Genomic DNA, 55,149 nt, shown 5'->3' on the forward strand with positions numbered 1-55,149 from the left:
AAAACATGAAGAAGATTGCCACATACCTAGCCAAGCAAGGCTAGGCATGTGGGAGTGCTTTTTCTGCACCTGAAATCAGATGAATATGTAAAGAAACAGCACAAAACAAAAAAGCTTGTAGAAAAAACACCGTTTTCTCTACAAGCTGAGGCTGAGTCATCAGCCTTCTTTTTTAGATAGTTGACAAAATCCTAAAATGGTTTTTTGTTTTAGGATTTTGTTACCTTTTCAGTTCAGCGTGATTGAAAACCTTTGAAGTCTAGGAAGGCCGAGCATTGGAGCACAACGAATATGTTTATTCGTGAGCACCGACGCGCAGGTCTGACAACGAATGCAAAGGTTTGTCGACACGCTGAAAGAAGGCTGAGTCATCAGCCTTCTTTTATTTTTCAACCTGCTGGTAATAAATGCTCGCAAGGATGACAAACGCAACCGTCAAAATGGGGAGGAGCGTTTCAACTGTGCCGTGCTGCGCCATAAAAAGCGACAGTTTTTTGTCTCTGACAATCATTTCTCCGCCAGTATAAGCAAGCAGCCCGCTTCCCGCGTAAATCAGAAGCGGTATTTTCTCTAGTGCAATATGGATGAGTTTGCTGCCCCAAATAATAACCGGAACCGATACACACAAACCTATAACAACGAGAGAAAACTCACCGTGTGATGCTCCCGCAACTGCGATGACGTTGTCCAGCGACATAAAGAGATCTGCAAGCACAATCGTTCGTATCGCTCTCCACAGGGAGGTGCTGCTTTTAATGTGTTTCGTGTCTTTTTTTTCAATCAGCAGCTGATATCCTAAATACAGCAGGAAAATTCCGCCGGCGCACTGCAAGAACGGAATGTTCAAAAGATATACTGCTGCACTTGTTAATCCGATTCTCATAGCAACGGCAATAAATGTTCCGAGAATAATGGCTTGCTGTCTTTGCTTGTCCGGCAAATGTCTGCTGGCCATGGCAATAACAACCGCGTTATCTCCGCCGAGGATCAGGTCAATCCCAACAATGACAAGCAGAGAAATCAGATAGTCATGCTCCATGAAGCGGCACCTCGCTTTCAGTCCTTCGCTTGTACTACTACTATATGAGACAGGTTGTATTTTATGATATCAGCCGCCTGAACTGCCGTTTTTTAGGCAAAGGTGCATTTTTATTTCTTTTGTGACTGTTTTATCATAAAATAGAAATACAAAGGAATTCACAATGGCCTTGGTTAAGGTTAAGATGTGGACGGAATGGGTAAAGTGTAGTAAAGTACAATTAATCGGGAGCTTAGATGTCCCTTCAACATCTTATATAGAAGGGAAGGTTGGCAAATGGAAATTGAAAGAATTAACGAGCATACAGTAAAATTTTATATGTCTTACGGAGATATTGAAGATCGCGGTTTTGACAGAGAAGAAATTTGGTATAACCGTGAGCGCAGTGAAGAACTTTTCTGGGAAGTCATGGATGAAGTTCATGAAGAAGAGGAATTCGCTGTGGAAGGCCCACTTTGGATTCAAGTTCAGGCACTGGACAAAGGATTAGAAATCATCGTCACAAAAGCCCAGCTTTCCAAAGACGGACAAAAGCTCGAACTGCCGATTCCTGAGGATAAAAAGCAAGAACCAGCATCTGAGGATCTTGACGCCTTGCTGGATGATTTCCAGAAAGAAGAGCAAGCCGTCAATCAGGAAGAGAAGGAGCAAAAGCTTCAATTTGTCTTGCGATTTGGCGATTTTGAGGATGTTATTTCTCTATCTAAATTGAACGTTAACGGAAGCAAAACGACTTTATATTCGTTTGAGAACCGATATTATTTATATGTAGATTTTTGCAATATGACTGATGAAGAGGTTGAAAATCAGCTAAGCATCCTGCTGGAGTACGCAAATGAATCCTCAATCAGCATACACCGTCTTGAAGAGTACGGCAAGCTGATTATTTCAGAGCATGCTCTAGAAACGATAAAAAAACACTTTGCATCATAGCAAACCGATTTCCTTCCGGAAATCGGTTTTTTTATGCACGAAAATGCCATTTTAGAGACGTGAAAAATCAAAAACATATAGACAAGCGGAAAATACAGCGAACAGGAGTTGATCATCTTTTCCAGAAAGTATACTTCATCTGGAAAGGAGAGATGACAATTGTTTAGTGCTGTAACTGAAGACGGCCAAATGTTTCACCTTCTAGGCGCTCAGCAAAACCAGAAATTAAAGCGGAGACGGTTCTTCTGTCCGGTATGCGGGGGAGAGCTAGCTGTGAAGCTCGGACTTCAAAAAGCGCCGCATTTTGCCCATAAACAGAACAAATCCTGCTCCATAGACATCGAACCGGAAAGCGCCTATCACTTAGAAGGAAAAAGACAGCTGTATGTATGGCTGAAAACACAACGGGCTTCACCAATATTGGAGCCGTATATAAGGACAATCAACCAAAGACCGGACGTCATGGCAAGAATCAAGGAGCATATGCTTGCTGTTGAATATCAATGCGCCACTATCGCTCCAGATGTCTTTCAAAAGCGGACAGAAGGCTTCAAACAAGAAGGAATCATCCCGCAGTGGATTATGGGATACAGCCGCTTAAAACGGACTGCTTCGTCCTTTTATCAGCTTTCAGCTTTTCATTGGCAGTTTATCAATGCAAGTCCATACAGAGAACTGATATGTTATTGTCCTGAAAGGCGTTCTTTTCTCCGGCTCAGCCACATCATTCCATTCTACACAAACCATTCTTATTCCTCAGTCCAAACGATCCCTCTCCATCGGGCAGGTGCAGACGATCTTTTTTTTACTGAACCGAAACCCTCAATTCAATATTCAGGCTGGACGAAAGCGATTCACCGTTTTCGCCATAAACCCCATCGGTTTAACTCCAAGGAAACAAATCGCCTTAGGCTGCTGTTTTATGAGAAGCGGCAGACGCCTTTTTCTTTTCTGCCGACTGAAGTGTTTGTTCCTGTTAGAAAAGGGGCAGTTTTTAAGAGTCCGGTTTTTGTGTGGCAAGGGTTTCTTTATTTGTTTATGACGGATCTTGGAGATAAACGTGCGCCAATTCGTTTTTCAGCCGTTTTGCAGCAGTGCAAACTGCACATTCATAATAAGAACATTGCACTCAGGTTCGAATGCAGCGAAGAGTGTCTTTCAGAAGCGGTTAAACAGTATATTGATTTTTTGTGCAAGAAGGGATTTTTAAGGGAGACTCAGAAAGAAGTATATGTGCTGAATCAGCCTGCAGGCGGCATACACTCCATGCAGGATCTCATAGAAAGAGACCGCAGCTGTTTTATAGAATGAGTTTGTCTTATTTGGCTCACCCTAAGACAAAGGTGGTGGGCAGGCTGTGAAAGGCACAAAAGGAAAGGTTTTTCGTGTTTTTACTGCTTTTTTGGCATTCGTTCTCTTCATTACTGCATATGATTTGACAAAAGGCAGTGAAAAACCGGAAGATATTCACAACACAAGTTTATTGAGAAACAGCTGTTTTTTCAATTGGCTTGAATCAAAGAAGACGAGGGGGATCACCATGGCTGAGGAAAAAAAAGCAAACCAACTGCCTGACAGAAGTGAGGTAAAGGCAGAAGACACATGGAGACTTGAGGATATTTTTCCTAGTGATGAGGCCTGGAATAAAGAATTTCAAGCTGTAAAAGAATTAATTCCGAATTTATCTAAGTATAAAGGAAAGCTGGCAGATTCAGCTGATCATTTATACGAGGCTCTTACGTATCAAGATAAAGTGATGGAGCGGCTGGGTAGGCTGTACACATATGCGCATATGCGCTCTGACCAGGATACTGGGAACTCCTTTTACCAGGGGCTGAATGACAAGGCGGGAAACCTGTATACACAGGCCGCAAGCGCGACAGCTTATTTGGTTCCGGAGATTTTATCCATAGAAGAAGACAAACTGCAGCAGTTCATTCTTGAAAAAGAAGAATTAAAGCTGTACTCTCATGCGATTGAGGAGATTACAAAGGAACGTCCGCATGTGCTGAGCGAGAAGGAAGAGGCACTGCTTGCTGAAGCCTCCGAGGTACTGGGGTCATCTTCAAATACATTCAGCGTGTTAAATAACGCAGATATAACGTTTCCGTCCATTAAAGACGAAGATGGGAATGAAAAACAGATCACTCACGGCAACTTTATTAATTTCTTGGAAAGTGAAAACCGTGAAGTCCGCAAAAATGCGTTTGACGCAGTGTATAAAACGTACGGACAATATAAAAACACAATGGCCACGACGCTTAGCGGCACTGTGAAAAAGGACAACTTCTACGCGAGAGTGAAGAAGTACAAGTCAGCGCGTGAGGCTGCGCTTTCTAACAACAGTATTCCTGAGGAAGTATACGATAACCTTGTTAAGACGATTAATAAGCATTTGCCGCTCCTGCACCGCTATATTGCGCTGAGAAAGAAAGTGCTTGAGCTTGATGAAGTGCATATCTATGACCTGTATACACCGCTTGTGAAAGATGCGGGGATGAAGGTGACATACGAGGAAGCCAAAGATTACATGCTGAAAGGCCTCGCACCTTTAGGGGAAGAATATGCCTCTATCCTAAAAGAAGGACTGGAAAACCGCTGGGTGGACGTTTACGAAAATAAAGGCAAACGCAATGGGGCTTATTCATCAGGAGCTTACGGCACGAATCCGTATATTTTGATGAACTGGCATAATAACGTCAATAATCTCTTTACGCTCGTGCACGAGTTTGGACATTCCGTACACAGCTACTATACGAGAAAGCACCAGCCTTATCCATACGGCAATTACAGTATCTTTGTCGCGGAAGTTGCCTCTACGACAAATGAAGCGCTCCTTGGCGAATATTTGCTGAACAATCTAGAGGATGAAAAACAGCGCTTATATATTCTCAACCATATGCTTGAGGGCTTCAGGGGAACTGTTTTCAGACAAACGATGTTCGCTGAATTTGAACATCTGATCCATACAAAGGCGCAAGAAGGCGAGCCGCTTACACCTGAGCTTCTGACAAATGTCTATTATGACCTGAATAAAAAGTATTTTGGAGACGGCATGGTGATTGATAAGGAAATCGGCCTTGAATGGTCGCGTATTCCGCACTTCTATTACAATTACTATGTGTATCAGTATGCGACAGGGTACAGCGCTGCCCAAGCATTAAGCAGCCAGATTTTGAAGGAAGGAAAGCCGGCGGTTGACCGATATATTGACTTCCTGAAAGCGGGAAGCTCACAATACCCGATTGATGTCCTGAAAAAAGCGGGTGTTGATATGACGTCTCCAGAGCCAATCGAAGCCGCGTGCAAAATGTTTGAAGAAAAACTTGATGAAATGGAAGAGCTGCTGATGAAAGTCAAGCAGTCTTAAAAAAGTAAGCCTGTGCGGAAATGACGCATAGGCTTTTTTAAAACCCTTTAAAGGTTTTCCGGTGATTCAAGCGGTAGAGGGTAAACAAAATAGACAGAAACAGCAGAGGAGAGGTAATATAAAGCGGCAGCATATGCATCATGCCTAAGATATTCAAGCAGAAAAAAACAGCAATGCACACAATTGAGATCAAAGTAGACATCATGGCGGTCCTCCTCGTCCTTTTTCCTTATAAGGATATGAGTGAATGCACTTCGTTATGTTTTGTGACAAAAATATGAACATTAAGCATAGAGGTTGTCAAAAGTCGACATCTTTTGTTATCATAAGGATGTGAAATTGATCACAAACAAACATTACCCCTTTGTTTGACCGTGAAAAATTTCTCCCATCCCCTTTGTTGTCGTTAAGACATATGAAACCGCGCTTATCCCGGCGCGGTTTCTTTAGCGCTAAAAACGGAACATATGTTTGGTTCAGGGCGTAAAAAAACAGCCTCAAGCATATGCACGCCTGCGGCTATTTTTCACATGATTGATATTCATCAGAATAAGTGCTGAGAGACTTCCAAAACATTCCGTGTTTGGCTTCCACTTTGGCAACCTTTTTAGCAAACGCCAGTTTTTTCATTTCTTTTTCTACCTCTTCAAGGCTCAGGTCATATACAAGAGCAATTTCCTTCGAGGCAACGAAGCGGAAATATTCAATAAAACATTCTAAAGGCGGTGTTTCCGACGGCTTCGGCTCGTCGCCAAGCATCTCAAATAAAATTTCTTCATATACATCATATGAGTAGCTGCCAGGAACTTTAAGCCCTTCATCCTCATGCTGCGTATTAAAAAACGTCAGTGTCGGATTAACAGAAACATCCATCTCAGCAGCAATTTTCATGTCACATTGAAGCGCCTTGACCGCGCTTTGAGAATGCAGATCTTTTTTGAATTCTTCAAGATCGAGACTTGTATTTTCAGCAATCTCCAAAAGCACATTTTCATCGGTGATGTTTTTCTTTGAAACAAATAGGCTCTCCTGCATATTTCTGAGAAATTGCATGCCGGCTTTTCGTCCTTGCAGTTCGGCTGCTTTAAAAGCGAGAGCAGCCATATAAGGCGATGAAAGCGGCTGATCCTGTTCGAACCAGACATTGCCGTCACATGACATGCCAGAGCGGCTCGCGATCTTTTCCCATGCTTCTGCGAGAAGATGCTTTTTTCGCTTTTTATTTAAAGCGGTAAGGCTTGCGGAAGCGATAATGCGTAAGGTGAAAAAACGTCCGTATCTGATTTTCAGCTTTTTGATGACGGGCTCTAAGGACCAGCATTCAGGACATAAAGGGTCTACAAACATATAAATTTCAAGCGGTTTTTTTGGATGACCGTGGCAATGGGCGAAGTATAGCTCATGCTGATAGTTTGTCAAGATGATCGATCCTCCGCTTCCGTTTGATTCACCATATGCCTTGCTGTCAACTCCAGCCGGCCAAACAAAAACTCACGAATTTCGCCCTCCAGCCCTACATGGTCCATTGCGTCCTTCATACAGCTGAGCCACGCATCAGCTCTCTCGTTTGTAATTGGAAAGGGAAGATGCCTTGCTCTGAGCATAGGATGGCCGTGCTCCTCAGTATAAAGCGGAGGCCCGCCTAAATACTGAGTTAAGAATTGCTTCTGTTTCCTGGCGGTTTCTGTCAAATCGCTTGGAAAAATCGGCTTCAGCAAAGGATGAGACGCGACACGCTCATAAAAAGTATCAACAAGTTGCGATAGAAGTTCCTCTCCAATCGCTTCATAAGGTGCGTTAAACGATTGTCCCATGTTGACTACTCCTTTAAATATGGCTAATAGGAATCATAAATCCTATTGCAAAAAGTAATTTACTGTATTTCATTGTTTCATCTAGATTTATTTTAGCAACAAGGCATCATTTCTACAAACAAACTGCCTTTTATGCGTTTGATGACTCATTTCGGCTGACAGCCAGGGTTTGTATTTCATATCATATCACATAAAAATCAGGAATGCGTAAGATTTCACTTCGCAAAAAAACCAGAGGGAAAGAGCACCTCTGGTTACGCGTAATAAGCTGAAGTTATTTTTTTTACATAGTTTTGCGTTTCTTGGAAAGGAGGAACGCCTCTGTATCGGTCAACATTCCCCGGTCCGGCGTTGTAAGCCGCTAATGCCATAGACACATTGCCGTCGTATTTATCCAGCATTTGTTTTAAATATTTCGTTCCGCCCTCCACATTTTGCTGCGGATCAAGCGGATTGGAAACGCCAAGTGAGCTTGCTGTTGACGGCATCAGCTGCATGAGGCCCATCGCACCTGCTCCGCTGACCGCTTTTGCATTAAAGCCTGATTCCTGTTTGATGACGGCGCGGATCAGTTTTTCATCAACGCCATATTTATCAGCGGCTTTTTTAATCGCACTGTCAATAGAGAAGTCTCCCGAACTGATCTGATTTGCTTCATGTTTGTTTGAAGCCGAATCTGCAGCAGCTGTTTCGGTGCTTTCTTCCGCTTTTGTGATTGAACCTGAATTGCTGCTCGTATATGAGTTAAGCCCATACGCTGAAAGCAGTGACGGCGCTGTTGGATTCGCGCTGTTCAGCATGCTGAGCGGGCTTGGCGATGAAGAAGGTGCTGATTGCTGAGATGCCAAACCGTTTGTATATTGGCTGAGCAAAGAACTGAAACTTGAAAGCGGGCTTTCCGTATTCTGAGTGTCCGAGCTGCTGCGTGCATTAGATATGGACTGTAATGCCTGAAGCTGAAGTAATGCTGCCCAATTCGTTACATTCACGATGTCATTCCACCTTATATAGACTTTCGTTTTTCTTCATAAAAACGCAGAATTTTATTTTTGGTTTCGCGCTGAGGAATGCTGAATTGCTGAAGCAGCTTTTCGAAGGCTTGTCTGCCCTCATCCCAATCCGCCGCCTCAAATTCAATTTCATAGTCCTCTTTATTTAAATATCGGCTGTGGTCTAAAACTATTAAGCCTTTTTCTGTTTCTTTTTCCGCACGGTTTGTTGCTAAAGATCCAAAGTATTGAATGGCATCCGTATCGATCTGAAGCTTGTGCAGCTGGTCCTTCACAGGGCCCTCGGGAACTGAAAATCCAGCGAGATCTGATACCTCTGAAAGCTGCTGGTGCGTTTCCAGAAGCCCCACATCAGCCGGCTCCTTTAATGTAAGGACATACTTTCCGTTTTTTCTGCGGATACGAAGCGCAGCATGTTTTTGTTTCAGCGCGAAGCTGTCTGTATCAAAATAATGATTCTTTTGATCTGTAAAATCTTTTTCTGTCAGCTGGAGTGCCGCTGCTATGTTTTTGAATTCTTGTTTGGTCAGCATGTTTTTAAATTCGATTTCAATTTCTTGGCTCATGATGCTCTTCCTTTCCGCCCTGTAAATCTTATTTTTACTATTATCTCTTTAGATGTTAGGTTTATCAATATCGAGCTCGATATGATAAAATGAATCTGTACTTTGTTTAAAAAAGGAGAGCATTATGCAAAACAGAATCGAAATTTTGAATGCAACATTATCGGATGATCAGCTTCGCCTTGCCTGTCAGACAGAAGGAAACGAAGCGGAACGCAAGCCGTCAGGTCAAATGCTTGTTGATTCTGACCACTTTGCTTTTGTATACATACTTGAATTAGCTGATTCTTTTGAATATGTCATTATAAAGGAACATGTATGGCCGGAACTGAAGCAGGCCCATGCACAAAAAATACCGGTTGTTTTAGAGGCAGGAGACCAAACAATTGAACTGGCAGGCCTGCATGAGGAGCTGGAATATCTTTTAGAAAATATAAAAGATAATGCAAACTACGGAGAAGAAATGGAAGAAAAAGTGAAACGCGTGTTTTTATAGAAACTGGTTCGGAATTGGGGGATGTATGATGGATGACAAACAATGGGAGCGTTTTTTAGTGCCGTACCGCCAGGCTGTCGAAGAGTTGAAAGTGAAGCTCAAGGGGATCCGCACACTATATGAATACGAGGACGACCATTCACCGATCGAATTTGTGACCGGACGCGTCAAGCCTGTGGCGAGCATACTTGAAAAAGCGAGACGGAAAAGCATACCGCTGCATGAAATTGAAACCATGCAGGACATTGCTGGACTTAGAATCATGTGCCAATTTGTCGATGACATCCAAATCGTAAAAGAGATGCTTTTTGCCAGAAAAGATTTCACCGTTGTGGATCAGAGGGATTATATTGCGGAACATAAAGAGAGCGGATACCGGTCATACCATCTTGTTGTGCTGTACCCTTTGCAGACGGTATCTGGAGAAAAGCATGTTCTCGTGGAAATCCAGATCCGTACACTGGCGATGAATTTTTGGGCGACCATTGAGCATTCATTGAATTATAAATACAGCGGAAACATTCCTGAAAAAGTAAAACTAAGGCTTCAGCGCGCTTCTGAAGCGGCTTCCCGGCTTGATGAAGAGATGTCGGAGATCAGGGGTGAAGTACAGGAAGCTCAAGCTGCCTTTTCAAGAAAGAAAAAAGGAAGCGAGCAACAATAGGTAAAGGGGAAGAAGAGCATGAAATTTGCCGTATCATCAAAAGGAGATCAAGTTTCTGATACGCTGAAAAGCAAAATACAGGCGTATTTATTGGATTTTGATATGGAACTGGATGAAAATGAACCGGAAATCGTTATTTCAGTCGGAGGCGACGGAACGCTTTTGTATGCTTTTCACAGATACAGCGACCGCTTGGACAAAACAGCATTTGTCGGCGTTCACACAGGTCATCTGGGTTTTTATGCCGACTGGGTTCCTCATGAAATTGAAAAACTTGTTCTTGCCATCGCGAAAACGCCGTATCATACAGTCGAATATCCGCTTCTCGAAGTCATTGTGACCTATCACGAAAACGAGCGGGAAGAAAGGTACTTAGCTTTGAATGAATGTACGATTAAAAGCATCGAAGGAAGCCTTGTTGCAGATGTGGAAATCAAAGGGCAGCTCTTTGAAACCTTCCGGGGCGACGGCCTCTGCCTGTCAACTCCGTCAGGCAGCACAGCCTACAATAAGGCGCTGGGCGGAGCGATTATCCATCCGTCTATCAGGGCGATCCAGCTTGCGGAAATGGCTTCAATTAATAACCGGGTGTTCCGTACGGTCGGATCACCTCTGCTTCTCCCATCCCATCATGATTGCATGATTAAGCCTAGAAACGAAGTTGACTTTCAAGTGACGATTGACCATTTAACCCTTCTCCATAAAGATGTAAAGTCGATACGCTGCCAGGTTGCATCCGAAAAAGTGCGGTTTGCGAGATTCCGTCCGTTTCCATTTTGGAAAAGAGTCCAGGATTCGTTTATTGGAAAAGGTGAATAGAAAGAGGACATATCGTGGAGCATTTTTTTATCAGAAAGAACATTACTTCCACTGAGGACGGGATGACTGTAAAGGAATATGCCAGTGAACTGGGAATTTCAAAACGTCTGCTGACCGATATTAAGTTTGGCGGGGGCGACCTGCAGATTAACGGTGAGCATGTGACGGTCAAATACGTTTTGAAAGAGGGAGATCTTCTTATCGTGAAGTTTCCTGAGGAGCAGGTGAGCGAGACGCTGTTGGCAGAGCCTGTTCCGCTCGATATCCTTTATGAGGATGAACATGTGCTTGTGATAAACAAGCAGCCGTATGTGTCATCAATCCCTTCGAGAGAGCACCCCTCCGGCAGCATTGCCAATGGAATTATTGATCATTATCAAACAACCGGAGTGAGGGCGACAGTACATCTTGTCACCCGGCTAGACCGGGATACATCAGGTGTCATGCTTGTTGCCAAGCATCGATTTGCCCACTCCATTTTATCGTCTGCGCAAAAAAACGGCCTTGTGAAACGCCGGTATGCGGCAGTGGTTCACGGGCGGATGGCACAGATGGAGGGAACAGTCGATGCTCCGATTGGCAGACATCCTGACAGTATAATTGAACGGACGGTAACGCCAGACGGCCAGAAGGCTGTTACGCATTTTTACGTCACATGTGCAAATGACGATATGACCTCGGTGACGTTGCAGCTTGAGACTGGACGAACCCATCAAATTCGTGTTCATATGAGTTATCTCGGGCATCCGTTGTGCGGCGATACACTGTACGGCGGAACGAGACAGGAAATTGGCCGGCAGTCTCTGCACAGCGAGCATCTTTCGTTTATCCATCCACTGACACAGGAGAACATGACGTTTCATGCTCCACTGCCTCAGGATATGAGAAAACTGATAAAAGGAGAGAATCATTGATTCCCTCCTTTTTTATATGGGGCGAAATCTTGATTCGTCGTAAGGCAGGGAGCTTGGAACAGAGACGGTTTCTATTTCTGGAAAGCGAAAGCCTGTCAGTTGATTTCCGAACACGCAGCCTGTATCAATGTTGATGGTGCGATTGACCTTCCGAGGCTCTTTCACAGGTGTATGACCGTATACCACCCAAGCCTTTCCGTTATAGGCTGCCGCCCAATCACGTCTGACAGGTCTGCCGTCCGGATATGTTTCACCTGTCACGTCACCGTAAAGCACAAAGTCCTTCACTCTCCGGGTATATTTGCCGATATCGTCAGCTCTTATGCCAGCATGGGCGACAACTAATTCTCCATTATGTAAGATGTCGTAAAGCGGCGCTGTTTCGTACAGCTTCATAAACTGTTCGCTGACTGCTTTTCTCTCATCCTTGGAAAGTTCCTCAAGCTCTGCCGCTGTTGTTTCGAGACCATGCATCACTTTTACCGGATTTCCTTTTAAATAGCGGTACAGCTTATTGCAATGGTTTCCCGGGACATAACGCACAGCGCCTTTTTCGTAAGCGCCGGCTACAAATCGGATGACCTCTATCGATTTAGGCCCTCTGTCAGTTAAATCTCCGGCAAAAACAAGCACCCTGCCTTCTTCGTGGACAGGTACTCCATTTTTGATTGTATAGCCAAGCTTTTGGATTAATGCAGTCATTTCGTCATAGCAGCCATGAATATCGCTGATGATATCGTAAGCCATGCGGTATCCTCCTTACCGATTGTTTTATTTATTATGAAGCAAAGTGTTGTGAGTCATCACAAGCTTTTATGTGCAAATTATAGAAGAATCATTTTCTAAACAGGATTAAGACCTTATCACTTTATTTTTCATCATCACCCTTGTTAAAATCGCGTTATGTTTTTTAAAAATGAGGTTTTGTTCTCTGAGTGAGAACTAGCATAACCCTGACTTAAAAAGGAGGTTCTGATTATGGCGCATACATCTGTCGCATCTTTAGTTGTTGTACTTATCGTTGCATTTTTGACACCCATCCTTTTGCATCGGTTTAAACTCAGCATCCCGGTTGTTGTTGCTGAAATCATTATGGGGCTGATTATTGGGAAAAGCGGCCTTAATTTAGTTGTGGAGGGTGACACCTGGCTCCAGACACTCTCTATGCTCGGATTTATCTTTTTAATGTTTTTAAGCGGGCTTGAAATTGATTTTTCGTCGTTTGAGAAAGGAAAGAAAAAGCAGTTCCTCCCGAATGGCAAGGAAGCGCCGAATACGTTTGCTGCGGCATCTGTTATTTTTGTCGGTATTTTTATTTTATCATTGCTCTTGTCCTATGGGTTCGTCTTGGCCGGATTTATCCAAAATGCTTTTTTGATGACCCTTATTATTTCAACGATTTCATTAGGCGTTGTCGTTCCAACATTAAAAGAAGAACGGATCATGAATTCGAATATCGGGCAGATTATTTTGCTTGTTGCTGTTATTGCTGATTTGGCCACGATGATTCTTCTTGCTGTTTTTTCTTCTTTATACGGAGAGGACAGCGGAAACATGTGGCTCCTGATGATTCTGTTTGCGGCCGGAGTGGTGCTTTACTTTTTCGGCCGGGTCTTCAAACATCGCTCTTTTGTTCAGTCCATGTCAAAAGGGACTATCCAGATCGGGACGCGTGCCATTTTTACGTTAATTATTGTACTCGTTGCCCTGTCTGAATCACTTGGGGCGGAAAATATTCTCGGCGCTTTCTTAGCGGGGGTTCTCGTTTCCCTGCTTTCGCCAAACAAAGAACTTGTTCAGCAGCTGGACTCATTCGGTTATGGGTTCTTAATACCGATTTTCTTTGTGATGGTCGGTGTGAAGCTGGATATTTGGACTCTTTTTCAGGATAAAACAATTTTAATCATGATTCCGCTCCTGCTGCTGGCGCTGTTAGTCAGCAAAATCATTCCTGTCATGTACTTAAAGAAGTGGTATGATAACCGAACCATTTTCGCGTCTGGTTTCCTGCTGACATCAACGCTTTCGCTCGTGATTGCCGCTGCAACAATCGGCCAGCAGCTTCACGTGATCAGCGCAAATATGTCAGGAGCGCTAATTTTAGTAGCCGTCATTGCAAGTATTTTTACGCCGATCTGTTTTAAAAAATTATACAAACGGGAAGAGCAGCCGGAGGAGAAAAAGACGATTACGTTCATTGGCGCCAATCAAATGACTTTGCCTGTTACACTTGAATTGCCAGAGGAAGAGTATGACGTGCGTGTTGTACACGTCTACCAAGAGAATGCGGAGGAAAAGCTGTCAGAATCAGTGTTTGCTGTTGAAACAATTTCTGACTATGAACACGAGACGCTTGAATCACTCGGCATTTTTGAAACGGATATCCTCGTTGTGGCGACAGGAAATGAAGATATGAATGCAGACATTGCATTACTTGCAAAAGAAAAAGGCACAGAAAGAGTCATTGCAAGCGTAGGGTCACCAGAGCATGAAGCAGCTCTGAAGGAGCAGGGAATCAGCATCTTTTCTATTCTGCTGTCGACAAAAACGCTGCTTCGCGCACTGATAGAAGCGCCTGGCGTCATGAAGCTGCTCACGAACCAAGAGTCTTCGCTGTATCAAATTAATATGGAGAACAGTAAATATGATGGTGTCATTTTACGGGAATTCCCTTTAACAGGTGACGTCATCTTTGTCAGGATCTTCAGAGGTGTGGACAGCATCGTTCCTCATGGGGATACTAGGCTGAAACTGGGAGATCGCTTAATTGTCACCGGATCTCGGGGATACGTAACGGATCTTAAGAAAACATTGGAAGGATAAATCTTGACCAAATAAGGATTCGTGTTAATATAGAGGTGCAGAACAATTCAATATGTATTCGTTTAACCACTAGGGGTGTCCTTCATAAGGGCTGAGATAAAAGTGTGACTTTTAGACCCTCATAACTTGAACAGGTTCAGACCTGCGTAGGGAAGTGGAGCGGTATTTGTGTTATTTTACTATGCCAATTCCAAACCACTTTTCCTTGCGGGAAAGTGGTTTTTTTATTTTCAGAGGGGGAATGATTTGTGAAGTTTTCAGAAGAATGCCGCAGTGCAGCCGCAGAATGGTGGGAGGGGAGCTTTGTCCATCCGTTCGTTCAAGGAATCGGTGACGGAACGCTTCCGATTGACCGTTTTAAATACTACGTACTTCAGGATTCCTATTATTTAACGCATTTTGCAAAGGTGCAGTCATTTGGCGCCGCTTATGCGAAGGACCTTTATACAACGGGGCGGATGGCAAGCCATGCCCAAGGTACATATGAGGCGGAAATGGCGCTTCATCGGGAGTTTGCCGAGCTGTTGGAAATCAGCGAGGAAGAGCGTAAGGCGTTTAAGCCGTCTCCTACTGCGTATTCTTATACATCCCATATGTATCGTTCGGTTTTGAGTGGGAATTTCGCAGAAATCTTAGCGGCCTTGCTGCCATGCTATTGGCTCTATTACGAGGTTGGTGAGAAATTGCTGCATTGTGATCCGAGGCATCCAATTTATCAGAAGTGGATTGGCACATATGGCGGTGATTGGTTTAGACAACAGGTCGAGGAGCAAATCAACCGCTTTGATGAGCTGGCGGAAAACAGCACGGAGGAAGTGCGTGCCAAGATGAAAGAGAATTTTGTCATCTCCAGCTTCTATGAATATCAATTTTGGGGAATGGCCTATCAAAAAGAAGGCTGGTCGGAGCGCGGCATAAAAGAGGTGGAGGAATGTGGAGCTTCACGCCATAACGGATAACTGCAAGCCGGTAGAAGAGCTAGCGAGAACCATCATTTCGATTCAGAATGAAGTTGATTTTATTCACATTCGGGAACGCTCAAAATCGGCGGCGGATATTCTGAAACTGCTCGAGCTTATTTTTGAAGGCGGTATAGATAAACGAAAACTGGTGATGAACGGGCGCGTGGATATTGCACTTTTCTCTACTATTTACCGCGTGCAGCTGCCAAGCGGCAGCTTTTCACCGAAGCAGGTCAGAGCCAGATTTCCACACCTTCATATCGGGAGGTCAGTGCATTCACTGGAGGAAGCGGTTCAAGCAGAAAAGGAAGACGCGGACTACGTGCTGTTCGGCCATGTGTTTGAAACGGATTGCAAAAAGGGTCTTGAAGGCAGAGGAGTATCTTTGCTGTCAGATATCAAACAGCGGATTTCCATCCCGGTTATAGCCATCGGAGGGATGACGCCGGACAGGTTAAGAGACGTAAAACAAGCAGGGGCAGACGGCATTGCTGTCATGTCAGGAATTTTCTCTTCCGCTGAGCCCTTGGAAGCAGCCAGACGATATTCCCGCAAGCTAAAGGAGATGCGCTATGAAAAGGCATTATGAAGCAGTGGTGATTGGAGGCGGAATTATCGGTTCCGCGATTGCTTATCATTTGGCAAAGGAAAACAAAAGCACCGCATTGTTTGAAAGCGGAACAATGGGCGGCAGAACGACAAGTGCCGCTGCTGGAATGCTGGGCGCCCATGCCGAATGCGAGGAACGTGACGCGTTTTTTGATTTCGCCATGCACAGCCAGCGTCTGTACAAAGGTCTTGGAGAAGAGCTTTATGCATTATCCGGTGTGGATATCAGGCAGCATAACGGCGGTATGTTTAAGCTTGCATTTTCTGAAGAAGATGTGCTGCAGCTGAGACAGATGGACGATTTGGACTCTGTCAGCTGGTATTCAAAAGAAGAGGTGTTAGAAAAAGAGCCGTATGCGTCTGGTGACATCTTTGGTGCATCTTTTATTCAGGATGATGTGCATGTGGAGCCTTATTTTGTTTGCAAGGCATATGTGAAAGCAGCAAAAATGCTTGGGGCGGAGATTTTTGAGCATACGCCCGTCCTGCATGTCGAACGTGACGGTGAAGCCCTGTTCATCAAGACCCCTAGCGGAGACGTATGGGCTAATCATGTTGTCGTTGCCAGCGGGGTGTGGAGCGGAATGTTTTTTAAACAGCTTGGACTGAACAATGCTTTTCTCCCTGTAAAAGGGGAGTGCCTGTCCGTTTGGAATGATGATATCCCGCTGACAAAAACGCTTTACCATGATCATTGCTATATCGTACCGAGAAAAAGCGGCAAACTGGTTGTCGGCGCGACAATGAAGCCGGGGGACTGGAGTGAAACACCGGATCTTGGCGGATTGGAATCGGTTATGAAAAAAGCAAAAACGATGCTGCCGGCTATACAGAATATGAAGGTGGATCGTTTTTGGGCGGGACTCCGTCCGGGAACAAAGGATGGAAAACCGTACATCGGCAGACATCCTGAGGACAGCCGTATTTTATTTGCGGCTGGCCATTTCAGAAATGGGATCCTGCTTGCTCCCGCAACGGGCGCTTTGATCAGTGATCTCATCATGAATAAAGAGGTCAACCAAGACTGGCTGCACGCATTCCGAATTGATCGCAAGGAGGCGGTTCAGATATGATGCTACAGCTGAACGGTAAAGACGTGAAGTGGGAAAAAGACACAGGTACAATTCAAGACCTGCTGGCGTCGTATCAGCTTGAAAATAAAATCGTTATCGTGGAAAGAAATAAAGAAATAATCGGGAAAGAACGCTATCACGAGGTTGAGCTTTGTGATCGTGATGTCATTGAAATTGTCCATTTTGTAGGAGGCGGATGAGCATGTTAACAATTGGCGGAAAATCATTTCAATCAAGATTGCTGCTGGGCACGGGGAAATACCCATCGTTTGACATTCAAAAGGAAGCAGTAGCTGTTTCTGAGTCTGATATTTTAACATTTGCTGTAAGGAGAATGAACATCTTTGAAGCATCTCAGCCGAATTTTCTGGAACAGCTTGATTTATCCAAATATACGCTTTTGCCGAATACAGCGGGCGCCAGCACTGCTGAAGAAGCGGTTCGGATTGCAAGGCTGGCGAAAGCGTCAGGCCTTTGTGACATGATTAAAGTTGAAGTCATCGGATGCAGCCGTTCCTTGCTGCCTGACCCTGTTGAGACATTAAAAGCGTCTGAACAGCTTCTTGAAGAAGGCTTTATTGTGCTCCCGTACACGTCGGATGACGTTGTGCTGGCGAGAAAGCTGGAAGAGCTCGGCGTTCATGCCATTATGCCGGGTGCATCTCCGATTGGATCGGGACAAGGAATCTTAAATCCTTTGAATCTGTCATTTATTATTGAACAGGCGAAAGTGCCGGTCATCGTGGATGCGGGAATCGGCTCGCCTAAAGATGCGGCATACGCAATGGAGCTTGGAGCGGATGGCGTACTGCTCAATACGGCTGTATCGGGCGCTGACGATCCTGTGAAAATGGCTCGTGCCATGAAGCTCGCGGTGGAAGCAGGACGCCTTTCTTATGAGGCGGGCCGAATCCCGCTTAAGCAATACGGAACGGCAAGCAGTCCGGGAGAAGGTCTTCCTGTATGACAGGCAGGTATTCAAGGCAGGAGCTGTTTGCTCCGATCGGCCCATCCGGCCAGAAAAAATTGAAAGAAGCGCGCGCCGTAATTATCGGCGCCGGCGCGCTCGGAACAGCCAGTGCAGAAATGCTGGTGAGAGCGGGAGTCGGCTCTGTGAAAATTGCCGACAGAGATTATGTTGAATGGAGCAACCTCCAGCGCCAACAGCTTTATACAGAAGATGATGTCAAAAAAGAAATGCCGAAAGCAGCCGCTGCGGAGCGCCGTCTCCGTTCGATTAACAGCGATGTTGATGTGACCGGACTTGTCATGGATGTGACAGCAGAAAATATCTTCGAGCTGATTAGGGATGCATCGATTATTGTGGATGCGGCTGATAATTTTGAAACCCGCCTGATTGTAAATGATGCTGCGGTAAAGGAAGGGATTCCTTTTCTTTACGGTGCCTGTGTAGGGAGCTACGGCCTCACCTTTACCGTGGTGCCGGGTTCTACTCCTTGCCTGCATTGCTTGCTCGATACACTTCCGGTTGGCGGAGCAACATGTGACACAGCCGGCATCATCAGTCCGGCTGTTTTGCAGGTAGCAGTCTTTCAGGTAACAGATGCACTGAAGCTGCTGACGGGAGAGGAGTGCGAGCCGGTGCTGCGCTCCTTTGATTTGTGGAAAAATGAGCGGTCAGAAGTGAGAGCGGCCAGTCTCATACATGACGCATGCCCAAGCTGCGGCACAAAGGATTTTCCGTTTTTGTCATATGAAAATCAAACAAAAGCGGCTGTATTGTGCGGCAGGAACACGGTGCAGATCAGATCATCTATTACGAAAGAAGCGGATCTTGAAGCGCTTGCCGGTCAGCTGAGGCAGGCCGGGCTTGAAGTAGCTGCGAACCCGTTTTTAATTTCCTGCCGCTCGGATGATATGAAAATGGTGCTGTTCCGGGACGGCAGAGCTTTGATCCATGGAACAAATGATATTGCCCGGGCAAAATCCATTTATCATAAATGGATCGGGTAATAAAAGGAGTGTAGTGTAATGAGTATATATAAAGCATTGACAATCGCCGGATCAGATTCAGGCGGCGGCGCAGGGATACAGGCTGATATTAAAACCTTTCAAGAGCTTGATGTATTCGGAATGTCTGCGATTACAGCGGTAACCGCTCAAAATACGCTTGGCGTTCATGGGGTGCATCCGCTGACTGTAGAGGCGTTGAGACAGCAAATTGACGCTGTTGCTGAGGATTTGAGACCGGATGCAGTCAAAACGGGAATGCTCTGGAATGCCGACATGATTGAAGAAGTGGCAAGAAAAATTGACGAGTACGGATTCAATCGCGTAATTGTTGATCCGGTTATGATCGCAAAGGGCGGGGCATCCTTGCTGCGTGATGAGTCAGTTGCCACCTTAAAGGAGTTGCTCATTCCAAGAAGCTACGCGATTACGCCGAATGTCCCGGAAGCAGAAACGCTAACAGGAATGACAATCAGCTCGCTGGATGACCGGAAAAAAGCAGCAGAGCAGCTCGTCAAGATGGGTGCGCAGCATGTCATTATCAAAGGCGGGCACCAGCCTGAGGACAATCACATTACTGACCTTCTTTTTGATGGCAGCATGTTTATGCAAATCACCCATCCTTATATCAATACGAAGCATACGCATGGCACAGGCTGTACCTTTGCTGCGGCTTTAACGGCCCAAACGGCTAAAGGAGACAGCATCCATCAGGCATTTGAGGTTGCGGCCAACTTTGTCCGTGAAGCGGTGGAAAATGCGCTCGGCATCGGATCGGGACACGGGCCGACAAACCATTTCGCTTTTAAACGAAACAGCTTAAATACAAGCCGATGAGGTCACCAGCTGATGGTGATCTCTTTTGCGTTTGCTACGGTATGCGCTTTTCATCTGAACAAGGTTATGATATGATAGGAATTAAGATCAGGTACTAATACTATGTCTTTATTAAATATAGGAGGCTTTATACATATGAATTTTTCACTTGAAGGCCGCAACATTGTTGTGATGGGGGTAGCCAACAAACGCAGCATCGCCTGGGGCATTGCGCGTTCTTTACATGAAGCGGGTGCACGTTTGATTTTCACATACGCTGGTGAACGCCTGGAGAAATCCGTTCACGAGCTTGCCGGAACATTAGACCGCAACGACTCCATTATCCTTCCTTGCGATGTTACAAACGACGCAGAAATCGAAACTTGCTTCGCAAGCATTAAGGAGCAGGTCGGTGTAATCCACGGTATCGCGCATTGTATCGCGTTTGCCAACAAAGAAGAGCTTGTCGGCGAATACTTAAACACAAATCGTGACGGCTTCCTTTTGGCTCATAACATCAGCTCATATTCTCTGACTGCTGTTGTCAAAGCGGCACGCCCGATGATGACTGAAGGCGGAAGCATTGTCACTTTGACGTACCTTGGCGGAGAGCTTGTGATGCCAAACTACAACGTCATGGGTGTAGCAAAAGCTTCTCTTGATGCAAGTGTGAAATATTTAGCTGCTGACTTAGGAAAAGAAAATATCCGCGTCAACAGCATTTCTGCCGGCCCGATCAGAACATTATCTGCTAAAGGCATCAGCGATTTCAACTCTATCTTAAAAGACATCGAAGAGCGTGCACCGCTCCGCCGCACGACAACACCTGAAGAAGTGGGCGATACAGCTGCATTCTTGTTCAGCGATATGTCCCGCGGGATTACAGGTGAAAATCTTCACGTTGATTCAGGTTTCCATATCACTGCCCGCTAAGCAGAATCTATATCAAGCAATCCCGAATAGGGATTGCTTTTTTATTTCTTCTGATTTTCAGCTTTCTGTCATATAGATAGAATATGACACAATCGGAGGGATGAAGATGTCTAATAAGAAAAGAAACGCGGATAAAAAACCGCTCATGTATATTGTTCAGCCGGATTATGCAGAAACCACAAGGTCATCCATGCAGGAGATTGTCATCAAAAGAAAGGCCGACAAATCTGCTCCGCCAAAAGCTGAGGAAAAGCCGGCTTACCATGAGAAGCAGCAGGAGGAAGCCGTGGCACAGGATGTCCTGCAAGAAGACCAAAAGCCTGCAGCCGAACCAGTGAGTCAGCAAACACAAGAGGCGAGAGAGCCAGAGAACATAAAAAGCCAAGAGGAACAGAAAGCAGAGCCGCAGGCCGTAGAAGCAACCGTTGAACACGAGCCCCCGAAAGCAGAAAAAAAGGAAGAGCCTGCACTTGAGACCCGGAAGCCTGAGAAAGAACCGGAAGCTGTCCATAGTGCTGATAAAGCGGAGGAAAAAGCACCGCCGGCACGAAAAGTGAAAAAACCGATGAGCAAGATGACGATCCACGAAAAAATTGATTTTTTAACAAAGCTGCCTCATAACATGCCGAGAGCGCTTTGTTTGATTGAAGCCAATGGAAGAACGTACAGGGGCGTGATTGTCGGAAGAAGAAATGATTCCGTCCTGCTTCGAACAACCGGAAACGGAGCCCCAACCGAACTGGCAATCGATGATATTACCTCTTTGCACCCGCTCGGTTTTTAACGAAAAAGAAAAAAGCTGCCCGGCTGATGTTGCCGGACAGCTTTTTTACATAGAGAAAAGCCTGCAGGCCTGCAAGCTTTTCCAGCTTATGATTAATGATGATGATGTGTACGATTGATTAATCGAGGATTTAAGCAGTTGATTGCGCAGAAGCAGTCTAAGTCAACTTCAATACAGTAGTTCGTTTTTTCGAGTCGGAACACTTCACACACCGTATCTTTATCGGTGAAGTCCAAAATGTGTTTGTGTTCGTCAAATGCGATTAATAATGACAGTGTTGCGCAGCTTCCATGCACTCTTTCGACCCTGAAAAATACTGTATTAAAGCAAGGGCCGTTATCGAGTTCGCCGACATTTCCGAAGGCGACTAATGGCGTTGATTTTGATGTAAATATTGCAAAAGGCACTGTGTCGCCTAACGAATGGCTTACAGATAAAAGCTTAGAGTGGCAGCCGGTTGGGCAGTCCTCTTCAACAGCGTTTTGCAGTTCTTCAATATTTTCTACAGCTTCACGCACGCAGCTTGATGTTTTCTGGCTCATATTATCCCTCCTGCCTTATAAATTTGAGACTGGCGAAATGATGGAGAGTCAGCTGCCTCACGCTGGAAGCAGCTGAATGATTTGCACCTGTAATAGAGTTTGGAAGGGGATTCCTCTTTACAAGTGTTTATCCATTGTGATGATGCTTTTTATCTTTATGAGGCGATGTTCTGTCAACTAACTCTGGTGATAGGCATTGAATCGCGCAGAAGCATCCGAGATCCACTTCAATGCAGAAATCTGTTTTTTCTAGCCCGAAGAAATCCGGGTCGCAAGGGTGGCAAACACTTAAGGTATCGCCTTTGACATCGACCGGGCGTAAAATAGAAAGTGTTGCACAGCAATCGCATAATTTTTCGACGCGGAAGAAAATGGATTCAAAGCATTGCATATCATCCACAAATCCCCCTACGTTTCCGAATGTGGAGAACAATCCGCCTTTTTTATCGAAAACGAGAAACGGAATTGTGTCTTTTCCAGCAATCGTAGGGTTTAAAAGGTTAGTATAGCAGCCAGTCGGACACTGTTCTTCAACTGCCTCCTGCTCTGCTAAAATCTTTTCCACTGCATCGCATACACAGTTCTCATGCCGGCCATGGGTTTTTCCGCAGCTCATTGATTTCAGCTCCTTCTTTATAGGGTATTTGACTTTAGTCCTTAACAACATATGTACCCGTGCCCCACTTGGTGTGGGTGAACGTCTATATATTCATCATATGCTTGGAAAATAAGAAAAAGCAGAGCGTTTTTAGCTCTGCTTTTAGGTTCTAGAGGACAAGAGTGATGACTAGGACAGCGATCAGAACGTTTGTAGCTGTAGAGACAAGGGTTGCGATATCGGCATCTACTGTTGTGACGTTTACGCCGCGGGAGCATTCGATAAGAAGTTTCTGGCGGTTTACTTGCTTGTTAGCTGTAAGCTGCAATAAATCTTGTGCGACTAATTCAGCAATAACGCCATCTGCAATGGAGGTGAGAGCTACTGTCAAGACAGCTGCATTAAGCGCTGTTACAATAGATGTTACGGCTTGAACGTCTGTAGATGAAACGTTGATGTCACAAGAGTCTCTGATAATAATCGTCTCATCTGAGACTTGTTTGTTGAGATTTGCCTGAGCTAGATCTTGGTCGATAAAGGCGTTGTTGTCATTGCCAAACCCATTGTTATTGCAGCAAATATCGCAATTGCATTTTCTTTCTTCTTTTTCTTTCTCTTTGTGCTCTAACGGATGGTCACAGTCAGGATCAAGTGCAACCCAAGAGTATGGTCTGCTTTCCATATCTATTCCTCCTTTTCTTTTACTGTTATTAAATGAGCGAGCCTCTTACTTTGACTGAGGCATTTATCTTGATGATGTGCCCTATTTTTTATGATTAATTTGAATTGTTATTGTTTTGCCGTCTTTGTCTGAGCTGTTCAATGAGCTGCTCTCTGCGGCTAAGTGGTTTATCGCTCTTTTGCTCTTGTACGGCTTCTTCTTCTTTTTTCTTCTTGTGTTTTTCAGCTAGCTCCGCTGATTTCGCTTGCAGGTCTTTTACCATATTCAAAAGCATTTCTTTTTCTTCATCTGATACTTTTTTCATTTTGTCTTTTGTGATGCCGTGTTTTACAAATATGTTTTGGACCAGCATTTTCATCATTGGATCAACTTCTGGGAGCTTTTCAAGCTCTTCTTTGATTTTATCGTTATCTGACATTTGTTCTCACCTCAACTTTTAGTTTGTGAAAAGAAAGGGTTAAAGGATGTCGAATTCAAGGAGCATACTGTTTAACACCTGAAGCAAGATTTGTACAAAGGTTATTATTTCGTCTGCAGACAAAGTAATCTTGATGTTTCGGCTGTTGATAATTTTAATGATGGTTCTTTTTTTGATTTGAGAGTTATCAAGAATGAGTATTTCGCTTGCTACTGTGTCGGCCAAGTCCTCGTCGGCAATAACGAGCTGTGTCAGCAGGATAATCAATGTTGTAACCAAGGCTTGTATAGAAAGGGCAGCTGTTATATGTGACGTATCTATTGTGATATTTTCGCAATCAATCACTTCGATCTGCTGCTCGAATTCGCTTGATAATTGCTCAAATATGTCAGGATGCAGGGATTCAATTTTTGTTTCAAATGACATAACCTTCACTCCTTTCTTATCCATACTCTATATAATGCAAATGGGGTGCAGAGCGGAATAATAAAAATAACCAATTTTCTGCCGGACAAGATACAATTCATGAAGAATAGGGTTTTCGCATATATGTGAAGGGATCATGATTGGCAAAGGAGTGAACGAGTGGTTATAAATGGGCTGACAATTGTTCTTCTATCGCTTGCGGTCTTTCGGCTCGCCCGCCTGCTGGTGTTTGACACGATTATGGCGCCGCTTCGCAGTCTGTTTCATGAAGAGAAGGAAGAAAAGGATGCGGACGGGAACATTGAAACCTATATCGTGATTAAAGGAACCGGTGTCAGGGCGTTTATTGGTGAATTGCTGAGCTGCTATTGGTGCACAGGCGTGTGGTGTGCCGGCTTTTTGATTTTATGCCAGGCGTTGATCCCGCAAGCGGCGCAGTGGCTGATTTTACTTTTGGCGATCGCCGGCCTTGCCGGCATCATAGAAACGCTCGTATCAAAATGGCTGCAAGAATAAGGCGTTACCACCAGCAACTTTCTGTCAGAATACGCATAAAGTAGCATATATGACATAAGGAAAGGAAGGGGACAAAAATGAATCAACATAATAAACCTTCCCAAAAATCTCCATATACAGATTCGTCGTATCAATCAAAAAAGATAAAAAAGAAAGGCTGCGGGTGCGGAAATAAAAAGAAAAAGCCTCAATAGCTAGCCTGGCAAAGAAACCGGAGAACTCCGGTTTTTTGTTTTTTAACGGGGCGGCCTCGCTCAGCATATATCATAAGCGGGGGGATAAAAGTGAATGAGTTTGAAAAATGGATAGAAGGAAGATATGAACCACACGAACAAAAGCAAAAAGAGCATGAAAACACGATGGGCAGTATCAGAAAAGACTTGGATGCATTTGATAAAGCCGGTCTGGAATTTGAAGATGAGATTGAAGAGCTGGCTGAAAAAACAGAGGCCTTACTTAAAAAACATCAAGCTCAATATGATCAATCGTAAATCCGCAAACGCCCTATGCGAATATCCAAGCCGATCCAAGCAGCTCACATAGTGTATAGAGAGTAAAGGAGGTGCTTATCTATGGGCTTTGGATACGGATTCGGCGGCGGCTACGGCGGCGGCTGTTATGGCGGTTATGCTGGCGGTTACGGCGGCGGCTATGGTTCAACATTTGTTTTGTTGGTCGTATTATTCATTCTCCTCATCATCGTAGGTGCATCTTTCTTTTAAGATGTATTGAGGAAGTACGGGTTATAACCCGTGCTTCCTTGCCTTGTGTTTATTTTTAAAAATGTTGGAAAAGCACATTGTATTATGTGCATTCATACAATACCGTATTACTCCGCCAAAAGGAGGCGCATTATGGATAATCAATTTTTTAAGAACATCGAAAAGAAAACAGGTGTGAAGATGCAGGATGTAATGAATCTTGCCGGATCACTCCAAAACGCTAATTTTAAAGATGAAAATACAGTGCGCAGTGTGATTAACCGCGTAGCGCAGATGGCAAACAGACGCGTGCCAAAAGAATTAGAAGATAAAATTGTGGAATCTATTACAAGCGGAAAAGAAAAGCTTGATTTTGGCACGATTTCTAAAATGATGGATAATAAATAAGTGGATGGCCTGGCTGACTCACTGCAGCGGGCCTTTTTTTACAGTAAAAACCCGGCAGTAATCTGCCGGGCTGTTAATGATGCAAGGGCTGTCTTGCTTTCTGTAGCAGGGGATACAAAAATCTTGAGCGATTGGCTGTTTTGCCGCGTCTGTTAGCGGGGCAAGACAAATATAAATGCTGTTTCGCCCGGGTCATGGCTACATATAAAAGGCGTCTTTCCTCCTCAAGAGCGGCCTCGTCTCCTTTTCTTGCCGTTTCTAATGAGAAATCGTGCGGAATCGAGCCGTCTACAGTGCCTAATACGTAGACTGTTTTGAATTCAAGGCCTTTTGACCGGTGAATGGTCATCAGCTGAACGCCGTGTTCATCCGTTCTGTTTTTCTCAGCGGCCCTCATATGGTCTACGTGGGCAAGAAAGTCAGGAATCGTTTTGAACTTCTTGGCGACAACCTTGATGTCGCGCAGGTCATCGGAACCTTTTTCAAGCTTGTTGCCCTCATTGCCCCGCTTTTTTAAATACTCGGAGAAGCCCATTTTTCCTTCTGCAAAGGTGATGGCTTCTACGGGCTTCATCGTGCGGAGGCTTGCAAAAAACGGTACGATTTTCTTGATTTTGTCCAGCTGGAATGGCTTCAGATCAGGCAATTTGGCCAGCGCTTTGATCATGGTACAGTCCTCTGTAATCGAGAGCGCCTTCAGCGTATTCAAAGCGGACTGTTTTAAAAACAAGGCGGGAAGCAAGTGTTTAATCGCTTCGGTGTCATCCTCATTTTGGCTGGCATACAAGTAGGCGAGAATCTGGCGGACGATCCGTCTGCTATAAAACGATTGGACGCCGCGGTCAGCTGTATACGGAATTGACGATTGATGAAGCCTTTCATATATAGCACGGCCTCCGCTGTTTGTGCGGTAAAGAACCGCAAAGTCTTCTGGACTGGCTCCATTTTGAATTTTTTCTTTGATATCGGAAACGACCATTGTGGCTTCTTCCTCTTCATCATAAGGATAAAACAGCACAGGGGCCTGAATGTCATCGCGGGCCGCTTCAAGCGTTTTGGCATATCTGTTTTTGTTCTTTTTCACAACGATATCAGCACTAGAGACGATCGGGTGCGTAGACCTGTAGTTCGCAGTTAAATAGATCGTCTTCGCTCCCGGATAATCCTTTTGAAAATCAAGAATGAAAGACGGATTGCTTCCGCGAAACGCGTAGATGGACTGGTCATCGTCTCCGACACAGCACAGGTTTTGCTCCGGGCTGGCGAGCATTTGCATGATTTTGTATTGAACCGGATTAATGTCCTGAAACTCATCAATTAAGATATACGTAAACCGAGATTGATATTGTTCCAGAAGGTCAGGCCGCTCGATAAACAATTCATAGCAGGCTGAAGCCATGTCATCAAAATCAAATTGGCTGTGTTCTTTTTTCTGGCGTTCATAATGTTCATATAAACGATAAACTTGTTTTTCCCACTCATCTTTTAGAGGGATGCGTTCATTTGGGACATAAGTGTTTTTCCAAAAACCGATCTGCTGCAGGGCTTGGTCAACTGGGAATTCTTTCTCATCGATGCCTTCTTCATAGAGTGCTTTTTTGATATATTGTTCCCGCTGCCACTCCATTTTCAGCAGATGCTCACCGTTCCATTTAGCAGAATTAGAGTGATACAAGATCTTATAAAACAGACTGTGGAATGTTCCTGTCACAAGTCTTCTGACTTTTGCCGGCTGTAATCCGTACTGGTTCGCCATACGCTCTTTCATTTCAGCGACAGCTTTTGTTGTAAAGGTGACAAGCAGCATATTTTCAGGCGGTATGCCTAAGTGTTCGATCATGTGGGCGGCACGGGCTGTCAGCACCCGTGTTTTTCCGCTCCCCGCACCTGCAAGCACGAGCAGCGGGCCCTCTGTTTCCGTGACAGCTTTCAGTTGATCCGTGTTTAAACCGACAGACGGAAAAAGGCTCGTATCGGGTTCTATTGTTTTTGGCACAAATGGTGTTCCTGGTATAATGCTTCTAGGGCGGTGCCATTCCGTAACAGCTGGGGACGGGTCAGCGGCGATCGCTTTTCCCTTGGGTAAACGAATGACACCGGATTCCTGATCGTCTTCTTTTTTTTCCTCTTTAGAGGGCTTTGGTTCGCACGCCTCCTCACATGCCGGAAAATCGCCTGGCTGGCGATGGATAAACTCTGGCGGATCGGCGATGTTAAGCCGTAACAAAACGGGCTTTCCGCAATGAGAACAAAATAAATGTCCTTTTATTCCCTCTTCAAAGAGGAATTGATAATGTTCTCTCGAATATGTATGTAAATGTATGATTCTATCATTCAGTCGGGCGCATTTCAAAAAGGGGTCCTCCCAATCAAAAGGTGTTCATTACAGACAATGACTATCATATCAAAAGAAATGTGTTTCAAAAAGTAAGTTTAAGGGAAAAGAGACAGCAGAGGGGTGGGTATTGTATGATATATGCAGGTCAAATTCAGAACCAGCAATACGCTCAATATGCTAATAGAACGATTGGACATAAGCAGGATTATGCCGGAACCGAAAAAATCAGCTATGTGCCGTTTCAGCGGGTATACAAAGAACTGGAAAAGCAGCAGGAGAATCAAACGGCCGCTGAAAGAAAAGTAAACGAAATGAAACGTAAGCGCTCTCTTTATAAGAGGTTGCGAGAAAAAGGAATGGGCACATATATTAATCGATATGTATAAAAAACCGTTCATACCAGAGAACGGTTTTTTATATGCAGTAAAATCCGGATCTCAAAAGATCCGGATGCGTTCAGTCCTTCATCATTTGTAAGTGCGGAATGCCGGCATCGAGGAATTCTTTTTCAGAAAGCACGCGATACCCGTGTTTCTTGTAAAACGGCACAGCCTGTGTTTGCGCGTTTAAAATGAAACCGGAAGCGCCTCCGTCTGCCGCGGCTTTTTCGAGCGCTTTCATAATGATGCCGCCGACACCGGCTGAGCGGTGGCTTTTCAGTACACAAATCCGCTCTAACTTGCCGTAGCCGTCTTTCATGCGCCATCTTCCGGCGCCGACAGGCTTTTCACCGTCATACACGACGATATGCTCTGACTCATTTTCAAGTTCGTCAATTTCTTCTTCAGCAGGCACGTTTTGTTCTTTGACAAAGACTTCTTCTCTTACATAGAATGCATCTTTCAGTTGTTCTTCATTTTTTGCGATAACTGCTTTCAAACATTATTCTCCTCTGCCTAGCAAGAAGGTTTCATATACTGTCCACGATCCGTTTTCCAGCTGGTAAAGCAAGTGGAAACGGTCAACGATTTCTTCATGCGACACTTCCTGCATTTTTAATTGTCCCAGCACATCTGAATGCTCATCGTCGGAAAGATTTTGGCCGACCGTCACATGCGGAACGAAATTATATTCCTGTTCTCCTGCCAACACACCGGTATATAGCTTTTCATTGAGTGTTTTTAACTCTTCCGTCGGTTCTGCTTTGATGTAAATGACATTATTGACAGGCGCAAATGAGCTGTATTTTGTCATTTTGAGAACGAGTGGGTGGGACTCTTTTGCGATGTTTCTTAAATGTGATACGAGCTGATCCGCTTTCTCCTCTGCGCATTCAAAGGATGCTCTCAGCGTCAAATGAGGCGGGATTAGAGAGTAGCTTGGGTCATAGCGCTTTCTGTAAGAGTTTGCAAGGTCTTGGAGCTTTTTTGATGGAAATAAAACGATTCCGTATTTCATATTATGTCCCTCCTGGAAATAAAGTATGATAGAGTGTTAAAGCATTTTTTTCAGCGCCGGGGTGATGAGCGGCTGCCAGTATGTCCATTTGTGGTCTCCGTCAAATGGCTCAAAATCATAATCGGAAAGCTTCTTCTCCAGCAGCTGCTTCAGCTCCTGGTTCGGCTCTGTAAAGTCCAGAATGTTCCCGTCTGTCGTGTGGACGTCAGTTTCTTTTGTTCCGATTTGGTGATAAATAGAGAGGTGTTTGATATCGCCTGACTGTTTCACGGCTTCTAGTACGTGTTTGTCAACATAGGGAGACTGCATGATGATGTTGCCAAACATATTCGGATAATCAAGCGCTGTCATAAGTGACACGGTTGCTCCGAGCGAATCACCGATCAGCGTTCGGCCGTAACCGATCTGATAGGTTGGATACTCATCATCTGCAAAAGGAACGAGCTCATGGGCGATGAACCGTTTATAAGCCGAAAATTTTGAACCCTCCGGATGATAAGTGTTTCTGCGCTCTTTTACATCCTTATAAGGAACACCGATAATAATGCTCCGGTCTATTTCGCGTTTCGACAGCAATTCCTCAACCTGTCTGCCGATCCTCCCCAGCCTGAAATAATCGTGGCCGTCCTGCGCGATAATGACATGGTATTTATAAAGCGGGGAGTAGTTGGACGGCAGATAAACAAGCAAGGTCATTTCCTCGTTAAGCTCTTTTGAAAAGAATTTCTTTTCTTGCACTGTGCCGTTTTTCGGTGCCATAAAAACATTCCTCCAGGACATCACTATACTTTCTTGCATTTTCAATTATTGTACCATGAATTATTAGAAATTTCTCTCTTTAAACGGTTCGGCACACGAAGAAAAAAGTGTTGAAATAAACTGTGAATTGCGCTAATATAAAACAATCAGAAAATTGAAATCGATATTTCTTATCGTGAGAGGTGGAGGGACTGGCCCTTAGAAACCTCAGCAACCGGCTTGTTTTGCATGTGCAAAGCGCCAAGGTGCTAAATCCAGCAAGCGTTTTTTATGCTTGGAAGATAAGAAGAAGCGTTAAACCCCTTCTTCTTATGAAGAAGGGGTTTTTATTTTGAAAAGGGAAGGTGTCAGCTATATGTCACAGCACGTTGAAACGAAATTAGCCCAAATTGGGAACCGAAGCGATGAAGTCACGGGAACAGTGAGTGCTCCTATTTATTTATCAACAGCATACCGCCACAGAGGGATCGGAGAATCTACCGGATTTGATTATGTCCGCACAAAAAATCCGACACGCCAGCTTGTTGAGGACGCGATCGCTAACTTAGAAAACGGCGCAAGAGGGCTTGCCTTTAGTTCGGGAATGGCTGCTATTCAAACAATTATGGCGCTGTTTAAAAGCGGAGATGAACTGATCGTTTCATCGGACCTATATGGCGGCACGTACCGTTTATTTGAAAATGAATGGAAAAAATACGGGTTGACTTTTCATTATGATGATTTCAGCGATGAGGACTGTTTACGCTCTAAGATTACGCCGAATACAAAAGCGGTGTTTGTGGAAACGCCGACAAACCCCCTCATGCAGGAGGCGGACATTGAACATATTGCCCGGATTACAAAGGAGCACGGTCTTCTGCTGATCGTAGATAATACATTTTATACACCGGTCTTGCAGCGGCCGCTTGAGCTGGGAGCTGACATTGTCATTCACAGCGCAACCAAGTATTTAGGCGGGCATAACGATCTGCTTGCTGGACTTGTCGTGGTGAAGGATGAGCGGCTCGGAGAGGAAATGTTTCAGCATCAAAATGCGATCGGCGCCGTCCTGCCGCCATTTGATTCGTGGCTTCTGATGAGAGGAATGAAGACGCTGAGCCTCAGAATGCGCCAGCATGAGGCAAACGCGCAGGGGCTTGCGGCGTTTTTAGAAAAGCAGGAAGAAATTTCGGATGTGCTGTATCCCGGAAAAGGCGGCATGCTGTCCTTCCGTCTGCAAAAAGAAGAATGGGTCAATCCGTTTTTAAAAGCGCTGAAGACCGTTTGTTTTGCAGAAAGCCTCGGCGGGGTGGAAAGCTTTATTACATACCCTGCGACCCAGACGCACATGGATATTCCTGAAGAGATCCGCATCGCAAACGGGGTGTGCAATCGGTTGCTGCGCTTTTCTGTCGGTATTGAACATGCGGAAGATTTAAAAGAGGATCTAAAACAGGCATTATGTCAGGTCAAAGAGGGAGCTGTTTCATTTGAGTAAACACAATTGGACGCTGGAAACCCAGCTCGTGCACAATCCATTTAAAACAGACGGCGGAACCGGGGCGGTCAGTGTACCGATTCAGCACGCCTCGACTTTTCACCAATCTTCATTTGAAGAGTTCGGGGCATATGATTACAGCCGCTCTGGCACGCCGACAAGAACAGCTCTCGAAGAAACAATTGCCGCATTGGAAGGCGGAACAAGAGGATTTGCTTTCAGTTCAGGCATGGCTGCTATCTCAACAGCATTTTTACTGCTGTCACAGGGTGATCACGTTCTTGTGACAGAAGATGTATACGGCGGAACCTTCCGTATGGTGACAGAGGTGCTGACCCGGTTTGGCATTGAGCATACGTTTGTCGACATGACGGATCGTAATGAAGTGGCGCGGAGCATCAAGCCGAACACAAAGGTCATTTATATGGAGACGCCATCAAATCCGACACTTGGGATTACGGATATTAAAGCGATTGTTCAGCTTGCAAAAGAAAACGGCTGTCTGACCTTTCTGGACAATACATTCATGACACCGGCACTGCAGCGTCCGCTTGATCTTGGCGTGGATATTGTACTTCACAGCGCAACAAAATTCTTAAGCGGACACAGCGATGTGCTCTCAGGTTTGGCTGCTGTCAAGGATGAAGAGCTTGGGAAGCAGCTGTATAAGCTGCAAAACGCGTTCGGCGCCGTCCTTGGCGTACAGGATTGCTGGCTTGTACTGCGCGGATTAAAAACATTGCAGGTCCGCTTAGAGAAAGCGAGCCAAACAGCCCAGCGGCTTGCGGAATTTTTCCAGAAGCACCCGGCGGTCAAGCGCGTGTATTATCCGGGACTGGCTGATCATCCCGGCGCTGAAACCCATAAAAGCCAGTCAACGGGAGCGGGCGCCGTGCTATCTTTTGAGCTTGAAAGCAAAGAGGCCGTTAAGAAGTTAGTCGAGAATGTGTCACTGCCGGTCTTCGCTGTCAGCCTTGGCGCCGTGGAATCGATTTTGTCCTATCCGGCAACTATGTCTCATGCGGCAATGCCTAAGGAAGAGCGTGAAAAACGCGGTATCACTGATGGCCTGCTCCGTCTGAGTGTGGGCGTCGAACATGCAGACGATTTAGAACACGATTTCGAACAAGCGCTGAAAGAAATTGCTCCAGTTGCGGTTCGTTAAAAAAGAAGCCGGTGGCCCGGCTTCTCAGATTGTAGACAAAGTCCTAAAACGGTTTCTGTTTTAGGATTTTGTCATCTTTTCAGCGTGATTGAAAACCCTTGAAGTCTAGGAAGGACGAGCATTGGAGCGGAGCGAATGTTATAATTCGTGAGCACTAACGCGCAGGACTGACAACGAATGCGATGGTTTGTCGACACGCTGAGAAGCCGGGGATGGCCCGGCTTCTTTTATTATTGTTCATCATCAGGATTCAGAATCGCGAGGACTTGATGATCCTCCCAAACGCCATTAATTTTTACATTTTTTCGGGCGATGCCTTCTTTATGAAATCCCGCTTTTTCTAAAACACGCATGGACCCGAGATTACGGGGCATCACACCGGCTTCAATCCGATGCAGTTTCAATTCGTGGAACGCATAATCAACAACCAATCTGACTGCCTCTGTCATAATGCCCTTTCCATTATGGGCTTTGTCTAAAAAATACCCGATGAACGCAGTTTGCAGCGCTCCACGGATGATTTGAAAGAGCGAAACCGTCCCGATTAATCTATCGTCTGACGCTGTAAAGATGCCAAAATGATATTCTTCATCTTTCTCAAGTCTTTCCCAATACTCGGTTATTCGTTTTCTTTGCCCCTCAACCGTATAGTAATCGTCTGCGCGTATCATAGAAAACTGTTCGAAAAAATCCCGATTTTCGCTTTGCAGTTGCAAATTTTCTTCGGCATCCGTTACTTCTAAAGGTCTAACATAAATGGTTTTTCCTTTAAACATACAGTGATCTCTCCGTTCTCATGTCAGCATTCCTCTTACATTATTCTCAGGGAAATGCAAATATCCTTTTTATAAGAAGGAAGAAAACCAATTTCCCATAAAAGTGCCAACATAGTTGCCGATTAAGTAGCCGAGCGTACCGACAAGCATGATCGGGGCGACAAGATCCCGCCATCCCTTGGCAATTGCCATCGCAGCCGCAGTCGTCGGTCCCCCGACAGTAGCGTTGACGGCGAGCAGAATTTCTTCAAGCCGCACGCGGAACAATTTTCCGGCAGCTAAGGAAACCGCTAAATTGCTGATCGCAATGATAAACACGAATAATAGAATAAGGGGCGCATTCGTGACGATTAAACGGAGATCTGCAGGAATGCCGATCACCACAAAAAACAAATAAATCAAAAAGGTTCCAAGTTCCTGAGATCCATTGAGCCTTTCAAAAAAACGCGGGAAAAGAAAAATGATAAGAACAGTTAAAGACGTAAGCACCAGGTACTGATCGCCAAGCGTACCGGTCAGCAGGGGATGAGAAAAAATGCTTTTAAAATAACCGGAAACCTTCATACTAACCGCAACAAGCGCGAAAGCGGCACCGGCATTAAAAGCGATATCCTTTAAGGAAATATCTTTCCGTTTCCAATAGCTTTCAGCACTGTTTCCGCTGTTTCCATCGGCTTTTACCTTCTCTTCAAACGGCATGGCATAATGCCGCTGAAACCATTTGAGTGCAGGAATGCTGATTAAAATAAAAAACAAAAGCGCCATCATAAAATTATCAGCCACAACGGTAGCCGACACATATTCACCAGGCGTCTCAAATTTTGCCGCCATCGCCGCAAAGTTGACCCCGCCGCCGATATAAGAGGCGCTGATCATCCCACCGATTTTATCTAAGTAAGGAATATGCTGTTTGAGAAGAAAAAAAGCTAGAATGCTCCCAAGCACAGTGCCAGCGGAGCTAATCAGAAAAATAAACAGCAAACGCCTGCTTTCCTTAAAAATTTGCCTAACATTGATCTGAAACAATAAAAGTGGTATCGCCAGTGGTACCACATAAGACCACACAGTGTCATACACAGGCGACTCAACAGGAAGCACTCCTACATTTGTAAACACCATAGCACCTGCAAGGGCAATAATAGCGCCCGACACAGCAGAAGCCCACTTAAAGCGCTGCTCCAGCCCGATGCTCACTGCCGCCCACACCGCAATAAACCCCCATAATACCCAAACATCATCGGAAGAAATCAAAGAATGCAAAACCCCATCACCCCAATTGTTAGAAAATTAAGACATATTATAATAGCCGGGGAACGGAACAGCAAGTCCAAAAAAAGTTTTTCTAAAAAAGCAGTTGACGAATAGAAGGGAAGGTTATATAATAGAACTTGTCAGAAAGACAATAACATACCCAGTAACACATACATATCATGATTCCGTAGCTCAGCTGGGAGAGCGCTACCTTGACAGGGTAGAGGTCGCTGGTTCGAGCCCAGTCGGAATCATAGCTTAAACCCTTGCGTAGCAAGGGTTTTTTATTTTGCTTATTTATTGATTTTGTCATCATTCATCGAGTTGGGGACGAATTGGGGGCGGAAGTTTTTTTAAGCTGATTTTGAAGTGATTCAAAATCAGCTCTGTTTCTATGCTAGGTTTAATGGATTATAAAGTTTCAATATTCTTTTCGATTTTTTGAATAACTTGTTCGAGCCATATGATTGGAGATACGCCGTAACTAAGAACGTCCACTCCGTCAGCAGCTTCATCGATAAAACCATTCTTTTCTTCATCCGAATAATCGCTGTTAATAAAATCTTTCAATGCAACTATATCAGTTTCTTGTCTTCTTTTGGAATCTCTTCTAAGTATTCGCCCAGTGCTGACTCTGGAGCTTCTATATCTTGATGAAATATACCTCCTAGAAATTGAAATACAGGTTCAGATATTTCGATTTCAATCATTACTTATCACCACCAAGAAATGTTAACTTCAAATCTGAGAAATTGTGCGTATCTTATTCTATATAACTTTCTGCTATATCAATATCGTTTGTCATTTCTAAGTCAGGGTACTTTTCATCTAATTTTCTTAAACAATTAATAAGTTCTTTACTTTGCAAACTTTCAGCTAAATCTTCAAATACCTCACTGATCCAATATAAATCTTCTTTATTACAATTTTCTAGATAGCTAATTGTATTTTCTTCATTTTCTGAGAGCACTTCAATTATTTCATCCCAACTTTTTTGAATTCCATAGTCATCATTAAGATTAAGTTTTTTTCTTTTAATTAATATAGCTTCCATTTTTTTCTCTAAATTCATATTGATCCTCCATACTTTGTCTATGGTTGTTTAGTTGCATCGGGGAAAATGGTTCCTATTTCTCCATTTGTTTTAATAACTCCAACCCTAACACCTTTATACTCTCCGAATATAGTCACACCATTTTCTGCATTAGCGAATTCGGGTAATTCAGCAATCTTTGCACCGGCTGCTGCAAAACAAGACTCTGTCCAACTTTCGGGAAACCAATATTGATTGGAGCCTGATCTTTTTGCTAAATTAAAAGCGCTTGGCGTCAAAACATCAAGTGAAAAAAACTTCACGGTTTTTAATCTGCAGCATTTTCAAAGTGAAAAGCCCATTGATGCACAGTGTTGCTGTTGAGCAGATCCAAACAGCGCTGGCGGCATTGCATTTCTATCCAAATAAGAAAGCCAAAAACTTCTGTATTGATGGCTATTATGGACCAGCTACGTAAACGAAAATTGAAGTAATATAAAAAGGCCCTCTCATAAAACGGTGGCCTTTCAGTGTCACTTTTAAATAGCTTCTTTTAGTTGTTCTATTACACTTTTCAACCAGTCTATAGGTGGTAATCCAATTGTCGGGAAATATATTTCGGCATTACACTTTATAATGTCTTCCTTTTCTTCTTTAGTTAGATCGCTATTTAGAAACTCTTCGCAATACTTTACTGTAAATAGCAAACCTTCTTTACTAATTTCCTCAATAAATTCGTCTAATGCGTGTTCAGGGGATCGGATATCTTGATGAAATGTTGCACCTAAAAAATTTTCTAATTCGTCTAAGAAATCATAACCTTCATCCATGATACTTCCTCTCTTTCTATTTGGTTGGATATCCTGTAAGAATAAAGTTACCGTTGTTATCTTTTTTGAGTATAATTTTTGCGTTTGTAACGTTTTCTACTAGTTCTGAATTTCTTGATACACTTCTACCGATTATTTCTCCATCGCCCTTGTATCTTAACATTAATTTAGGTTTTTTAGGATCATCAATCCAATTTTCGATTTTCTTTATATTTTTTGGATCGTTTAAAACTGAATTAGCAATTCTCTCAGCAGTAGCCCTATCTTTAAAAGTAGATGAAGCTGTAATATGTGGGTTAGGATCGGTTCTCAGTCTTTCTATTAATTCTTTGTCTGTTGACACACCGAAATTACGTCAGGATATTGCCGAGCTTAACGGTCAATCATACATTGAAAGTTCTTACAATGAACAACATTAAAACCGTAACCACGTATATTGCCTTGACCGTAGCAATGATGTTATTAATAACTGTAATGATGATTCAATTTTTACGAGTAGCGTTTCCCAAAGATCCAGTGATGGAAGCTAAAATACCAATAATTGAACAACAAGCTGAAAAACGAGCAAAGGCAATTAAACAGTTACAAATTGAATATATGGAGGAACACCACTAAACGCACCAGCGGTCAAAGCTGTGCGTTTTAATTTATTTTGCAATAGTTACTATTACCTTGCAGGAAAATATAACCATTTGTCGAATAAGTAAATTGGAGGTGAAAATATGAGTAGCAGAGGCTTACAATTTCCAACATTATTGATTAATCATTTAATCGACAATGGAGCTAAAGAAGAAATCAGTTTGATTGAAGAGAAAAGCTTAAACAAAACTTTATTCACTTATTTAGGTGAAAAGTACGACATACCTGACTTAGCTGATTTTGCAAAGAAGCCAGAAACTGAAGAATACCTTGAAGAATGGTTTAACACTTACAATGGCAGTGATTACAGACGTAAGTTCAATGTTGAAAACAATGGCTTGAATTTATTAGTGGCTGCATTAATTTTTTCATAAAAGGCACCCTCAAGGGTGTTTTTTTTAATTTAAAAAAGGATTTAATGAATTTGTTAAAAAACAGTATAAAGAAAGGAGTGAGTTTCAAAAATGAAATTTGAAACAAAATATTTAATTCGCTGGGGGATTCCTGGCTGGATACTAATTTTCTGGCTGTTATATGAATTTTTGTTCCTAAAAGGCATTAACCCATTGGATTCTAAAATGGCTGATATTAAAACAAGATTAACGCTATTATTATCATTAACAGCAATCCGGTGTGCCAATCGGTTATTTGTTACATCAGCTTTATTTTGGTATCGCATGGGTATTCAATAACAACAGGAACTTTGAAGAAATAGCCACTAAGATTGGTGACCAGTTCCCTAAACATGATGAATGGGGACAAAATAATAACGAAGATTATTATCAGCTTGAATATGTGTGGCATTCAATGCTCTTGAATCAAAATGAAGAAACAAGGAAATACCGTGAGGAACGATACAGATATTTGCTAAGTACGGTTCACGGCCTTGGCTCTTTGTTTGTAAGCTTGATTGTGTCTTTGTTAGGAACAGCTATAATCGCCATCACACATGGTTCAGCAATGAACTTTTTTTACTGGGCTGGAGTAATCATTCAAATAGCAATATTTTTATCTGCAATAGCAAACTATAAATATTACTCTGATAACCTTAGAGCTTTCCAAATTAAAATGTTAAAAACATATTTGTGACAGGATTGCACCAGTTCGTTGAGCTGGTGTTTTCTTTTTTCCGAATATTGCCTGTCAGGTGGAGTTCCTTTCAATACAATAGCGATATATAAATTGGGAGGAAGCTACATGAATAAAAAAGAACACCCGTTACACAGGTGATGGACTGGCATTATGAGCCGTTGTTACAATCCTAATCATTCGCAGTACAAATATTATGGAGCCAAAGGTGTCACAGTTGATGATAGGTGGCATGACTTTTGGAATTTCGTTGAGGACGTTGACAACCATTTGCTAAACGGAAAATTATTATATGAAAAAGGAAACAAATGGCACCCCGATAAAGACATTAAAGGTGGCAGAATTTATTCGCTCAATAACTGTTTGGTTATTTCAGCAGACGAAAACAGGAAATTCAGCTACAAGAAACAACAACGAAAAATAATAGCGTTTGATGATACTAAGCCCAGTCGGAATCATAGCTTAAACCCTTGCGTAGCAAGGTTTTTTTACTTTGCTTTAATAAAGCGGTTTATCAAATTCGGATTTGTTGGCAAACTTGATTTTTGGCTTCGAATTCATTAACCTGTATAGCATCAAAATTGTTGGGAAATTCAGCTGTCTTATCAGCTAATTTTATTGTTGCATGGCCATATCTATCGAATGTAGTTTGATTACTGGAAAGCGACACAAGATAAGATTGATGAGATAGACAAGACTGATGACGAAGCTAAATATCAGAAGGAATTAAAAGAGAAGAATCAAGCCATCCAGGAAACCAAAGATAAAATTAATAAGCTTTCAATGGATGATTCTGATGAAGCGAAAGCTCAAGTCAAAGACCTGGAGAAACAGCTTCAAGAACAACAGGAAGCATTAGATGAATTCATTAAAGATCGTAGCAACACAAAACGAAAAGAAGCCCTACAGGATCATCTTGAAAAAGATCAGGACGCCATAAATGATAAGTACGACAATTTAACGAATGACGAAAGAGCATTTAAGAAGATTGAAGATAAACTCTTGAATGGAAAGATAACTGATATCACCAAGCAATTGAACGAGTTTTCAAAGTTTATTAACAGCAATATGGAGTCTATCGGTAAGAGTATTTCAAACAACCTTATTGATAAGCTAAAAGAGGCTTCAAATGCACTATCCACAGTAGATAAGGGGAACACAACCGGTAAAAAAGTATCGTCATTTGATACAGGTGGATACACCGGAACAGGCTTAGGCGCTGGTAAGCTTGCATTCCTGCATGACAAAGAACTGATCTTAAATAAGACAGATACTGAGAACATGCTTCAAGCTGTAAAAGAAGTACGTAAGCTATCTAATAGTGATTTAGAAGCTGAGAAGAAAGTTAAACCCGACCTAAGCAAGTACAAAGATATTCTCAGTTCTGTATCGTTTGCAGCTGGGAACACTTGGATTACCAAACCTAAATGCAAATGTAAAGACGAATGTTCCAAATTCCACAGTGAACAATAACAATGAAAACTCAACGGTTAATAATTTTAAATTCAAAGTTACAGTTAATGAATCAGGAAATCCACAAAAAGCAGTTGATTTGATGTACAAACAATTTGTTAATGGACTAAGACAAAGTGGTATTAACCTAAATTTCAATATGAGATAAATAAATTTAAAGTGTATTACGTAGCGGAAATACGCTTTTTTGTTTATTTTTGGATTTGGATATAGGATAATGGTATTAATAATAAACAACGGTAAGTTGATCTAATTGCAATGGGGGGAGTTATATTGAAAGTAAGGAAAAGAGGAAGGCTTGAAACTTTTGAAACCATGGGAAAATGGTGGACAAAGGATAATCCAGCTAAAATGGTAACCGGGACATTAAAGTATACTCCTGAAGAAATCACGCTTGATTTAATTGGGGTTCTTGGTGAAGATTACTTTCTAAACTTTGAAGATGAAACACCTGAAGAAATTTATGGAATATCTGTAGGTGGAGAAAGCTTTAAACTTGATGTCTTAAATAGAAGTAGGTCTAGATCTCCTTCGCCAGGCATACCTATTGAAACCTATAACGTGAGAAGTTTTTTAGCAGGTAATTATACAGAAGAATTTCCTGAAAGTTTTGATAATGTATTGTTTAGCGCAGATTACTTAACCCCCTGGATTGATCCAGCGGTATTTAAAGAAGAACGATCAACTAAAGATAAATATTATAAAATAGAATATTTTCCTCCAGAAACAAAAGAATACAAGATAAAGAGCATTAACACCACTATTGAAGAAAATTTTATTGGGAATACAAAAAGAGATTTTATTTCAAAGGTAGAGATCAATGCTAGTCATACTTCCTGGTTTAAAATAAGTCCAGATGAAAACAAGAATCTGACTTGGTATTTGGATACAGTTCGTTCTTTTAAAGGTTTTTTAAATCTTTTATTAGATTATACTACATCAGATGAGCATATTTTATTTAGGGTGTTTAAAAAGGAAGAAAAAAGATATTTAGAATACAAATATTTTGAGAGTATTAAAGAAGTTAAAAAAGAAAGAAATATTCGGTTCCTATTTAAGTATAATGATGTAAAAGAAAACCTTGAGTCAATACTAAATAATTGGTTTGAAAATGAAGAGAAGCTAAAAACGATAATAAGTTTTCACTTAGTTAATTTTGAAAAATTATATCTTGATACTAAATTTATTAATTCTGTTCAAACATTAGAAATCTTTCATAGAAGATTCTATGAAGGAGCTAAAATAGACCAAGAATTATATAGTGATAATGCAAAAAAAATAAAGCAGTTTATTATAGAAAATATTCAGAATGAAGAAGTGAAATCCTTCTTTTTAAATAAATTCAATCATGGCAATGAATATAACTTAGGGAGAAGATTAAAAGAATTAATAAATGGGTTGTCACAGGATGTTAAAATCTTTTTAATAGGGAATAGCGAGAATAGAGATCGTTTTATTCAAAAAGTAGTTGAAACAAGAAATTATTTAACTCATTTTGATTATACGAATAAAAAAATGGTTCTTGAAGAACCTATTGGAAAATTTTATGCTGCATATAGAATGAAGGTAATTCTTATTTTTATAGTCTTGAAAGAATTGGGATTAGAAGAGGAATTAATATTTAAGAAGGTTAAAGAGCATAGAACAATGAGAGCAATCTTAGATCAAAGTAAAGAGGTTTTAAATAAGAAGAAGTAAAAATGAATTTAACCCTATCCAGTTTAAAGGATAGGGTGTTTTATTACGCATAATTATTGATGAACTCGACAGCCACACTCGCAAATAAAGTGTACATGTTTATTGCCATGCCAATTACTGACATAATTAGCTGATTTTTTTAGACATGAAGGGCAAGTTACACCAGGCTTAATATCTGGTTCCCCGTCATGCTGTTCATAAATCTCTAAAACATCATCAAACATTTTAAGAACTTTTTTTAATTCCTTATCAAGCTCTTTTGTTTTTATCTCTTCATTCACCTTTTTCACCTCGCACTTAGTAGCCTAAGTTCTTATCTAATACAAAAAAGCCCATTGTAGGGCTGCACTTTAGAGATATGCTTTCTTACGCTGACGGAGTCTGATAATATGATACAACTCCTATTATTGCTAACAAGATGAATACGGCTAGGATGCTCCACAAGGTTATTTTAACGCCTTTTGTCATCTTATGCCCCTCACTTTTATTAAGTTCCAACCGGTCTCTCTGCGATTTGAATATCAGTTCCGACTGGTTTTTCACTAAATTGATTGTCTGACTGAGTAAACAAACTAGCACCAGCAGTTAACCCACTTAAGATAATAGCTGTAACAGACACACGAAGTATTAATCTTTTCATCCTATTCCCTCCAACTGCCTCATTTTCTTTTCGGCTAAAATAGCTCACTTAGAAAATTCAAGAGCATCCTTATAACATTCTTTCTCCTCGCAGTACTCAGAGATAATCAAGGAAAGGTCAAGAACACTGTCTAAGTCATTCTTTTCTTGAGGGAAATGAATGTAACTCCAACATTGCTCAATGGTTTCGTTTTGATTATCTTGAAGAAGTGCATAAATGATGTTTATTTTAGCCTCGTAAACTTTATTCTCTTTCTGGGTTAAATTTTCCTGTCCTTTTTTGTAATAATATACAGCTTTATCTTTTTGACCCATGAGGAATAACTCTTTGGTAGCCATGTAGAGAAAGTTAATGTAATAAACTGATTGTCGCCATTCTTTATTTCTTAAAATAAAATTTCTGTTTTACAATAAAAAAAGAATAGCAAGCACAGTGCCTACCATTCTTTATAAAATATTTGATTATTAATTTACGTTATATTCTAACGTACCACCAATAACTTTAATTTTACCTGAAGAACCATTAACTAATTTAAAAGTATAGGAACTACCTTTCTTGCGTAATGGTCTCCAATCAAAAGGGACCCACCCTGATGCGTTTTTAACTACTCCTTTACCTATGTAACTCTTCTTATTAGAACTATACATCCAAACTTCAAATTTCTTCGCTCTATTAGCTAATTCCACACTCATTGCACCTGGGTTTTTAAAAGCTTTGCCACCTTTAACCCAAACAAAATTGGAAAACGTTGATGGCCCAAAATCATAAGATGAAATTCTAGATGCTTTAACAGCCATTACTGAAAACTGAGTTGATTGAGTCGTTACATTTCCATCACTATAGTTCTCAGTATCTATAAGCTTACCATTTGCATCATAGTATTCAACTTGATTTGTGTTTTGAGAAATACTACCTTTTTCTTGTGCATTAACTTGAGGAGTGTATAAAGATGAGACTAACAAAACCCCTATAAATGCAATAATAAATGAAACTTTCTTCACTGTCCTACCTCCACTAGCAAATTGTTACATGGATAATTATAGGACAATGGTTTGTTTCTTTCAACCCTTTTTGATGGATTTTACCAGAAGTATAACTGATATAATCATATAAACTAAAGATAAGATCATTAAAGCAGAGTAAATAGGATAGTGTTTAGCTGAATAGATAAAAAAGTCCAGTTGAGAAATTTGTTTTGAGCTTGTTACAGAATCAATACTGTTAAAAAGTTTCGTAAACTTCGCAGTATAATTCCATTCAAATTTATCTGTTATCAGCTCACTACCTTGATACCAGTTTACTGCAATAAAAAATATTAATAGCATGAACGAAAATCCACACTGTGAAGCCAAAAGAACTCTCTTCATTAGAACCTGTACTCCTTCACGTATCTTTGTACCTTTTTTGTTTGCGCATAGTTATTTTAAAAAAATTAACGTTATTTTACAACTGAAATCCTTTAAATGATTCAATACTTTTCTCTTGAAATGAAGTGACATGTCTATATGAAAAAATGAAGATTAGCGGGCATTTGACTGAAAATCTTTAGTTTTTTTGCACATGTTTTTTTATTATTTCTCCTAAACTATGGTAAAATTTCGAGTATTGAGTGTCAGAAAAAGGAGAATGGTATGAAGGTATTTGAAGCAAAGTCATTACTTTCTGAAGCGGATAAACGTGCAAAAGAGTACAAGGAACTAAGGTCACAAATGGTGAAGCTCAGAAAAGCATTTAAAGACGTAGCCAACTTGGATGACAGCGAGTTTTCCGGTAAGGGTGCAGACAACATTAAAGCTTTTTATCATGATCATGTCGGCGTTACAGATCAATGGATTGATCTTATCGATATGAAAATTGCTTTCCTTACAAGTATCTCTGGAGTTGTAGAGGAAGCTAGCTTATCAGATGCATACGTCGAGGAGTCTTTTTTAGAGCATGAACTTGCAAATGCATACACAAAATCAAAATCCATTATGTCCGAACAGAAGAAAGCAATGAAGGACATTCTGAACGATATTGACGATATCCTACCACTTGACTTGTTTTCAACAGAAAACTTTAAAGATGAACTTGCCAGTGCAGATAAGAAACGTGAAAAAACAATTGATAAAATTGGGGAAGTAGATGATGATTTAACAACTGAATATGCATTAACAGAGCCTAACGAACAATTCATTGAGCAAGATTTTAAAAAGTTGCAGGAGTCAACAGGCAAAGGAAAGAACGCTACACCAATTCACTACAATGCCAAAGCGTATAGAGAAAGTGACATACATAAGAAAAAAGGCGATATTGAAAAACGTACTGAAGCTTACTTGACGATTAAGAAGAAGGAAGAAAAAGAACGAGAGATTGAAAAACTGAAAGAAAGACTAAAGAATTACGATTATGCAGATGCCGATGAATTCTATTCAATGGCCAAAACAATTGGGTATGAAAATCTGACAGCAGAACAACAAAGATATTTCACCCAGATTGAAAACACACGTGAGCTAATGGCTGGAGCCAAAGGTACTATTACAGCTCTTTATGATATGACAGCTGAAACATTAGACTATATGGCACACAATCATCCAGTCGACATGTTTATTAATTCTGCAGTTGCAGTTTATCACTATGATTCCACGTTTAACTCAATAAAAGATGCAATAATAACCTCTTATGTTAGAGATGTAAAGAACGGAGACGCAGAATCAACGGCTCACTGGATTACATGTGCAGCAGTAAACATCTTTGCTTTAAAAGGTGCTGGTTCAGTTGCTAAAATAGGAGTGAAAACAGCCGGAAAAGCTGCAGTCAAAAAAGTGTCTAAAAAACTCGATGAAACTCCTGATCCACTAACAGTAATTAAACCGTTTGTCATGCGAGAAGATGTTGTTGTAGCAGGTGGCATGCCTTATAATGTCATCAATGATGTGAGCGCAAAAGACAGGTTGCTTCAGCTTGCTAAAAAATTAGATGAAACAAGAAAGCCATTTACAGGTAAGGAAATAAATCTCCCTTGGTTAAATAAAGAAAAGTATGGTGCCTTTGAAGTTAAAGGGAAGGTAAAAGCTTCAGGTAAAACCAAAGATGTGAGTCGTAGAGTGTACACATTGAAAGATATTGATATAAACAAAGTTGATGCTGAAAGTGGAAAAACAAATTTACAACTTATGAAAAAAGGTGACGCTCCTTTTGCTAATGACGGCACAAAGATCAACTTACATCACTTAATTCAAGAAGAGCCAGGAACGATGGTGGAAATTCCGGCTTCAGTGCATCAAAATAATAAAAAAGTTCTTCATGGATTGAAAAAAGGTGGAGAAAGTTTTAGAAATGACAAAGAGTTGCGAAATCAGTATAAAAGCTTCCAACGAAGATATTGGAAATGGAGAGCGAGCCAATTTGAGAAAGGAGAGATGTAACAATGACTTATCATGAAATTGAAGAATTTATTAAAGAAAACGCTGAAGATGATGATTTCACAGGCGGGATAAGTGAAGATAAAATAAAAGAGATACAAAACAGTTTAAATATAAAACTTCCCGAGAGTTATAAATGGTTTTTAAATAAATACGGTTCTGGTGGCATTTTTGGTGTAAATATACTCGGTCATGGGAAAGTTTCTGCACGAGTTGTGACAGTTACTGAGGAATATAGAACTCATTATGATTTAAGTGACGGTATTGTTGTAATAGAGTATGTAGATGAATTTTCTTATTGCCTTGATACAAATAAGATGGAAAACGGCGAATGTCCAGTAATTGTTTGGGCAAACGAAGCTGGTTATGGAGACACAGTTGCAGATAATTTTTTGCAGTTTTTTATGGAAGAGCTTGAAGAAGCAAAAGAAAACTGGGAAGATGATGAAGACTGGGGAGATTAAAGTTTGCAACAATGAATGGAATACAAAAAACAGGCTAAGCTTACTCCTGAAGAATTTTGGGTTTTAGGCTGGTTACGAGCAAAAGAGCTTGAAGGAATCCCAAGCTCTTTAGTATTTTAATTATTTTGTGATGTCTTAAAATTTACAGATGTATTTTCTATTTCTAGGGGGTCAATACCAACAAGTGCTTCAGAGTAGGTTATTCCATTTATTTACTGACTTTTTATAGTCATCAAACTAGGCATCGGATCTTTGCCAGTGATAATTCTGTATCTTTTTCTAAATCCTTCGTCATCGATTGCACCTGTTACATAAGATTCTTGTAATTTTTTTATTAATCGCTGTTGTCTCTCTGCTTCAGTTTTTAGCCGTGCTTGTAGTGTATCTACTTCTTTTGTGTAATACAAGGCTCATCTGTTACAGCTAGATCCTTAAAGTACATTGCGGTTTGTTCATTACAATTGACGGCTAATGTCATTGATGCTGGGAGATCTAATTTAAACCTACCCGTATAGGAAATTGTTTGTTCAAAGTGTATGTTTTGTTTAATGTCTATCGTCATATATGAAGCATTGATTGAAACATTCCAACCCCAACTGAAAACTCCAGTAACACCCACTTCTTCAATGTTTGGAACCGGTTCGAATTTAAAATAATCTCCTTGTGTATCAAGTGAAGTGAATAGTGTTTTCCCAAGTTCGAAAATTTGTCGTCCGTATGTTTCTGTATCTAGGGAGCCTTCTGTAAACTCCAATTTCAAAATTTTATCCCTTTCCATTTCTATTATGGTTTGTTGGAAATCTACGCTTGCTACTGTAAACCAACCGACGCTTCCTCTACCTGAAAACTTTTGTTTAATATAACTCCAGACTTGGCTAAGATCAGCAGATGCTTTAACTACCCAAGGATCGCCTAGAAATTCTGCTTTAGCCACCATAGTTATAGCAAAAGAAGGATTTGGATTAATTCCTGATTCGGATTCTGTTGCTACGAAAGAGGCAAATACTGAATTTTGTGGACATCCAAGTTGATAATGAAACGCTGTACCAAATTGAATTGTATCTGGGAAGTTTTTGTCCCCTCCTTCGATCATAAGAGCTCTTTCGGCGAAATAGGGTTTTACGCGAACATCAGTTAATAATAATGGTTGTAATTTTGGGTCAGCAATTTCATAATCTTTCTTTATTTGATCAATAATTTGAGTCCTTTGTTCACTTGTAAGGTCGATGGTTGCTTTTCCAGAAAGAGTCGCACCTATACTATCAAAGTATTCTTCCCCTACTCTTGCATAATAAGCTTCACCTACCCCCAGTATGTCACATTAAATTCAGCAAGATTTTCATTTAGTTTACATTCAGCATTTTGAGGATAGTAATGAAAAACAGAACTGTCCTGATCATCTTGATAAGCCACAACGCCTCTTACTGAGGTGGCAGAACTAATTTTTGGTGCCATATTCATTCCCTCCTATAGTGAGATAGTTATACCATTTCCATATCTACTCAGGTTAATTCACCATTAAAGAATTTCTAAATTACAAGAAAATAAAACCCCTTCACAATTGTGAGGGGGTTTTTCATATATCATCTATTTTCTTTAATTTCCTTTGTTATTCTTATCTTCAAGATATTTTTCAAAAAGCAGCTGTGCAAATTGTTTGTAAAACTGATCTAAATCTTCATTGGCATCAGTTTGTTCTACATACCTTATTGAATAATTCTTCTTATGAATAACCTTAATTGTTTTCTTTTTTAATTCTTCATACCTTTCAAAGGCCTCTTTTTCAATAGACATCTTAAGTCACCTCTTATCTTCAAATCGACTGATGATTAACGTCAATTCTTAATACTCTTAAGTATCATTATTCTTCAATTAAAAAACTACGTTTAAATTATTCCAAGAAAAAAAGAGCCTTAATCAGGCTCTAAATGTTAATTGCAATACTTTTGCTTAAATCTCTTTTTATAATTCGTGAAATATTTCAATGGTTTTGTTTAACGATTTAAAAAATAAAAGCAATACTTTTGCTTAAGATTCTGAGTCATTAACTTCAACTAATTCAACTACATCATGTAAATCACATTCAAGATATTCGCAAATTTTTATTATAACAGCAAGGGAAACAGGTTCATTTTTAGACATTCTAGCTAGGGTAGATGATGAAACATCAATACTGTTTCGTAGGTCTACCTTTTTTTTGTCTTTTTTTATCAGAGTGATCTCCATTGGTTTATAGCTAGGTCTTAATTTCATATTACGCACCTCTTACGTTATCCATATCTTTATATCAATTATACCACAAAACACGGTTTTTGTTTCATATCCGAACATTTTTTTCGGAATATCGTTGACTCTGTGGTTTTTATGGTGTTATACTATGTTTACAAAGCGAACATAAAATACCTTAAAAGGACTATCTGTTCTAATATAGAGAGTTCTAGTGTCGGGAAGGGACAAGGGAGGGAGTCGGATGAGACACATAATCATCCGCAGAACTGACTTAGGTAATTTACCCGCAATACTCTTTTATAAGCAAATCGCAATAGCTGCTGAAGATGGTCAAGTTCATCTGTATCACGTCTTAAAAAGAGGAGATGGGACGTATGATAGCCTTCATTCAGATTTCTTAGGTGAAGATATTCAATACAAAAGTCTCGTTAGTCTGACTAATGCAGTGGTTGATAAGTTACTTCACACAACCTTATGGAACGTTCTTATTGATGATCGTAGTTTGTTTATCACGTATGACAAGTTTCAAATCTTAGACAAAAACAAAACATACTAAAGGGGATAATGACAATGCAAATTAACAGACACACTGTAGGAACTAACGTAGCGAGCTTAGGGACAATCACTAACGAGGAACGCTTTGAGGATATGGCTAATCACTTTCATTATTTCATCCTGAATAACAAGTCAGAAGAAGTTAATTTCATTGAAACAAGTAATAATGGAGCGCCTACAAAGCGCTTCAACATACATACTGAAATCACTATTCCTGTTTCCTTCAATATAGATGGTGAAAATAAAGAGGACGCAAGAGACAATTTAGAGTCAATGTTGCAAATGGTAATTAATCATATACATGTGATGTTTGAAATGGGCGGAGGACAAACGGTTATCCCTAGAGTTAGCGATAATTTGTGTAGGATTGATGAGTATGATGTAGAGGAAGCTGACGCTGATGAATAAAACTGAGGTACATAACGAGTGGTTCTGTAAGGTGGCTTTTGGAGTATTGTTAGTAGCTGTACCGGCTATATGTATCCAGTTTGTAGCTTGGTTTGGGTGATTAGGGAGTGCGGGCACACTCTCCTAATCTGATAGTTTAATACACTCCCATTGTATTTAAACAAAACAATTTAATCAAGGGGATGAATTGAATGGAATCATTTTATTATTCTTACTTTTGAAGTCTTATGACAGGAAGAACAAGTGTTTAATTTCTGGTTTATCTTGTGATTATAAAAAAACTCTGCCTTACTTTGTTGCAGATGTTAAAAAGAAATATCCAGATGTTGATGTAGTTGAATGCATTGTAATCAAGAATGATGAAGATTTCTTTAGAAAGGAGTATGTAGACATTTTAATCTTATGGAAAGCAGATGATGAAGTTTTAGTAGTTTAATATGCCTATCCATTAAAGGTGGTGATCGTCTAACCAAAAAATATACTGGGGATGGAGAAAGAGAAACTTTGGCGGGCAAGTCTTTCTTCATTGTACACTCTCAAGGTTGCATTAATCAGAATAATTAAATATGGGGTCGTGTAATGCGACTCCTTACAATTAAATAAAGTCAGTCTATGCTCCTGAATTAAGGTGTTGTCTTTAGTGATGCCTTTTTTTAAGGATCAGACTGCCGTGGAATGCGCTAACACACGTAAAATTTGACAGGGTAGTGACTCAGCCGACGCAATAAATGAGGATAGGATGCCTTCTGTGTTTCCCTATTTACACATGCATCTGAAAGGCGAAAGCTGCCATTAAGTGCTGACGAAGGAAGGGTGTATCGTTTCTGACGATGCATGACAAGTCACAAGTAGGAGAGTCCAATTTTGGACTTCCAAACCTGTTAGGGACACTTGACACAGTAGGCTTGTTTGGGGAATAACCAACGGCAAATAGGGTGATACACACGGATACCACAAGTTGATATACAATCAAGTTTCAGTCGCCTGCCTGAGTTTGTTTATTTTTTTACAAGCAAATTCAGGCAGACAACTTGTCCAGCCGTTGTCCACAGTCTCAACCAATCAAGCAAAAAATCAAAAGAAAAGTCAAGACAAATAACACTAATTTAAAGGAATTGAAGTTAAAGACACTTGGAGACCCTTTCAATATTAAGTTAGTTTTGCAAACAAGTAATAGAAGAGTTCGATATAGTTCAATGAACCTCAATTCTATGGTTGTTCCAAGTTCCAATATGGTGCATTGACCGAGCTGCTAGCGGTTGACCTTGCTCCTTTGGAAGTATTACAAGATTCACACAACAACTGAAAATTAGAAGCATCGTTGCTTCCAAACAGGTCTAACGGAATGATATGATCAATATGCTTTTTATTTTGTGTTCTAATTAAGTTGGATAGATCGCAACGACATTCTGGATTTGAGCAAGTACCCTTGTCACGATAAAAAACGGAGTCGGTCAACCACTTTGGAAAGTAAGCTCGTTTTATTCTTTTTTTACTAGTAATATACTCTGGATATTGTTCTTCAATTTCGTCTATATGTTCTTCAATGAATGAAGAAAGTTCCCAATTGAAATCATGTAAGAACTTTCTATCTTGAAAAATAAATTGAAAAGCTGCATGAACAATTAGTTTATCAATTGTGTTTTGATGTTCATTAATATAACCCATTAGCTGATGAACAATGTCTCTGCAATTACATTCCTCATGATACTCATCGGTACATGCTGCAAGGTCTGGTGTTGGAACTTTTGGTTGCATGTTTACTCCGTCTAGCGTTCTAATTATGAAATTATAAGTCCATTCTAAATCGTCTACATTTTTATAAATATTATCTAATTCCTCTTCAATATCTTGAAAAAAGTAAAGATAATGATGAACAGCCGTCAATTTACTTGGTTTGATTAAACTTTGAATAATTTCGTCTTTGAAGCAAGAGAATGCTTCGAAACTATAATCCCAAAAGTTTGAAACTGCTATTCCTGCTAATCCAATACCAGAACTGAGAGCTAAATGTTCGTCTTTTGTTGCCATAATATCCCCAACTTTCAATCATTCTATTATTACTTGAGACTTTCGACTTGCCATATATGTTTCGAGTAAATAAATACAAAGTGTTCCACTTAAGTTAATAGCAAATTTGGCATGTCGTTCACTTGGTTTATAATAAACTTTTCCTTTTCCGTGAGAGTCTCCATAAGCGTTTCTCAAAGCGCCAAGCCCAGTCACTACACCATTAATTGAACCAAGAATTTGTTTAAACATTTCTTCACCATGTTGGTCTGGTGATAATTTTAACAAATTAGCTACTTTCTTATAAATTTGATTTAAATTCTCAGAATCTTTGTATTCCTCACCAGTATCATCAAGTATCCATTTAAGTGTGCTTTCTACCATTGCTCTTGTAGCAGTAATAGCGTCTTCTGGATCAGTTTTGGCTTGGTTTAAGGCTCTTTGCCAATCAATTTCAACATGTTCAATATTATATTGACCAGCTATTTCTTCAATTTCAGATGGAATGAATTTTGTGTTTTCATATTTAATTTTGCCATTGTCAAAGGAATAACCGTCTCTTTCTAACAACTTTAAAAATTGTTTCCAGAGTGAGTCGTTAAGGAAATAATCGTTTTCTTCGTTCTCCAAATAAAACATTTCAATGACATTAAACAATTTACGTAAATCATTTGATTTTGATAAATCTAATGTTGAAACATACGAGTCAGCTAGAGAACGCCTTTGTCCACTTAAAGTGGACTCATATAATTCTGTTTCAAATATATCTTCACACTCAAATAATTTTTGGATGCTTGCAAGCGTACCGTAACTACTAAGTAAATCATAAAACGTATGAACTGTATGTTTATTTAACAAAAATATCTCTCCATTTCGTAATAAAGATTATTATTCAAATTATTACAAAAACCGAGTGATAATGCTAGGGATTCTGTCGTGGTTAACCAAGGTGATATTACTAAACGAAAAGTATTCAAATATATTTGATCAAATTTTTTAGAGTCTCTCAGGTTTTATGATCTTGAGCTCTTGCATTTACCATTTATCCCCATTATTTCTTTTCTTCACATAAAATAAAAAACGAAATTGTTCAAGTTATGAATTGGGTCACCATGGAGTCACATCGGAGTCACAAAAACTTTAAAAACTACTTAGTAACAACAAATATCAATCAGGAAACTAAATCCTATGACCCCTTATGTGACAAGGGTTTAGGTGATTTTTTAGGATTGTTAAAGATTAGTCAGAATACGTGTCTCGTCCTTGACAGGGTAGAGGTCGCTGGTTCGAGCCCAGTCGGAATTATACACGGCGGTTAGAGGCGTTATATCAATGTTTATAGCCATTTTTTATTACGTTGACTTTAGGCGTATTAGGAATGCATGGTAGCGGTGACCGTTACCATGTTTGAACGTTCTTATTCTATTAAACCGGAATAGGAGGCGTTTTTTTATGGATGATGTTCGGAAAGGGAAACCGATTAAACGAATACGCAGAGGTAACGAGGCCTCGATATTTTGAAGAACAAAAGCAAATAACTGTTATGACTCTTACTCTATTTAACTATCAGGAGGGCTCTTTTACTTAATAGAAACGAGATGTGTGTAACAGTTTCTCTTTGGTGTGAATGTAATTCCATATGACCGGCGGTTGCCACCATACTTTACAAACGTGTAATCAGAATTGGCAATTGCATACTTAGCCGTTTTGTCAATGATTTTTTTAGAGGTGATTTTACCATTAAAAGGTAAATGATGGTACTTGCCCATTTAAACAATCTTTTGGCGGGTGTATATTGAATGAAGGGGAGGGATGTAATTGGTCAAGGTTATATTGTCATTTGTTTATTTACTTGGCTTTATTTTTTTAAGTAGATGGTCTTTTGATGGTTTTTTTCATCAGGATTATTTTTCGATTGTTGGTTTGTTGTGGTCTATTATTGTTACATTTTTCTTCGGCATTTACACTGGAAGCCCATTGCTTTTTAACAAGATCACACAATCGAAACGATTAACTGTTAAAAACAAAAAAGCATTTTACGTTTTAAGCGGAGCGGCAGTTATTTTTTTTGTCTTATATTTCATCTTCTCTAAATCTCTCATAAATGAAATTGCGCCCTACACTGTCTTGAGTGGCTATATTCTGACTTGGGTATCTGGGATAACTCTAACTAAACTATTGAAGCCAGAAACAGATGGGAATGCGCAAAAAACATAAACGTAATAATATAGACCGCAAGCAAATTGCGGTTTTTTTCGGTTAAACGTTAGAAAGGTATATTAGTGGTGTCCTGTGAATCCGCATTTACCATCGGCAGAAGTTGGTATTAAAATCAATGAATGTTATTAAGATGATTCGTGCGGTCGATCAACATGGAGTTAATCAAACCATAGAATACTTAGAAAAAAGTAACGATTCTTATGTTGAAGACATTGCCTTTGGGACTGCACCTGCTTATGCAAACTCAAAAGAATTTGAAACCTCTATCATCAAAAAATGGTTGAAACTCAAACACAAATTCAAAGGTGAGAATGACTGTATAACTTTTAAATAGAGATTAAGCTTATCCGGGGCTTGTCATTAGTTTTAGTACGTGGTTTCGCTACAGACTTTACAGTGAAACAAACACCTAACACATTTCACATTGCTTCAGATTGCCTTCAAACTTGATAATATAACTTCTAAACCTTCCTATAAAATGAAGGTTTTTTATTTGTTATCAATTTTTAAATCCTTTACATACAGCGATTGATTAACTCGAGCAATCAATGTCGCAGTTATATTTATTTTTCAACAAAATGTTATAATGAAGAGCTATAAAATGATGGGAGGGGAAATTTCGATGCATTACATAACGGCATGTTTAAAAATCATCAGTGATAAAGACCTTAATGAGATAATGAAGGAATTCAAAAAACTTGAGGAAGAAACGAACAAAGAAGAGGGTTGTATTACATTCCATGCTTATCCGCTTGAGCCATCAGAACGTAAAATAATGCTTTGGGAGATTTGGGAAAACGAAGAAGCTGTGAAAACCCATTTTACGAAAAAACACACAATAGACGTTCAAAAACAAGAATTAACGGAAGTAGAATGGTTAATGAAAAGCAATGTGAATGATTGAAAGGCTCTTTAAAAAGAGACATTCAATGACTTAGAATCAGCCACTTGTGATTAAGTAGTAATTAGTTGTCCAACTCTTATTTTTTTCTATTTAATATTTTTTGAGACGAAAATGTTTTTTTGAGCTGATTGTGAAATGTATTCAAAGTCAGCTCTGTTTGATTTCATGGATTATATTCTTTGGATAGCTTGTTACCATCATAATGGAGATACTCCGTATAAATTGGAGGTTAAAATAATGAGTCATTCTCAAGAAAAAATTGCACTAATTACAGGAGCAAGCAGTCAAGGGGATATTGGTACGGCTATTTGTCGTAAGTTAGCCTCACAAGGTATACATATCTTCTTTACTCACTGGAATTCTGATGCGGCCTGGATAGAAGAATTTCAACAAGAAATTTTACATATGGGTGTCCGTTGTGAGGCAATGAAAATTGATTTATCAGATGCACATGCTGCATTCACAATACATGAAAAAATTTCAGATAAATTAGGATATCCTTCCA

Annotated in this window: 71 protein-coding genes, 1 tRNA gene, 4 pseudogenes and 2 riboswitches (1 of these 78 only partly in view); of the genes and pseudogenes, 41 read left to right on the forward strand and 35 right to left on the reverse strand. The window is 41.0% G+C overall.

What is annotated here, in order from left to right; translation table 11 throughout:
- Positions 1-382 precede the first annotated feature (382 nt).
- On the reverse strand, positions 383-1,039 hold the full coding sequence (locus tag WA279_RS18310; protein ID WP_003232944.1) for a TerC family protein: 657 nt from the start codon (positions 1,037-1,039) through the stop codon (positions 383-385).
- Positions 1,040-1,208: 169 nt separating this feature from the next.
- Between WA279_RS18310 and WA279_RS18315 the strand changes: the two genes are divergently transcribed.
- Positions 1,209-1,349, forward strand: a complete 141-nt coding sequence (locus tag WA279_RS18315) for a hypothetical protein (protein ID WP_119122854.1) — start codon at positions 1,209-1,211, stop codon at positions 1,347-1,349.
- Positions 1,316-1,972 (forward strand): adaptor protein MecA, encoded by a 657-nt coding sequence (gene mecA, locus WA279_RS18320; RefSeq protein WP_003239278.1) that lies wholly within the window; start codon positions 1,316-1,318, stop codon positions 1,970-1,972. The genes WA279_RS18315 and mecA overlap by 34 nt, the downstream gene beginning before the upstream one ends.
- On the opposite strand, the pseudogene WA279_RS18325 reads toward mecA, so the two are convergent.
- Positions 1,967-2,088: pseudogene (locus tag WA279_RS18325) on the reverse strand (hypothetical protein). The gene mecA and the pseudogene WA279_RS18325 overlap by 6 nt on opposite strands.
- 73 nt (positions 2,089-2,161) lie before the next feature.
- Here WA279_RS18325 and coiA point away from each other — a divergent pair.
- The gene (coiA, locus tag WA279_RS18330) at positions 2,162-3,283 is read left to right on the forward strand and encodes a competence protein CoiA (RefSeq protein ID WP_442894669.1); all 1,122 of its coding nucleotides are present in this window, start codon (positions 2,162-2,164) and stop codon (positions 3,281-3,283) included.
- Between the two features lie 229 nt (positions 3,284-3,512).
- Entirely contained in the window at positions 3,513-5,342 is a 1,830-nt protein-coding gene (gene pepF, locus WA279_RS18335) for an oligoendopeptidase F (protein WP_003245178.1), read from the forward strand.
- A 37-nt stretch (positions 5,343-5,379) separates the two neighbouring features.
- Here pepF and WA279_RS18340 read toward each other — a convergent pair whose 3' ends face one another.
- The 5 genes from WA279_RS18340 to WA279_RS18360 all read right to left on the reverse strand — a co-directional run bounded on the left by WA279_RS18340 (position 5,380) and on the right by WA279_RS18360 (position 8,732).
- Positions 5,380-5,547, reverse strand: a complete 168-nt coding sequence (locus WA279_RS18340; protein ID WP_003244944.1) for a hypothetical protein — start codon at positions 5,545-5,547, stop codon at positions 5,380-5,382.
- A gap of 314 nt (positions 5,548-5,861) precedes the next feature.
- On the reverse strand, positions 5,862-6,761 hold the full coding sequence (gene spxH / locus WA279_RS18345; protein ID WP_003245184.1) for a protease adaptor protein SpxH: 900 nt from the start codon (positions 6,759-6,761) through the stop codon (positions 5,862-5,864).
- Positions 6,758-7,156, reverse strand: coding sequence for a globin domain-containing protein (locus WA279_RS18350; protein ID WP_003232928.1), 399 nt, complete (start codon positions 7,154-7,156; stop codon positions 6,758-6,760). The genes spxH and WA279_RS18350 overlap by 4 nt, the downstream gene beginning before the upstream one ends.
- 254 nt (positions 7,157-7,410) lie before the next feature.
- Positions 7,411-8,145, reverse strand: coding sequence for a bifunctional muramidase/murein lytic transglycosylase (gene cwlQ / locus WA279_RS18355; protein ID WP_336156234.1), 735 nt, complete (start codon positions 8,143-8,145; stop codon positions 7,411-7,413).
- Positions 8,146-8,159: 14 nt separating this feature from the next.
- Positions 8,160-8,732 (reverse strand): CYTH domain-containing protein, encoded by a 573-nt coding sequence (locus WA279_RS18360; RefSeq protein WP_336156235.1) that lies wholly within the window; start codon positions 8,730-8,732, stop codon positions 8,160-8,162.
- 124 nt (positions 8,733-8,856) lie between these two features.
- On the opposite strand from WA279_RS18360, the gene WA279_RS18365 reads away from it, so the two are divergent.
- Genes WA279_RS18365 through WA279_RS18380 form a run of 4 tightly spaced genes read left to right on the forward strand, consistent with a single transcriptional unit; the run spans position 8,857 to position 11,622 of the window.
- Entirely contained in the window at positions 8,857-9,225 is a 369-nt protein-coding gene (locus tag WA279_RS18365) for a hypothetical protein (protein WP_003232922.1), read from the forward strand.
- 28 nt (positions 9,226-9,253) lie between these two features.
- Positions 9,254-9,889, forward strand: coding sequence for a GTP diphosphokinase (gene yjbM / locus WA279_RS18370; RefSeq protein WP_003245294.1), 636 nt, complete (start codon positions 9,254-9,256; stop codon positions 9,887-9,889).
- An 18-nt stretch (positions 9,890-9,907) separates the two neighbouring features.
- Positions 9,908-10,708: an NAD kinase gene (locus WA279_RS18375; RefSeq protein WP_003232918.1), complete on the forward strand. Its 801-nt coding sequence runs from the start codon at positions 9,908-9,910 to the stop codon at positions 10,706-10,708.
- 14 nt (positions 10,709-10,722) lie between these two features.
- Positions 10,723-11,622: an RluA family pseudouridine synthase gene (locus WA279_RS18380; RefSeq protein WP_336156237.1), complete on the forward strand. Its 900-nt coding sequence runs from the start codon at positions 10,723-10,725 to the stop codon at positions 11,620-11,622.
- A 12-nt stretch (positions 11,623-11,634) separates the two neighbouring features.
- Here the strand turns inward: WA279_RS18380 and prpE are convergent, their stop codons facing one another.
- On the reverse strand, positions 11,635-12,369 hold the full coding sequence (gene prpE / locus WA279_RS18385; RefSeq protein WP_015383361.1) for a bis(5'-nucleosyl)-tetraphosphatase PrpE: 735 nt from the start codon (positions 12,367-12,369) through the stop codon (positions 11,635-11,637).
- A 231-nt stretch (positions 12,370-12,600) separates the two neighbouring features.
- On the opposite strand from prpE, the gene WA279_RS18390 reads away from it, so the two are divergent.
- The 10 genes from WA279_RS18390 (at position 12,601) to cotO (ending at position 21,593) form a co-directional block, all read left to right on the forward strand.
- Positions 12,601-14,445, forward strand: a complete 1,845-nt coding sequence (locus WA279_RS18390; RefSeq protein WP_015715673.1) for a monovalent cation:proton antiporter family protein — start codon at positions 12,601-12,603, stop codon at positions 14,443-14,445.
- 61 nt (positions 14,446-14,506) lie between these two features.
- A riboswitch (TPP riboswitch) is annotated at positions 14,507-14,615 on the forward strand.
- A gap of 78 nt (positions 14,616-14,693) precedes the next feature.
- Positions 14,694-15,404 (forward strand): thiaminase II, encoded by a 711-nt coding sequence (tenA, locus tag WA279_RS18395; protein ID WP_336156238.1) that lies wholly within the window; start codon positions 14,694-14,696, stop codon positions 15,402-15,404.
- Complete coding sequence (gene tenI, locus WA279_RS18400) at positions 15,379-15,996, forward strand: thiazole tautomerase TenI (protein WP_336156240.1); 618 nt, start codon at positions 15,379-15,381, stop codon at positions 15,994-15,996. Before tenA ends, tenI begins: the two co-directional genes overlap by 26 nt.
- On the forward strand, positions 15,980-17,089 hold the full coding sequence (gene thiO, locus WA279_RS18405) for a glycine oxidase ThiO (protein WP_101502000.1): 1,110 nt from the start codon (positions 15,980-15,982) through the stop codon (positions 17,087-17,089). Before tenI ends, thiO begins: the two co-directional genes overlap by 17 nt.
- Positions 17,089-17,289, forward strand: coding sequence for a sulfur carrier protein ThiS (thiS, locus tag WA279_RS18410; protein WP_072173897.1), 201 nt, complete (start codon positions 17,089-17,091; stop codon positions 17,287-17,289). The genes thiO and thiS overlap by 1 nt, the downstream gene beginning before the upstream one ends.
- Positions 17,286-18,056 (forward strand): thiazole synthase, encoded by a 771-nt coding sequence (gene thiG / locus WA279_RS18415; RefSeq protein WP_010886483.1) that lies wholly within the window; start codon positions 17,286-17,288, stop codon positions 18,054-18,056. Before thiS ends, thiG begins: the two co-directional genes overlap by 4 nt.
- Positions 18,053-19,063: a thiazole biosynthesis adenylyltransferase ThiF gene (thiF, locus tag WA279_RS18420; RefSeq protein ID WP_336156241.1), complete on the forward strand. Its 1,011-nt coding sequence runs from the start codon at positions 18,053-18,055 to the stop codon at positions 19,061-19,063. Before thiG ends, thiF begins: the two co-directional genes overlap by 4 nt.
- Positions 19,064-19,081: 18 nt before the next feature.
- Entirely contained in the window at positions 19,082-19,897 is an 816-nt protein-coding gene (thiD, locus tag WA279_RS18425) for a bifunctional hydroxymethylpyrimidine kinase/phosphomethylpyrimidine kinase (protein ID WP_336156243.1), read from the forward strand.
- A 135-nt stretch (positions 19,898-20,032) separates the two neighbouring features.
- A complete protein-coding gene (gene fabI / locus WA279_RS18430) occupies positions 20,033-20,809 on the forward strand; it encodes an enoyl-ACP reductase FabI (RefSeq protein WP_003232896.1) in 777 nt (258 codons plus the stop codon).
- Between the two features lie 100 nt (positions 20,810-20,909).
- Positions 20,910-21,593 (forward strand): spore coat protein CotO, encoded by a 684-nt coding sequence (cotO, locus tag WA279_RS18435; protein WP_336156244.1) that lies wholly within the window; start codon positions 20,910-20,912, stop codon positions 21,591-21,593.
- Positions 21,594-21,685: 92 nt separating this feature from the next.
- Here the strand turns inward: cotO and cotZ are convergent, their stop codons facing one another.
- The 5 genes from cotZ to WA279_RS18460 all read right to left on the reverse strand — a co-directional run bounded on the left by cotZ (position 21,686) and on the right by WA279_RS18460 (position 24,259).
- Complete coding sequence (gene cotZ / locus WA279_RS18440) at positions 21,686-22,135, reverse strand: spore coat protein CotZ (protein WP_003239244.1); 450 nt, start codon at positions 22,133-22,135, stop codon at positions 21,686-21,688.
- A gap of 127 nt (positions 22,136-22,262) precedes the next feature.
- Positions 22,263-22,751, reverse strand: coding sequence for a spore coat protein CotY (gene cotY, locus WA279_RS18445; protein WP_003239243.1), 489 nt, complete (start codon positions 22,749-22,751; stop codon positions 22,263-22,265).
- Positions 22,752-22,902: 151 nt separating this feature from the next.
- Positions 22,903-23,415, reverse strand: coding sequence for a spore coat protein CotX (gene cotX, locus WA279_RS18450; RefSeq protein ID WP_015252341.1), 513 nt, complete (start codon positions 23,413-23,415; stop codon positions 22,903-22,905).
- A gap of 94 nt (positions 23,416-23,509) precedes the next feature.
- Positions 23,510-23,833, reverse strand: a complete 324-nt coding sequence (locus WA279_RS18455; RefSeq protein WP_015252340.1) for a hypothetical protein — start codon at positions 23,831-23,833, stop codon at positions 23,510-23,512.
- Positions 23,834-23,872: 39 nt separating this feature from the next.
- On the reverse strand, positions 23,873-24,259 hold the full coding sequence (locus WA279_RS18460; RefSeq protein ID WP_029726269.1) for a spore coat protein: 387 nt from the start codon (positions 24,257-24,259) through the stop codon (positions 23,873-23,875).
- A gap of 159 nt (positions 24,260-24,418) precedes the next feature.
- On the opposite strand from WA279_RS18460, the gene yjcA reads away from it, so the two are divergent.
- The 4 genes from yjcA (at position 24,419) to spoVIF (ending at position 25,884) form a co-directional block, all read left to right on the forward strand.
- Complete coding sequence (gene yjcA, locus WA279_RS18465) at positions 24,419-24,775, forward strand: sporulation protein YjcA (RefSeq protein WP_014476457.1); 357 nt, start codon at positions 24,419-24,421, stop codon at positions 24,773-24,775.
- A 284-nt stretch (positions 24,776-25,059) separates the two neighbouring features.
- Positions 25,060-25,266, forward strand: a complete 207-nt coding sequence (locus tag WA279_RS18470; protein WP_187955989.1) for a hypothetical protein — start codon at positions 25,060-25,062, stop codon at positions 25,264-25,266.
- 81 nt (positions 25,267-25,347) lie between these two features.
- Positions 25,348-25,497 carry a sporulation protein YjcZ gene (gene yjcZ / locus WA279_RS18475; protein WP_003232872.1) on the forward strand — a complete coding sequence of 50 codons (150 nt, stop codon included), beginning with the start codon at positions 25,348-25,350 and terminating at the stop codon, positions 25,495-25,497.
- Positions 25,498-25,629: 132 nt separating this feature from the next.
- On the forward strand, positions 25,630-25,884 hold the full coding sequence (gene spoVIF / locus WA279_RS18480; RefSeq protein WP_003232870.1) for a sporulation-specific transcription regulator SopVIF: 255 nt from the start codon (positions 25,630-25,632) through the stop codon (positions 25,882-25,884).
- Between the two features lie 73 nt (positions 25,885-25,957).
- On the opposite strand, the gene WA279_RS18485 is transcribed toward spoVIF, so the two are convergent.
- Positions 25,958-28,237, reverse strand: coding sequence for an ATP-dependent helicase (locus WA279_RS18485; protein ID WP_336156246.1), 2,280 nt, complete (start codon positions 28,235-28,237; stop codon positions 25,958-25,960).
- A gap of 116 nt (positions 28,238-28,353) precedes the next feature.
- On the opposite strand from WA279_RS18485, the gene WA279_RS18490 reads away from it, so the two are divergent.
- A complete protein-coding gene (locus WA279_RS18490) occupies positions 28,354-28,608 on the forward strand; it encodes a hypothetical protein (RefSeq protein ID WP_003232866.1) in 255 nt (84 codons plus the stop codon).
- Positions 28,609-28,678: 70 nt separating this feature from the next.
- Here WA279_RS18490 and WA279_RS18495 read toward each other — a convergent pair whose 3' ends face one another.
- From WA279_RS18495 to WA279_RS18505, 3 genes are read right to left on the reverse strand one after another with little or no spacing between them, the layout of a single operon-like run.
- On the reverse strand, positions 28,679-29,101 hold the full coding sequence (locus WA279_RS18495) for a GNAT family N-acetyltransferase (protein WP_003245407.1): 423 nt from the start codon (positions 29,099-29,101) through the stop codon (positions 28,679-28,681).
- A gap of 3 nt (positions 29,102-29,104) precedes the next feature.
- Positions 29,105-29,620, reverse strand: coding sequence for a YjcG family protein (locus WA279_RS18500; RefSeq protein WP_003232861.1), 516 nt, complete (start codon positions 29,618-29,620; stop codon positions 29,105-29,107).
- A 36-nt stretch (positions 29,621-29,656) separates the two neighbouring features.
- Positions 29,657-30,379 carry an esterase family protein gene (locus tag WA279_RS18505; protein WP_003232859.1) on the reverse strand — a complete coding sequence of 241 codons (723 nt, stop codon included), beginning with the start codon at positions 30,377-30,379 and terminating at the stop codon, positions 29,657-29,659.
- A 167-nt stretch (positions 30,380-30,546) separates the two neighbouring features.
- Positions 30,547-30,667: riboswitch (SAM riboswitch) on the forward strand.
- A 67-nt stretch (positions 30,668-30,734) separates the two neighbouring features.
- On the opposite strand from WA279_RS18505, the gene metI reads away from it, so the two are divergent.
- Positions 30,735-31,856, forward strand: coding sequence for a cystathionine gamma-synthase/O-acetylhomoserine thiolyase (metI, locus tag WA279_RS18510; RefSeq protein ID WP_336156342.1), 1,122 nt, complete (start codon positions 30,735-30,737; stop codon positions 31,854-31,856).
- Entirely contained in the window at positions 31,849-33,021 is a 1,173-nt protein-coding gene (gene metC, locus WA279_RS18515; protein ID WP_014479474.1) for a cystathionine beta-lyase, read from the forward strand. Before metI ends, metC begins: the two co-directional genes overlap by 8 nt.
- Before the next feature lie 230 nt (positions 33,022-33,251).
- On the opposite strand, the gene WA279_RS18520 is transcribed toward metC, so the two are convergent.
- Together WA279_RS18520 and WA279_RS18525 are read right to left on the reverse strand one after the other, a co-directional pair.
- Positions 33,252-33,797, reverse strand: coding sequence for a GNAT family N-acetyltransferase (locus WA279_RS18520; protein ID WP_336156250.1), 546 nt, complete (start codon positions 33,795-33,797; stop codon positions 33,252-33,254).
- Between the two features lie 69 nt (positions 33,798-33,866).
- Positions 33,867-35,057 carry a DUF819 family protein gene (locus WA279_RS18525; RefSeq protein WP_336156251.1) on the reverse strand — a complete coding sequence of 397 codons (1,191 nt, stop codon included), beginning with the start codon at positions 35,055-35,057 and terminating at the stop codon, positions 33,867-33,869.
- A 172-nt stretch (positions 35,058-35,229) separates the two neighbouring features.
- Between WA279_RS18525 and WA279_RS18530 the strand changes: the two genes are divergently transcribed.
- A tRNA-Val gene (locus WA279_RS18530) sits at positions 35,230-35,302 on the forward strand.
- 157 nt (positions 35,303-35,459) lie between these two features.
- On the opposite strand, the pseudogene WA279_RS18535 reads toward WA279_RS18530, so the two are convergent.
- From WA279_RS18535 to WA279_RS18545, 3 genes and pseudogenes are all read right to left on the reverse strand, one after another.
- A pseudogene (locus WA279_RS18535) lies at positions 35,460-35,758 on the reverse strand (contact-dependent growth inhibition system immunity protein).
- A gap of 53 nt (positions 35,759-35,811) precedes the next feature.
- Positions 35,812-36,120 carry a hypothetical protein gene (locus tag WA279_RS18540; protein ID WP_119996766.1) on the reverse strand — a complete coding sequence of 103 codons (309 nt, stop codon included), beginning with the start codon at positions 36,118-36,120 and terminating at the stop codon, positions 35,812-35,814.
- A gap of 20 nt (positions 36,121-36,140) precedes the next feature.
- Positions 36,141-36,404: an EndoU domain-containing protein gene (locus tag WA279_RS18545; RefSeq protein WP_336156253.1), complete on the reverse strand. Its 264-nt coding sequence runs from the start codon at positions 36,402-36,404 to the stop codon at positions 36,141-36,143.
- Positions 36,405-36,415: 11 nt separating this feature from the next.
- Between WA279_RS18545 and WA279_RS20925 the strand changes: the two are divergent.
- A pseudogene (locus tag WA279_RS20925) lies at positions 36,416-36,556 on the forward strand (peptidoglycan-binding domain-containing protein); the annotation flags it as partial.
- Between the two features lie 64 nt (positions 36,557-36,620).
- Here the strand turns inward: WA279_RS20925 and WA279_RS18550 are convergent.
- Complete coding sequence (locus WA279_RS18550) at positions 36,621-36,911, reverse strand: contact-dependent growth inhibition system immunity protein (protein WP_085187936.1); 291 nt, start codon at positions 36,909-36,911, stop codon at positions 36,621-36,623.
- A 16-nt stretch (positions 36,912-36,927) separates the two neighbouring features.
- Positions 36,928-37,254, reverse strand: a complete 327-nt coding sequence (locus tag WA279_RS18555) for an RNase A-like domain-containing protein (protein ID WP_041351542.1) — start codon at positions 37,252-37,254, stop codon at positions 36,928-36,930.
- 62 nt (positions 37,255-37,316) lie between these two features.
- On the opposite strand from WA279_RS18555, the gene WA279_RS18560 reads away from it, so the two are divergent.
- The 5 genes and pseudogenes from WA279_RS18560 (at position 37,317) to WA279_RS18580 (ending at position 41,810) form a co-directional block, all read left to right on the forward strand.
- Positions 37,317-37,526: a hypothetical protein gene (locus WA279_RS18560; protein WP_041351543.1), complete on the forward strand. Its 210-nt coding sequence runs from the start codon at positions 37,317-37,319 to the stop codon at positions 37,524-37,526.
- Between the two features lie 107 nt (positions 37,527-37,633).
- Positions 37,634-37,924, forward strand: a complete 291-nt coding sequence (locus tag WA279_RS18565) for a hypothetical protein (protein ID WP_041351546.1) — start codon at positions 37,634-37,636, stop codon at positions 37,922-37,924.
- 259 nt (positions 37,925-38,183) lie between these two features.
- Positions 38,184-38,639, forward strand: a complete 456-nt coding sequence (locus WA279_RS18570; protein ID WP_336156259.1) for a hypothetical protein — start codon at positions 38,184-38,186, stop codon at positions 38,637-38,639.
- A gap of 660 nt (positions 38,640-39,299) precedes the next feature.
- A pseudogene (locus WA279_RS18575) lies at positions 39,300-40,260 on the forward strand (phage tail tape measure protein); the annotation flags it as partial.
- Between the two features lie 125 nt (positions 40,261-40,385).
- Positions 40,386-41,810, forward strand: a complete 1,425-nt coding sequence (locus tag WA279_RS18580) for a HEPN domain-containing protein (protein WP_336156261.1) — start codon at positions 40,386-40,388, stop codon at positions 41,808-41,810.
- A 53-nt stretch (positions 41,811-41,863) separates the two neighbouring features.
- On the opposite strand, the gene WA279_RS18585 is transcribed toward WA279_RS18580, so the two are convergent.
- The 5 genes from WA279_RS18585 to WA279_RS18605 form a co-directional block, all read right to left on the reverse strand.
- Entirely contained in the window at positions 41,864-42,091 is a 228-nt protein-coding gene (locus WA279_RS18585; protein WP_336156262.1) for a hypothetical protein, read from the reverse strand.
- 206 nt (positions 42,092-42,297) lie between these two features.
- Positions 42,298-42,450 (reverse strand): hypothetical protein, encoded by a 153-nt coding sequence (locus WA279_RS18590; protein WP_251186948.1) that lies wholly within the window; start codon positions 42,448-42,450, stop codon positions 42,298-42,300.
- Positions 42,451-42,494: 44 nt separating this feature from the next.
- Positions 42,495-42,764 (reverse strand): hypothetical protein, encoded by a 270-nt coding sequence (locus WA279_RS18595; RefSeq protein WP_336156264.1) that lies wholly within the window; start codon positions 42,762-42,764, stop codon positions 42,495-42,497.
- Between the two features lie 150 nt (positions 42,765-42,914).
- Positions 42,915-43,451 (reverse strand): hypothetical protein, encoded by a 537-nt coding sequence (locus tag WA279_RS18600; RefSeq protein ID WP_251186950.1) that lies wholly within the window; start codon positions 43,449-43,451, stop codon positions 42,915-42,917.
- Between the two features lie 60 nt (positions 43,452-43,511).
- Positions 43,512-43,817, reverse strand: a complete 306-nt coding sequence (locus WA279_RS18605) for a YjdJ family protein (RefSeq protein ID WP_199398449.1) — start codon at positions 43,815-43,817, stop codon at positions 43,512-43,514.
- 264 nt (positions 43,818-44,081) lie between these two features.
- Here WA279_RS18605 and WA279_RS18610 point away from each other — a divergent pair, with 264 nt between their 5' ends.
- Both WA279_RS18610 and WA279_RS18615 read left to right on the forward strand, forming a co-directional pair.
- Positions 44,082-45,857: a T7SS effector LXG polymorphic toxin gene (locus tag WA279_RS18610; protein ID WP_336156270.1), complete on the forward strand. Its 1,776-nt coding sequence runs from the start codon at positions 44,082-44,084 to the stop codon at positions 45,855-45,857.
- Between the two features lie 2 nt (positions 45,858-45,859).
- The gene (locus WA279_RS18615) at positions 45,860-46,318 is read left to right on the forward strand and encodes an SMI1/KNR4 family protein (RefSeq protein ID WP_336156271.1); all 459 of its coding nucleotides are present in this window, start codon (positions 45,860-45,862) and stop codon (positions 46,316-46,318) included.
- Positions 46,319-46,703: 385 nt separating this feature from the next.
- On the opposite strand, the gene WA279_RS18620 is transcribed toward WA279_RS18615, so the two are convergent.
- From WA279_RS18620 to WA279_RS18635, 4 genes are all read right to left on the reverse strand, one after another.
- Positions 46,704-47,411 (reverse strand): hypothetical protein, encoded by a 708-nt coding sequence (locus tag WA279_RS18620; RefSeq protein WP_336156273.1) that lies wholly within the window; start codon positions 47,409-47,411, stop codon positions 46,704-46,706.
- A 209-nt stretch (positions 47,412-47,620) separates the two neighbouring features.
- Positions 47,621-47,773 carry a hypothetical protein gene (locus WA279_RS18625; protein WP_336156275.1) on the reverse strand — a complete coding sequence of 51 codons (153 nt, stop codon included), beginning with the start codon at positions 47,771-47,773 and terminating at the stop codon, positions 47,621-47,623.
- A 141-nt stretch (positions 47,774-47,914) separates the two neighbouring features.
- Positions 47,915-48,112: a hypothetical protein gene (locus WA279_RS18630; protein ID WP_336156277.1), complete on the reverse strand. Its 198-nt coding sequence runs from the start codon at positions 48,110-48,112 to the stop codon at positions 47,915-47,917.
- 234 nt (positions 48,113-48,346) lie between these two features.
- On the reverse strand, positions 48,347-48,571 hold the full coding sequence (locus WA279_RS18635) for a helix-turn-helix domain-containing protein (protein WP_239813463.1): 225 nt from the start codon (positions 48,569-48,571) through the stop codon (positions 48,347-48,349).
- Positions 48,572-48,788: 217 nt separating this feature from the next.
- Between WA279_RS18635 and WA279_RS18640 the strand changes: the two genes are divergently transcribed.
- The 3 genes from WA279_RS18640 to WA279_RS18650 all read left to right on the forward strand — a co-directional run bounded on the left by WA279_RS18640 (position 48,789) and on the right by WA279_RS18650 (position 49,946).
- Positions 48,789-49,103, forward strand: coding sequence for a hypothetical protein (locus WA279_RS18640; protein ID WP_336156283.1), 315 nt, complete (start codon positions 48,789-48,791; stop codon positions 49,101-49,103).
- 14 nt (positions 49,104-49,117) lie between these two features.
- A complete protein-coding gene (locus WA279_RS18645; protein ID WP_336156285.1) occupies positions 49,118-49,510 on the forward strand; it encodes a hypothetical protein in 393 nt (130 codons plus the stop codon).
- Positions 49,511-49,697: 187 nt separating this feature from the next.
- On the forward strand, positions 49,698-49,946 hold the full coding sequence (locus tag WA279_RS18650) for a hypothetical protein (RefSeq protein WP_336156287.1): 249 nt from the start codon (positions 49,698-49,700) through the stop codon (positions 49,944-49,946).
- A 773-nt stretch (positions 49,947-50,719) separates the two neighbouring features.
- Here the strand turns inward: WA279_RS18650 and WA279_RS18655 are convergent.
- On the reverse strand, positions 50,720-51,541 hold the full coding sequence (locus WA279_RS18655) for an HNH endonuclease (protein WP_336156289.1): 822 nt from the start codon (positions 51,539-51,541) through the stop codon (positions 50,720-50,722).
- A gap of 18 nt (positions 51,542-51,559) precedes the next feature.
- Positions 51,560-52,378 (reverse strand): abortive infection family protein, encoded by an 819-nt coding sequence (locus WA279_RS18660; protein ID WP_336156291.1) that lies wholly within the window; start codon positions 52,376-52,378, stop codon positions 51,560-51,562.
- A 960-nt stretch (positions 52,379-53,338) separates the two neighbouring features.
- On the opposite strand from WA279_RS18660, the gene WA279_RS18665 reads away from it, so the two are divergent.
- The 4 genes from WA279_RS18665 to WA279_RS18685 all read left to right on the forward strand — a co-directional run.
- Entirely contained in the window at positions 53,339-53,737 is a 399-nt protein-coding gene (locus WA279_RS18665) for a hypothetical protein (RefSeq protein WP_072174183.1), read from the forward strand.
- Positions 53,738-53,855: 118 nt separating this feature from the next.
- Positions 53,856-54,074, forward strand: a complete 219-nt coding sequence (locus WA279_RS18670) for a hypothetical protein (RefSeq protein WP_038828777.1) — start codon at positions 53,856-53,858, stop codon at positions 54,072-54,074.
- Positions 54,075-54,326: 252 nt separating this feature from the next.
- Positions 54,327-54,644: a putative quinol monooxygenase gene (locus tag WA279_RS18680; protein ID WP_336156292.1), complete on the forward strand. Its 318-nt coding sequence runs from the start codon at positions 54,327-54,329 to the stop codon at positions 54,642-54,644.
- Between the two features lie 237 nt (positions 54,645-54,881).
- On the forward strand, positions 54,882-55,149 hold the start of the coding sequence (locus tag WA279_RS18685) for an SDR family oxidoreductase (RefSeq protein ID WP_336156293.1). 488 nt of this gene lie beyond the right edge of the window; the window shows 268 of its 756 coding nt (coding positions 1-268); the start codon lies at positions 54,882-54,884; the stop codon falls past the right edge of the window.

The organism is Bacillus sp. 204(2023) (assembly GCF_037027505.1).
Lineage (GTDB): Bacteria > Bacillota > Bacilli > Bacillales > Bacillaceae > Bacillus > Bacillus subtilis.

Excerpts from the sequence above, each read along its gene's own strand:
- WA279_RS18310 (WP_003232944.1), bottom strand. The coding sequence starts at position 1,039 with ATGGAGCATGACTATCTGATTTCTCTGCTTGTCATTGTTGGGATTGAC.
- mecA (WP_003239278.1), top strand. The coding sequence starts at position 1,316 with ATGGAAATTGAAAGAATTAACGAGCATACAGTAAAATTTTATATGTCT.
- coiA (WP_442894669.1), top strand. The coding sequence starts at position 2,162 with ATGTTTCACCTTCTAGGCGCTCAGCAAAACCAGAAATTAAAGCGGAGA.
- pepF (WP_003245178.1), top strand. The coding sequence starts at position 3,513 with ATGGCTGAGGAAAAAAAAGCAAACCAACTGCCTGACAGAAGTGAGGTA.
- WA279_RS18340 (WP_003244944.1), bottom strand. The coding sequence starts at position 5,547 with ATGATGTCTACTTTGATCTCAATTGTGTGCATTGCTGTTTTTTTCTGC.
- WA279_RS18350 (WP_003232928.1), bottom strand. The coding sequence starts at position 7,156 with ATGGGACAATCGTTTAACGCACCTTATGAAGCGATTGGAGAGGAACTT.
- WA279_RS18360 (WP_336156235.1), bottom strand. The coding sequence starts at position 8,732 with ATGAGCCAAGAAATTGAAATCGAATTTAAAAACATGCTGACCAAACAA.
- WA279_RS18365 (WP_003232922.1), top strand. The coding sequence starts at position 8,857 with ATGCAAAACAGAATCGAAATTTTGAATGCAACATTATCGGATGATCAG.
- yjbM (WP_003245294.1), top strand. The coding sequence starts at position 9,254 with ATGGATGACAAACAATGGGAGCGTTTTTTAGTGCCGTACCGCCAGGCT.
- WA279_RS18375 (WP_003232918.1), top strand. The coding sequence starts at position 9,908 with ATGAAATTTGCCGTATCATCAAAAGGAGATCAAGTTTCTGATACGCTG.
- prpE (WP_015383361.1), bottom strand. The coding sequence starts at position 12,369 with ATGGCTTACGATATCATCAGCGATATTCATGGCTGCTATGACGAAATG.
- WA279_RS18390 (WP_015715673.1), top strand. The coding sequence starts at position 12,601 with ATGGCGCATACATCTGTCGCATCTTTAGTTGTTGTACTTATCGTTGCA.
- thiO (WP_101502000.1), top strand. The coding sequence starts at position 15,980 with ATGAAAAGGCATTATGAAGCAGTGGTGATTGGAGGCGGAATTATCGGT.
- thiS (WP_072173897.1), top strand. The coding sequence starts at position 17,089 with ATGCTACAGCTGAACGGTAAAGACGTGAAGTGGGAAAAAGACACAGGT.
- thiG (WP_010886483.1), top strand. The coding sequence starts at position 17,286 with ATGAGCATGTTAACAATTGGCGGAAAATCATTTCAATCAAGATTGCTG.
- thiF (WP_336156241.1), top strand. The coding sequence starts at position 18,053 with ATGACAGGCAGGTATTCAAGGCAGGAGCTGTTTGCTCCGATCGGCCCA.
- thiD (WP_336156243.1), top strand. The coding sequence starts at position 19,082 with ATGAGTATATATAAAGCATTGACAATCGCCGGATCAGATTCAGGCGGC.
- fabI (WP_003232896.1), top strand. The coding sequence starts at position 20,033 with ATGAATTTTTCACTTGAAGGCCGCAACATTGTTGTGATGGGGGTAGCC.
- cotO (WP_336156244.1), top strand. The coding sequence starts at position 20,910 with ATGAAGATGTCTAATAAGAAAAGAAACGCGGATAAAAAACCGCTCATG.
- cotZ (WP_003239244.1), bottom strand. The coding sequence starts at position 22,135 with ATGAGCCAGAAAACATCAAGCTGCGTGCGTGAAGCTGTAGAAAATATT.
- cotY (WP_003239243.1), bottom strand. The coding sequence starts at position 22,751 with ATGAGCTGCGGAAAAACCCATGGCCGGCATGAGAACTGTGTATGCGAT.
- cotX (WP_015252341.1), bottom strand. The coding sequence starts at position 23,415 with ATGGAAAGCAGACCATACTCTTGGGTTGCACTTGATCCTGACTGTGAC.
- WA279_RS18455 (WP_015252340.1), bottom strand. The coding sequence starts at position 23,833 with ATGTCAGATAACGATAAAATCAAAGAAGAGCTTGAAAAGCTCCCAGAA.
- WA279_RS18460 (WP_029726269.1), bottom strand. The coding sequence starts at position 24,259 with ATGTCATTTGAAACAAAAATTGAATCCCTGCATCCTGACATATTTGAG.
- yjcZ (WP_003232872.1), top strand. The coding sequence starts at position 25,348 with ATGGGCTTTGGATACGGATTCGGCGGCGGCTACGGCGGCGGCTGTTAT.
- spoVIF (WP_003232870.1), top strand. The coding sequence starts at position 25,630 with ATGGATAATCAATTTTTTAAGAACATCGAAAAGAAAACAGGTGTGAAG.
- WA279_RS18490 (WP_003232866.1), top strand. The coding sequence starts at position 28,354 with ATGATATATGCAGGTCAAATTCAGAACCAGCAATACGCTCAATATGCT.
- WA279_RS18500 (WP_003232861.1), bottom strand. The coding sequence starts at position 29,620 with ATGAAATACGGAATCGTTTTATTTCCATCAAAAAAGCTCCAAGACCTT.
- WA279_RS18505 (WP_003232859.1), bottom strand. The coding sequence starts at position 30,379 with ATGGCACCGAAAAACGGCACAGTGCAAGAAAAGAAATTCTTTTCAAAA.
- metI (WP_336156342.1), top strand. The coding sequence starts at position 30,735 with ATGTCACAGCACGTTGAAACGAAATTAGCCCAAATTGGGAACCGAAGC.
- WA279_RS18520 (WP_336156250.1), bottom strand. The coding sequence starts at position 33,797 with ATGTTTAAAGGAAAAACCATTTATGTTAGACCTTTAGAAGTAACGGAT.
- WA279_RS18540 (WP_119996766.1), bottom strand. The coding sequence starts at position 36,120 with ATGAATTTAGAGAAAAAAATGGAAGCTATATTAATTAAAAGAAAAAAA.
- WA279_RS18550 (WP_085187936.1), bottom strand. The coding sequence starts at position 36,911 with ATGGATGAAGGTTATGATTTCTTAGACGAATTAGAAAATTTTTTAGGT.
- WA279_RS18560 (WP_041351543.1), top strand. The coding sequence starts at position 37,317 with ATGAACAACATTAAAACCGTAACCACGTATATTGCCTTGACCGTAGCA.
- WA279_RS18565 (WP_041351546.1), top strand. The coding sequence starts at position 37,634 with ATGAGTAGCAGAGGCTTACAATTTCCAACATTATTGATTAATCATTTA.
- WA279_RS18590 (WP_251186948.1), bottom strand. The coding sequence starts at position 42,450 with ATGAAAAGATTAATACTTCGTGTGTCTGTTACAGCTATTATCTTAAGT.
- WA279_RS18595 (WP_336156264.1), bottom strand. The coding sequence starts at position 42,764 with ATGGGTCAAAAAGATAAAGCTGTATATTATTACAAAAAAGGACAGGAA.
- WA279_RS18605 (WP_199398449.1), bottom strand. The coding sequence starts at position 43,817 with ATGAAGAGAGTTCTTTTGGCTTCACAGTGTGGATTTTCGTTCATGCTA.
- WA279_RS18610 (WP_336156270.1), top strand. The coding sequence starts at position 44,082 with ATGAAGGTATTTGAAGCAAAGTCATTACTTTCTGAAGCGGATAAACGT.
- WA279_RS18615 (WP_336156271.1), top strand. The coding sequence starts at position 45,860 with ATGACTTATCATGAAATTGAAGAATTTATTAAAGAAAACGCTGAAGAT.
- WA279_RS18620 (WP_336156273.1), bottom strand. The coding sequence starts at position 47,411 with ATGATCGAAGGAGGGGACAAAAACTTCCCAGATACAATTCAATTTGGT.
- WA279_RS18625 (WP_336156275.1), bottom strand. The coding sequence starts at position 47,773 with ATGGCACCAAAAATTAGTTCTGCCACCTCAGTAAGAGGCGTTGTGGCT.
- WA279_RS18630 (WP_336156277.1), bottom strand. The coding sequence starts at position 48,112 with ATGTCTATTGAAAAAGAGGCCTTTGAAAGGTATGAAGAATTAAAAAAG.
- WA279_RS18635 (WP_239813463.1), bottom strand. The coding sequence starts at position 48,571 with ATGAAATTAAGACCTAGCTATAAACCAATGGAGATCACTCTGATAAAA.
- WA279_RS18640 (WP_336156283.1), top strand. The coding sequence starts at position 48,789 with ATGAGACACATAATCATCCGCAGAACTGACTTAGGTAATTTACCCGCA.
- WA279_RS18645 (WP_336156285.1), top strand. The coding sequence starts at position 49,118 with ATGCAAATTAACAGACACACTGTAGGAACTAACGTAGCGAGCTTAGGG.
- WA279_RS18655 (WP_336156289.1), bottom strand. The coding sequence starts at position 51,541 with ATGGCAACAAAAGACGAACATTTAGCTCTCAGTTCTGGTATTGGATTA.
- WA279_RS18670 (WP_038828777.1), top strand. The coding sequence starts at position 53,856 with ATGAATGTTATTAAGATGATTCGTGCGGTCGATCAACATGGAGTTAAT.
- WA279_RS18680 (WP_336156292.1), top strand. The coding sequence starts at position 54,327 with ATGAAGAGCTATAAAATGATGGGAGGGGAAATTTCGATGCATTACATA.